The following is a 54,643-nucleotide window of genomic DNA, read 5'->3' as shown; positions in this document are numbered from 1 at the left end:
ATCTCGAGACCAAACAGGAAAAGCTGGGCCATTTGCTTCACATACATCGATAGGGAGTGGAAGAAACATGAGAACATTTGAAGGACATCTGGTAGGTACAGGATTGCGTGTCGGGATTGTCGCAGGACGCTTTAACGAGCTGATCGTCAGCAAGCTGGTCGGCGGTGCGCTGGACGCGCTCAAGCGCCACGGCGTGGAGGAAGACAATATCGACGTGGCGTGGGTGCCCGGTGCCTTTGAAATTCCGCTGATCGCCAAAAAAATGGCGGAATCGGGCCGCTACGACGCTGTGGTGACATTGGGCGCGGTCATTCGCGGGGCAACGCCGCACTTTGATTACGTCTGCAGCGAGACTGCCAAAGGAGTCGCTTCTCTCTCGCTCGCTACCGGCATTCCGGTCATCTTTGGCGTCCTGACGACGGATTCCATCGAGCAAGCCATCGAGCGGGCCGGGACCAAGGCAGGAAACAAAGGCTGGGAGGCGGCGGCTGCCGCGATCGAAATGGCGAACCTCGCCAGACAGTTTGCGTAACGATTCGATAATAGCATGCTATTTTGCAAAAGGGCGCCCGCGGGCGTCCTTTTGCCGTTGACTTCCCGTTTGCGCGTGCCGGGGTCATGGATGATCGAGAGGCTGTGCGTACAGAGGCGACCTGTCAAATAAAAAAAGAAGCGGCACCAATCCGCTTCTTCCAACGTCGCCCGGGGACGGCTGTCTTTCATCGTTTTCTGCTCTGCCGCTCCCACCGTTTCAGGTACGGATACGGGTCGAATGCCCAGTCTGCTCCGCCTGTCTCCCGGTACATCCCGTAGTGCAGGTGGGGAGGGAATTTGCCTGCGGTGCCGGGCTTCCCGTAGCCGGTGCTGCCGACATAGCCAAGCACCTGTCCCGGCTCGACGATGTCGCCTGGCTTCAACCCTTTTTTGAACGAGGAGAGGTGGGCGAAATAATGATACACATTGCCCATGTCGCGCATGCCGATTCGCCAGCCGCCGTAGCGGTTCCAGCCGATTACCTCGATGACGCCGTAAGCGGTGCTGAGCACGGGAGTCCCGTAGGAGGCGAAAATGTCCGTGCCTTCATGGATGCGCCGCCCGCCCCAGCCCCGCGCATCTCCCCACGTGCTGCGATAGCTGTAGGAGTACCGTGAAGGGATGGGGAAATAGCGCTCGTCCAGTTGCAGATGCTGGTATTTGTCGTAGACCTGTGCGAACTGCTTGATCGTTTTGACGGAGCGGTCGCGCTGGTAATATGACCAGAGTGCGATCAGCCAGTCTTCCTGGGAAAAGCCGTACGACGAAAAATAATGCACGACCGCAGTCAGCACATCCATGTCATTGTGGCGATCGGCGATCTGGTCGCCGTCCCCGTCCATCCCCATCCCCTGAAAATAGCTGATCGAGACAGGGTTGGTGTCCTCCGGATCGGGGTTTAACAGACCGCTCCAGCGCTCGGCAGGGATGTCGATCGCGGTCAAACGCGAGGTAGGCTCTTCGTTATTGGCTTGTTTCTTCCGTATCTTCATCGTCCGCTCGTATTGATCCATGGCTGCCAGATAGGTCCAGGGGATGCCGTACAGCGTTTCCATCCGTTGAAACAACTGCAACCGCTCCTGCAAAACGGGATCGCCTTTGGATGGGGCGGCGTCTGCGGCAGGCACCACCGCGATGGCCGCGGCAGCCACGCACAAGCTGATCTGAATGATTAGGCGGAAAACTCGCATTCCGTCTCCCTCCAGCCCGGATAGTCTCCTTTGTAGCTTTTGCCAGGGCGAGAGGTTTATCCGCGATACTTTCTGGAAGATTTGCGGTATGATGCAAGAAAAGGACAGATGGCTGAAACTGGAGGGAAGTTGGACATGAAGCTGGTCATACGAGCGGAAAAGCCCCTGGCCTTGCGGGAGTTGATCGAGCCGCTGCGGCAAGTGGGGATGATGGGCGCAGCGGAGGCAGAGGGTGAAAAATTGGCGTCCCCAACATCTGCAACAAAGGTGCCCAAACAGACAGCGCCCCAAAAACTTACGGCTGGGGCGCAGGCGGCCGAAAAGCTGATCGCGCTGGCACGGCAGTACCGGGAGCGCAGCCCGCAAAGCACGTGGGACGAGCAGGCGTGGGTCGCTGAGGAAGCGGCGCTCGGGAAAATGGCAGAGTACGGCCTGCTTCGGCCGATGGGAGGGCAGTGGCAAGTGCAGCGGCTGCCTGTACCAGCTGGCCTGCCGCTTGCCTGGCTGGAGCTGCTCACAGGCTGGGAGCTGCAGGAGAGCAGCGAGTGGGAGAGCGCGGCGTTTTCTGTGCACGCCATGCTGTGGCTGCGGGAAGTCGGCGCCTCTCCAAACGCCGGGCTGAAAGGGAGGCTGGATCGGCTTGGGACCGGAGAGGGAGTGGCTGTCCTCGTCGTGGAGGAAGACGGACCGCAGCGAGATATTCCGCTAGTGCGGGAACAGCGAAATCACGGGGAGGAACACGTAGACGAAGGCATGCTGATCTTGCAGGCCAACCTCGACGATTGCAGTCCCGAATGGCTCGCGCACGTAATGGAGCAATGCCTGCGGGCAGGCGCCAACGACGTGCACTTCCTCCCGGTGACAATGAAAAAAAGCCGGCCGGGCACGCTGCTGCAGGTCATGTGCTACCAGAGCGCGGCGGAGGCGCTGAAGACCGTGATCTTTACGGAGACGACGACGTTTGGCATCCGCTCCTATCCGGTTGACTGCCACAGGCTGGCGCGGCGTTTTCTCACCGTCGACACCCGCTGGGGAGAGGTCGCAGTCAAGCTCGGCTACCATCGGGGCGTCCGCGTGCAGGTCGCACCGGAGTACGCGGTTTGCGCGCGGCTGGCAGAAGCCGCCAACGTTTCGCTCAAGCAGGTGTACCAGGAGGCGGTCAGCCTCGCTGTCGAGAAAAGTCATGTGAATTTGCCGTGAAGGCAGCAGGAGCCGGGCAGTCTTCTCAAGAATTGGAAAATCAGGGAAATTTCCCGCGAGTCCATTTCTCGAGGAGGCTGTGAGATGAGCAAAAAAGTGTTGATCGTCACCGGAGATGCAGTGGAGGCATTGGAAGTGTTCTATCCGTACTACCGTTGTCTGGAAGAAGGGTATGAGACCGTCATTGCAGCGCCAACCGTCAAGACGCTGCATACCGTTTGCCACGATTTTGAAGCGCACAGCGAAACCTACACCGAGAAACCGGCATACCAGCTTCCTGCTCATGCAGCATTTTCCGAAATCAATCCCGAGGCTTTCGACGCCTTGATCATCCCGGGCGGACGCGCTCCTGAATTCATCAGGCTGAATGAACATCTGAAGCCGATCGTCGCCCATTTCTTTGAAGCAGGCAAACCGGTGGCTGCCATCTGCCACGGGGCGCAGGTGCTGACAGTAGTCCGCGAATACCTCGCAGGCAGGGAACTGACAGCCTACCAGGCGTGCAGGCCGGATGTGGAAGCATGCGGCGCGACCTACCAGGCGGAGACGCTGCACGTGGACGGCAATCTCGTGTCGGCTCACGCGTGGCCGGATTTGCCTGGATTCATGCGCGAATTTCTGAAGCTGCTCCGCTGACGGCGGGCAGGCAGGAGTCTTTTTTCAAACACGCGCACAGGTGCAAGGGGCCCAGCGTGTGTTGATACGAGCCTGGCACGTGTGAACCCCGCTGTCTGGCGCGTTGTGCCGCATGGCCTGTATCGTCGCCAGCCAAACGAAAGCAGACCTCTTCACGGGACATGTCCGTCTGGAGGTCTGCTTCTTTTTGTGCTGCGAGAGCCTGCTTGTCCGCCTGCGATAGACGGCCTTGCCTACAGATGTCCCACCAGCAGGCGCAGAACATTGGGCTGGTCAGGCAGGTCGCGCGTGCCTGCGCCGTAGCCGATTGCCTCTACGGTCATGGACGGCAGCGGGCCGAACTCGTGAACCAGCGCAGCTGCGACTCCTGCGCCTGTCGGGGTCGTCAGCTCCTTTTGAATGTTCGTGCTGCGCAGCGGAATGCCGATGAGAATTTCCATGGTTGCGGGAGCGGGGACGGGATAGAGGCCGTGGTCGCAGCGCACGTAGCCGTTTCCCGTCGGCACGTGGCCCGCATACAGGCGGTCGATGCCCAGCTCCTCCAACCCGAGCGCGATGCCGACGACGTCCACGATGGAGTCGAGCGCGCCGACCTCGTGAAAGTGTACCGTCTCGACGGGAACGCTATGAATTTTCGCTTCTGCTGCCGCGATTTTTTCAAAAACGGCGAGGGCCCGGGCCGTGACGCGGGGAGCCAGTCCAGCGGCTTCGATCATCTCCACGATTTCTTTGTACCCGCGGTGGTGATGGGCGTGATCGCCGATGACTTTCAATGCCTTGAGCGGCTTGGCGGGCTGCGGCGTCTCATCGATGACGTCCAGCTTGAGCGCCCGCACGCCTGTTTTCACGACGTTTTTCCATTCCAGGCGAAATTCTCCGAGCGACAGCTTGCGAAGCTCTGCCTCGATCCGCTCCCGATTCGCTCCGGCGTCGACCAGGGCGGCGAGCAGCATGTCTCCGCTTATCCCCGAAAAACAGTCCAAATAAGCGATGCGCACATCAATCACTCCTTTTCAAGCGCCCTTTTCTTCTTGTATCATAAAGGGAAAGTATGTTCGTCTCTTTCCTTTGGTTTCTGCCTGATTGTACCATTTCGTGTCTGGTTTGTCATGAGAGGAGCTGATGGCTGTTGCTGTCCTTTATCCATACGGCGGATGTGCATCTGGATGCGCCGCTTCATACACTGGCAGAGCTGTACGAGCTTCGCCAGGACGATTTTCGCAAAACGATGCGAGCGATCCGCGACCTCGTCCTGGAGAGGCAGGCGGATTTTTGGCTCATCGCCGGTGATTTGCTGGAATACCACGGCGCCCGCAGAGCGACGGCGCTGTTTTTGCGCGACCTGTTTGCCAGCGTGGCTCCGGTGCCGGTGTGCATCGCTCCCGGCAATCACGATCCATGGCGGGAGGACTCGTTTTACCAGACGCTCGATTGGCCCGGGAATGTCCATTGGTTCACGCCGGAGTGGGGGGCGTACGAATTTCCGGAAAAATCGTGCGTCATCTACGGCTGGGGCTTTCCGCAGCCGCATGTGCACGAGTCTCCGCTGGCGTCGTTCCCGGGAAGGCTGGACGGCTACCGGCATCATCTGATGGTGCTGCACGCAAGCGTACTTGGCAAAGCGGCGCAGGAGCATCATCCGTACGCGCCTGTGACGCTGCAGGAGCTGGCGGACACGGGCATGGATTACGTCGCGCTCGGCCACATCCACAAGCCGGAGCAGTTTCTCCATCCGGTGAAACGGTCTCCCTTTGCAGCCTATCCCGGATCACCGGAAGGGCTAAACGCCAAGGAAGAAGGCGACCGCTGCGTCCTCTTCGGCCAGATCGATCCGACGGGGAGAGTGTCGCTGGAAGCTGTTCCTGTCGGGCAAAGGCGAATCCGCAAGCGCGAAGTCGCCGCAGGCGGTGTGCAGACGATGGAACAGTTGGCAGAGCTGCTGGAGCGAGAGCTGGCAGACGAGCGCTCCGAAGACATGCTCCATCTGACGTTGACAGGGGAGCGGGCTGCCCATTTCGTTCCGTCCCTTCCCGTTTTGCAGCAGCGTCTCTCTCGTTTCTTCCACCTGCAGATCGCGGACCAGACGTGGCCAGACGTCGATGGGGACAAGCTGATGGCGGACGGCGGCATCTGGGGCAAATGGCTCGCGCGGCTGGCACAGCGGGAGCAGCAGGCGGCAGGTGAGGAAGAGCGCGAGATCATCCGGCTGGCGCGAAAGGAAGCGCTGGCGAGGATCGGAGGGAGCGTCCGGTGAGAATAGACGAGCTACAGCTCAAAGGCTTCGGCAAATGGCAGGGCGAGACCTTCCGCTTTGCGCCGGGAATCAACGTGCTTGCCGCCCCGAACGAAGCGGGCAAGTCCACCCTCCTGCAAGGGATATTCGCGGCCTTGTACGGGATGAAGCGGGACTACGTCAAGAGCGCCCGCTACTTGCCGGAATACGAAAAATACCGCCCGTGGCACGCGGCGGAATACGAGACGATCATCACGTACGAGCTGGCAGGCAGGTCGTATCGCCTGCATCGCTTGCTGCAAAAGGAACGGGAGCAGGCGCGCATTTTTCTCGACCCGGACTGGACGGAGCTGACTGACGTTTATCTGGAAGATCGGCGCAGGGAAAGGAATTTTCTGGAAAAACATCTTGGCTTGACGCGCAGCCTTTTTACCGACATTACGTGGATCAGGCGGGAGCCGTTGTCTGCGGCAGAGCATCTTGTGCCATCGCTGGCGAATGCCGCGAAGGAAAACCCCCTCGTCCACGCCATGCTCGCGGAGCTGGATCGCGAGCTGGCGGCGATCGGGAAAAAAGAGCGGGCAGAAAATACGCTGCTGGGCAAGGCAGGGGCGCTGGTGGCTCAAAAAGAAGCAGAGCTTGCGAATGCGAGGGCAGCGTGGGAACTGGTCAGCCAGCTGACCTACCGCATTGCGGGCTGGGAAAGCGAGCGGCAGGGGCTGGAGCAGCAGCTGGCACGCCTGCAGCAGCGCCAGCAGAGGGCCAGCTCCAAAGAAGCGGCATGGCAGGAGCGCTGGCAAAAGAGCCACACCCCTCCGGAAGCGGAAAGAGACTGGCAGTGGTGGGAGGAAAGAGCGCTATCTCCTCAGGAAAGGCAGGTGCACGAGGAGGCGCGCCTCGCACTCGCCCGTTTGCAGGCCGGACAGAAGGCACCGGACAGCGAGCAAAAGCCAAGCGTCGAAGGTGAGAAGCTGCAGGCGGATTTTGCGAGGGGCACCCAGCTGCGTAAGCGTCGGGAAGAGCTCCAGTTGCAGCTGTCAAGACTGGCTGCCTACACTCTGACAACTGATGCCGGTCGGCAAACACGCGGGCAGCGCAAGGCAGGCCAGCCGCGTCGAGCTCTGCGGCTGTGGGGAATCTTTGGGCTGCTCGCCGCTCTGGGATTGGTCGCTGGCATCGCCGATCAGTCCGCGCTGGCTGCGATCCTGTTCGGGCTAGCGGCTGTTATGGCTGGTGCGGCGTGGTGGAAGGGGCGGACAGTGTCTCCGGCAACCGTGCAAACTTCCTCTCCAATGGCAGAGGAGTGGCAGCGCGGACAGCAGGAGCTGGACGATTTGGACGCACAGCTCAAGCAACTGCTGCGGGTGTGGGGAGCGAAGGATTGGGACGAGTTTGCAGCGATACGGGATGAGCTGCTGTCTGAACTGCGCGATCGGGAATCCAACGAGCTGCGTGCACAGCTTGCCCTGCAGGAACAAGAAGCGCTTATTTGCAAGCGCTGGGGCGAGCAGATGCGCGTTTTGCTGGAACGGGAGCGGAAGGAGCTGATCCGGGAGCAGGACGCATGGCAAGCCGAACGGCAGCGCATCGAAGAGAGGCTGGTTTACGTCCGCGAACAGCTGGCGCGGGCAAACGGGGAGCTGGCTGCCCACGAAGGGGTCTCGGTCGCCAAGGCCAAAGGGGAGCACGAAGAAGCAATGGCGAACCTCGCCCAGCTGCAGCGCAGGCGCGAGGCGCTGCAAGTGGCCCGGGACACGCTGCAGGAGGCGCTCGCAGACTGGAACCGCGATATTTCCCCTGAGCTCAATCGCCAGGCATCGCTCGTGTTTGCCGAGATAACGGGGGGAGCTTACCGCGACGTCAGACTGGACCCGCAGGGAGGCTTTGCGATCCGGGTGCTGGAGCCTGCACGGCAGCTGGTGCTGGAGCAGGAGCAGTGCTCCACCGGCACGCAGGATCAGCTCTACCTGGCACAACGGCTGGCTTTGCACGATCACGTCAGCCGGCAGTCGGAGCCGCTGCCGCTCTTTTTCGATGATCATTTCGTTCACTACGACGACGTGCGGCTGCGGCGGACGCTGGACTATTTGGCGAAGCTGTCGCAGACGCATCAACTGTTCCTGTTCACCTGCCAGGAGAGGGAGCTGCAAATGCTGGAGCCGCTGCTGCGTGCTTCCAGCCGCCATTTGGTACATAGTCTCGGATGACGCTCTTCGCATGGGAAAGAGGTTGCCCCTCCCAATCCCAACCTCTATAATGGAGAATGACCAAGTCACATGAGGAGTGAGCCCTATGACGACGCAACGAAAACCGGAGTGGCTCAAGATCAACCTTGTTTCAGGCCCTGAACTTGCCAGCTTCAAGGAACTGAAGCAGACGATGCGCAGCAAGACGTTGCACACGGTATGTGAAGAAGCGAAATGTCCCAATATTCATGAGTGCTGGGCCAGCGGGACAGCTACCTTCATGATTTTGGGTGATATTTGTACGCGCGCCTGTCGTTTTTGCGCAGTGAAGACAGGTTTGCCGACGGAACTGGATCTGGCCGAGCCGGAGCGAGTAGCGGAAGCGGCGGAGCAGATGCGGCTTCGGCATGTCGTCGTGACCTCTGTAGCCCGCGACGATCTGGCGGATGGCGGTGCGCAAATCTTCGCCGACACGATCAAGGCGATTCGCCGACGCTTGCCTTTCGCGTCGGTAGAAGTCCTGATTCCCGACTTCATGGGCAACTGGGATGCGCTGAAAGTCGTCATGGATGCACGCCCGGACGTATTGAACCACAACATCGAGTCCGTGCGGCGGCTGTCTGACCGCGTTCGCGCCCGGGCCAAATACGACCGGACGCTGGCCTTGCTGCAAAAAGCGAAGGAATTCCAGCCGACGATCCCCACGAAGTCCAGCCTGATGATCGGGGTAGGCGAGACGATGGAGGAAATCATCGAGACGATGGATGATCTGCGCTCCGTCGACGTTAACATCATGACCATCGGACAGTACTTGCAGCCGACGAAAAAGCATCTGAAGGTGGAGAAGTATTATCACCCGGATGAATTCGCCCGGCTGAAGGAAGAAGGCATGGCTCGCGGCTTCAGCCACGTGGAGGCAGGACCTTTGGTTCGCAGCTCCTACCATGCCCACGAGCAGGCAAACGCGGCCAAAGAGACGATTGGCCAGGCACAGTAACGGGCAAGAATGAAAAAGCAAAGCACCCTCCCGTGCATTTTGGCCGGGAGGGTGCTGCTGTACAGGGGGCCGCTGCTACTCGCATCGTTTGCATGACGAAACCTGGCGCAGCAAAATCAGCTGAAGCCAGTCCGTCAGTTAGCGGCTGGTCGTCCCCATTTTGCCATGGCCTGCATGTTTGGCTCGTACTTGTTCGCCGTCTGTCGTTCCGCCCATGCGCTTGATGAGGGTGTCAATGCTCGCAGTATCATCCGTACGGGCATTGTGGAGATTGCTGGAGCGCGACGCCACGCGGGCGATTTCCTGAATGTCGTTCGGGTTGTCGGTGACGTATACCTTGTAGTAACGAGGCGATACCGACATGGCATTCATGCGTGCCTGATTTTTCGCTGTGCGGGCGTCAGCTCCTGCGGTGTGCAGCCCGACGAAGATTTCCTCGTCTGTGACGAGAACGGTCGAGCGCTGGACGCCAGGGCAGCTGGAGGTCACGTTGCCCACCGCTTGCGCGAGCGCGTCACGGTCGACGTAGACATTGTTTACTCCTGCGGTGCGCACATGATGACGGTCAGTCTGCACATAGCCGAAGCGCGGCATGCCCGTCTGCATCACACCTGCTCCGGAGCGATTCCATGCCCGTTTTTGGTAAATGGAATGGTTCATGCCCGTGTAGACAGGCCCGACACCGCGAACGCCTGCCGTACCAGTCGCCGGATTCAGGCCGACATTGCCGTCAGGAAAGGCGGCGTAAGGGCGGACTGAATCCGGGTAGGCAGTGCCGGGAGCGGCGCCATTGTAGCTGCGGGTATGCAGTCCGTCCAAGTCGCGCATATGCATGCCATCGTAGTTGCGGACATGGATTCCGTCAAAGTTGGTGGTGCGCACGCCGTCATAGGTGCGGGTGTGCAAGCCGTCAAAATTGGTCACATGAGGAGCAGCCTGGTTCGTCGTCGTGCGATTGGGCGTCGTGTAGTTCGGTGCAGCGTTGTTTGAACATGCGGAAGCCAACAATGCGATACCTGCGATAGCTGGATACAACCATGTCTTTTTCAATGGAAACACCCCCTACACGATAGAATGTCCAGGGGGCAACTGCTGTTTTCGTGGGAATATTATCTCTTGCTGCAAGAAATATGGTAAGATGGATGTATGTTATGTGTGTAAGGAGGAAGCGGACTTGATTCGCACGCAAGCCGGTACTTATGAAGTCATGGAAGAAAATCGCGATGGCTGGAACCCGGAAGCCTTCAAAGAGCGCTACAGCGATATCCTGGACAAATACGACTACATCGTAGGGGACTGGGGCTATGGGCAGCTGCGTCTCAGAGGATTTTATACAGACCACAACCGTAAAGTGCCGTTCGAGCAGCGAATCGCCGCTTTAGATGAGTATCTGCATGAGTTCTGCAACTTCGGATGCCCGTATTTTGTTTTGCGCAAAGTGAAGTCGTTCCAGGGTCCCGATGACAGCCAAAAAGGCCAGGATGAAACGAATTACGATCTGGTGATTGATGTACGGCAGGAACCCGGCCGCGACGAGAACAGCCAGTTTTACGGGGAGCGCAAGGAGCGGCGGCGCTACAACTCTCGTCCGAACAACAAGGAGCGCAGCAACGGTTCTTCTCCGGAGCGCTCGGGCGGAGGGCGCAACGAGCGGTCTGACAAGCCCCGCTTTTCCAAGGAGAAAGCCGACAAAAACGGCAGAGAGCGGGAGCACAACAAGGACCGCCGCCCCAACCGCCAAAACCGCGAACGGGATAAGGTGCCGACAGGGCCGAACACGCCGAAGCGCGACTCCTGATGCCCCTAATATGAAAAAACAAGGCTGCGCCGAAACGCCTCCGCAGCCTTGCTTGCAAGAAAAAACGAGTCCTGGTCGAGAGGACTCGTTTTTTCTTGGCGCGGATGCAGCTGGCATTACCAGCCGCCCCAGCCTCCACCGCCCCATTGGTTCCAGGGATTCCACGGATTCCAGGGATTCCACTGATTCCACGGATTACATCCCCAGTTTGGCGTGAAGGGTTGAAGCGGGATGACAATGGGAAAATATACTTCGGGGCCGCGTCTGCCGCGGAAAAAGACCGGATTGGCTTGATCTTCCGGGATGGTGCGATATTCCTGTTCGGTTGGGTAATTTTGGTAATGCTGATCGTACGGATAAGGTTGCATCGTGCGATTTGCACTCCTCTCGTTGTCTGTTTTGTGCAGTAGCAGTATACGAGACATTCGCCTGCATGGAGCATTGTCCGGCAAGAAATGGGCAAACGTCCAAGAGGAGGCAAAACAAAAAAGGAAGGGCCTTGCAAGACCCTTCCTGATGATTGGTGCAGATGATGGGAGTTTCTCCCTTCCTCCCTATGTGTGCCGCTTTGTCAAATCACGGTTTCTAAAAAGCCTTTCAACTCCTCGGCTTCCTGCTCGTTCAGGTTAAACGCATATTCCAGATAGCCTTCTTCCTCCAGGTCATCGTGGCCGATGATGGCGGAGCGGCCGTTTTGCACATTGATGACCAGCTTCTTGCCGTAGAAACGGTTGGTGGTCGTGATGGCGAGATCGAAGCGGGTGGATTCCGCCATAAAGCTGACGAAACGGGTCGAGGTTTCCTCGGTATCGTCGTACAGGTAGAACAAATCAGCCATACATTTCCCTCTACTTCCATGAAAGATTAGGTTTGTGCTCGACATTGTGCAGGGCGCGAACGAAGCGGATCGTCCTGGTCTGGGCACGCATGACGATCGAATGGGTCTCGACCATGTCGTCTCCCAGGTAGCGGACGCCTTGCAGCAGCTCGCCGTCCGACACGCCGGTTGCGGCGAAGATCGCGTCCTCGCCTTTGACCATGTCATCGAGCGTCAGCAGTTGCTCCGGATTGGCGAGACCCATCCGGATGCAGCGTTCCCGTTCGGCATCGTTTTGCGGCTTGAGCTGGGCCTGCATGTCGCCGCCGAGACATTTGATGGCGGCAGCGCTGATGACGCCCTCGGGTGCGCCGCCGATGCCAAGGAACAGGTCGATGCCGGTGTGCGGCAAACAGGCTGCGATCGCCGCGCCTACATCGCCGTCGCCAAAGAGCTTGACGCGTGCGCCCTTTTCGCGGACGGCATCGATGATGGCCTGGTGGCGCTCCCGTTCCTGGACGATGACCGTCACGTCCGAAATGCGTTTGTTGTTTGCCTCTGCTACCACTTCTATCATTTTATCCACGGGATCGTATAAGTTGATTTTCCCCGCCGCGCGTTTGCCGACAGCCATTTTCATCATGTACATGTCGGGCGCGTGCAGCAGCGTTCCACGGTCTCCGATGGCGATGACGGACATGGCATTGTTGTGTCCTTTCGCTACGATCGTGGTTCCTTCCAAGGGATCGACAGCGACGTCGACTTCTGGCCCGTCTGCGTCCGGATGGCCCAGTTTTTCCCCGATGTAGAGCATGGGTGCCTCGTCCAGCTCCCCTTCGCCGATGACGACGGTTCCCCGCATGTTGATCGTGTCAAACATGGCGCGCATGGCGCTCGTCGCTGCTCCATCTGCCTCGTTCTTTTTGCCTCGTCCCATCCAGTGAGAAGAGGCGAGGGCAGCCATCTCCGTTACACGCACGATTTCCAGTGCCAGTTCGCGTTCCATTGCTTCTTTCGTTCCTCCCTTTTATGCCGGTAAAAATACACCCAACCATTGTATCATATGTGACAAGCAGATTCGCCCTCGCCCGTACAAATTTGGTATACTTGTTGGAGGAAAAGAGGTGAAACCCGTGGACAATTCCTATTTGCAGGAAGGGGAATTGGTGCTTCTCGTCCTGGTGCTGACTTTTGTGTTTACGGCCTTTTACGCAAAACGAAAAGCAAAAAAGCGAAAGTAAGGAGAATTTTTCATGTACGATGTGAATACGAAACGAATTGACCAAGTGCTGGCATATATGTCGTCGATGCTGGACTTGCTGGACAAGCTAAAGGAACGGGGAGCGGAAGCGGTGTTGGCAGACCAGGTGGCTGCGGCAGCGATGGAAAGGGCCCTGCACTTGTCCATTGAAGGGATCGTCGACGTAGGCAACGCGCTGATCGACGGCTTCATCATGCGCGATCCGGGCAGTTACAGTGACATCATCGAAATTTTGCGCGATGAACAGGTCGTAACGGAGGATCAGGCGAGAGTCCTGACACGGGTTGTCGAATTTCGCAAGCATCTGGTGATCGAATACACGAACGTTCCGGCGGGCGAGATGTTCGCGCTGGCTGCAGAGGCGACGCCGGTTATGCGCCAGTTTGAGCCGGCCGTGCGGGCGTTTCTGGACAAGGAACTGTTCTAGGAGAAATGGTTGCAGCGGATTTTTTATACAAAACACTTTCATTAGTTTACTAAAGTGGCCGAATCCGCTACAATAGGGAGAAAGGGCGGTGATACGTATGACAAACGAAGGAACGTCCACCCGCGACCAGATTCTCCACATGCTCAAGGTGAAAGGCTCGCTTTCGGTAAGCGATATGGCAGTTGAGCTGGGCATTACGGAAATGGCGGTACGACGCCATCTGAATACCCTCGAGAGGGACAACTTGATCAAGTCGACGCTTGTCAGACAAGCGATGGGACGTCCAACCAATGTATATTCCTTGTCGCAGGAGGCAGACGAGCTGTTTCCGCGCAATTATTCTCATTTGACATTAGATTTCTTGCAAGACATCAAAGACATGGACGGCATCGGAAAGGTAGAAATGCTCTTTCGCCGCCGGGAAAATCGTCTGGAGGAAAGCTACCGCGCACATATGCAGGGAGGCCTGGAGGAGCGGGTCGCCAAGCTGGCGGAGCTGCAAAACGACAAAGGCTACATGGTGGAATGGGAAAAAGTCCCGGACGGAAAAGGCTACCGCATTCAGGAATTCAACTGTCCGATCTCGCAGGTCGCCCGCGAATTCAATCAGGCATGCAATTGCGAGCTGTCCTTGTTCCGCCGCGTGCTGAATGCCGATGTGGAGCAGACTTCCTGTATGGCCAAGGGCGGCGACAAATGCGTCTTTGAAATCAGGGAAGGACGCTGAATGTCTGGACATAGGAAGAGGTTGTCCCAAAAGTCACAGATGGAGGGATAGCCTCTTTTTTTTTATTTTCAGGTCGAAATAGCCGCACCCGAAAACGGTGTGCATCCACCCTTGTTCTATAGCAATACTTTTTAACTCGACCGCAGGCAAAGGAGAAGGAAACGACATGACTTCATACAAAGGCTATTTGCTGGATCTGGACGGAACGATCTTTCGGGGAGGCGAAGCCATTCCGGGAGCGGCCGCATGGATTTCCTATCTGAAGGAACAGGGGATTCCGTACCTGTATTTGACCAACAACTCTTCCGCTTCGCCCGAGCATGTGGCTGCGCGGCTGTGCGGCATGGGAATCGAGGCCGAGCCGCGTGAGGTGTACACCTCTGCCATGGCGACGGCGGCCTATTTGCGGGAGCGGGCAGCTGCCGGCACCAAGGTGTACATGATCGGGGAGGACGGACTCTACCAGGAGCTTTTGGCCAGCGGGTTTGTCCTCACCGCTGAGGACCCTGACTTTGTCGTAGTGGGGATCGATCGCAGCTTTACGTACGAAAAGCTGGCGGCAGCGGCGCGCGCCGTGCGGGGAGGTGCTGTTTTCGTGGCGACCAATGCGGACGCGGCCCTGCCGACGGAGAGGGGCCTGTATCCGGGAAGCGGCTCTCTGGTAGCAGCCGTATCCCTGGCAGCGGCGGCACAGCCGGTCGTGATCGGCAAGCCGCAGCCGATCATCGTCCGCTACGCGCTGGAGCGGCTCGGCACGAGGGAGGACGAGACGCTGATCGTAGGCGACAACCTGCACACCGACATCGAAGCGGGCGCGAACGCCGGTCTGGACAGCCTGCTCGTCCTCACTGGCTATTCGACCCGTGCGGAGGCAGCCATACATCCAGTGCGCCCTACGCATATTGCCGAAGATTTGGCAGATTGGCAAAAGCGCGTGTCTGACTAGCCCCCCCGGCACTCCTCCTGCTGCTTTTGGCGGTGGGCGATCCGGCTGGAAGCAGCAGCAGCGATCGCCCCGACCAAATCGTCGAGGAAGGTATGCACGCCGTTTTTCGGGTCGTTCAGTTCGGCCAGCTTGCCGTGCTTGAGCTTATCTACATACCCGAAGTTGGTAAAGCCGATGCTTCCGTACAAATTGACGATGGCCAAGGCAAGCACTTCATCCACCCCGTACAGCGGCTCGTCCGACTCGACAATCGACTGGAGCGGGGGCAGCAGCTTTTTTTCTTCTGCCAGCATGTCCAGCTGGATGCCGGTCAAAAGGGCGTTTTGCACCTCGCGTTTTTTCAGGACGGCCAGTACGCTCTCCCGGCACATGTCCAAAGTCAGGTCAGGGACGTACTTGGTCTGCAGGAACCAGACGATCTCGGCGATGTCATCCAGCGAGACGCCGCGCTGCCCGAGCAGCTGAATGACGGCGTCCAGGCACGTATGACTGTTTAGCGGATGCTCGTTCATAGTGATCTTCCTCCTTGCGCGATGAAACCATGCCGCTAGTATCTGCAGGGAATTAGGCACCTATCCCGATACCGTCACATACTATGCGCCATGAGAAGGTCTGCAAGGAGGGTGGAATGGATGGAGGAGAAAGCGCTGCTGGAGGAGGAATACGGTTTCTCGCTGCAGGAGGCGGACGCCAAAGGCGCGAGCACGGTACTGAAAACCGATCAAGGACTGTTTTACCTGTTTACGGCCCCGGCAGGGTACAAATACAAGAGCAAGTTTATCGAAAAGGTCCGCAAGCATCTTGGCGGCCAGCAGGACCTTAGCATGCTGAAGCTGGTCAAAACGCGAGGCGGGCAAGGCCATCTCGTCTACGATGACCAGATGTACTACCTGTATCGGGGAGTGCGGGAAAAGCAGCTGGATGACCCGTTTATGACGTGCGGCCAGACGTTGGCGCAGTTTCATTTGGCGACGAGCACGTTCAAAGGCGACAAACTGTTCCTGCCCTACAGCTCGTTGGGCAACTGGCCGAGCATGTGGAGGCGCAAGCTGCGGCATTACACGGAATGCCGGGATGAACTGGTGGAGCTGGAGGGCGAGCTGACCTCCATGGACGAATATTTGCTGACCAGTTTTACGTATGTGCACCAGCTGGGTGAAATTGCGGTTCACTACTTGCTTGCATCCGGCTACGACAAGGTCGTCAAGGAAACGGCGGCATACGGCAAAGTCGCCTACCAAAATTTCGATCAAGGGTTTATGCTATGGAATGAGAAGGGCGCACGCCTGGTGGCGGGAGAGTGGAACTGGGTGCTCGACATGCGGGCACGCGACATCGGCCAATGGCTGAAGGCCGAGGTCAAACGCGATGGCTGGCAGGATGAGAAGGCAGCCAGCTTCCTCGACGGCTACAACCGGGTATCTCCGCTGCTGCCGGAAGAATACGCCGTCATCTACGGGCTCATGCTCTACCCGGGAAGATTTTTGAGACTCGTGGAGTCCTATCAGGAGCTTCCTCTGGAAGAAAAAGAGCAGGTCGACGGCAGGCTGTGGCGGATTCAGCTGGATCAGGAGCTGGCGCGCATGGAAGAAGCGCTCCGTCGGTATCCCCGGCTGGTTGCAGAAAGGTACGGCGTGTCCATTCCACCTATAGATTGGTTGTGGAGGCCGGAAGATGAAGAAGCCAAACGTGTTAGTGACGAGGCAAGTAGCGAGTGAAGCGATCGCCTTGCTGCAGGAAGTGGCGGAAGTAGATGTCTGGACGCAGGATGAGCCGATCCCGCGCCAGCGATTGTTGGAAAAGGCGGAAAATGCCGACGGGATTCTCGCGATGCTGACGGAGCGGATCGACGAGGAACTGCTGGCGAGGGCAAAGCGGCTGCAGATCGTGGCGAATATGGCCGTGGGCTATGACAACATCGATCTGCCTGCTTGCAAAGCCCGCGGCATTCATGTGACGAATACGCCGGATGTGCTGACAGAAGCGACAGCCGATCTGGCCTTTGCCTTGCTGATGGCGACGGGACGCCGGCTCATCGAGGCGAATCGCTTTTTGATGAACGGGGAATGGACGGCGTGGAGCCCGTCGCTGATGGCCGGGAAAAACGTGTACGGAGCGACGCTGGGCATCATCGGAATGGGGAGGATCGGAGAGGCGGTCGCACGGCGGGCGAAAGGCTTCGGGATGAAGATTTTGTACCATAACCGCAGCCAAAAGCCGCAGGCCGAAGCGGAAACGGGGGCTGTGCGCGTCAGTCTGGAGGCGTTGCTGCGCGAATCGGACTTCGTGGTCCTGCTCACTCCGCTGACGGAGGAGACGCGGCTGTTGATGGGCGATCAGCAATTTTCCTGGATGAAGCCCACCTCGGTCTTTATCAACGTGTCGCGGGGCGGCACCGTCGACGAGGCGGCGCTGCATTGGGCGCTTTCGAGCGGAAAGATCTGGGCGGCCGGGCTGGATGTGTTCCAGCAGGAGCCTGTCCCGGTTGACCATCCGCTGCTCGCGTTGCCGAATGTGGTTGCGCTGCCTCACATTGGGAGCGCCACCGAGCAGACCCGGGCGGAGATGGCGAAGCTGGCCGCAGCCAACATCGCAGCGGTGCTGGCAGGCAAGGGGCCGCTGACCGCGCTATGAGCACCATCCTGTACACGCTCGCGGGACTGCTGTTGCTCGGTTTGCTCGCCGCATCCGCCATTGCCTTTCACGTCGCGTGGAAGCTGACCCATCCAGTGCGCAAGCCTGTCGACATGACGCCGGCCGACTTTGGCATCAAGGAGACGGAGACAGTCCGCTTCCCAAGCAGGGAGCCGGGCATCGAGCTGGCCGGCTGGTATTTTTCGGCGGCGCAGAACGGCTGCGACACCAGAAGGCGCACGTTGATTTTCGCCCACGGATACAGCCAAAACCGGCAGGAGCCGCATCTGCCTGCCCTGTCGCTGGCTGCCCGGCTGATTGCCGACGGCTACGACGTGCTCATGTTCGACTTCCGCAATGCGGGAGAGTCCAGTCCGTCCCTTACGACGATCGGGCTACGGGAGCAGCATGATCTGCTCGGGGCGATCGATTACGCCGCAGGCAAACGGCCGGATCATGCGCTCGGGCTGGTCGGCTTTTCCATGGGAGCGGCGACGTCACTCATGGCAGGGTGCATGGACGAGCGGATCGCGGCGATTGTCGCAGACTCCCCGTTTTACTCGCTCGGGGAATATTTGCAAGAAAGTTTGCCGCAATGGACGGGCCTGCCCCGCTTTCCGTTCAATTGGCTGATCTTGACGCTTTGCCCGCTTCTGCTGGGAGCCGATCCGCGCCGGGTAAAGCCGTTTCAGGCGGTGCAAGAGGCCAGGAAGCCGATTTTTTTCATTCACGGGACGCAAGATGCGACCGTTCCGGCAAAGAACAGCGAAAGATTGCGGGCGTTGGCGGCCGACGAGCGGACAGAGATATGGCTGGTGGCGGAAGCGGGACATGTCCGCAGCTACGCCCTGTGTCCGGACGAATACACAGCGCGCATCAGCTGCTTTCTGGAGAAGGCGATGGGGGAGGGGCAATGAAAAAAGCAGCTACGCGTCCATTCTCCGTAGCTGCTTTCATGTCAGTACCCTGAATCAGAATACTTGTTGAACTTCCTTGATCCCGGGGATTTCTTCCAACAGGGCGCGCTCGATCCCTGCTTTCAGGGTGATGGTGGAGGATGGGCAGCTGCCGCATGCTCCCATCAGGCGCAGTTTCACGACGCCTTCTTCTACATCGACGAGTTGTACGTCGCCACCGTCACGTTGCAGGTACGGACGCAGTTTATCGAGAACTTCTTGTACTTGATCGAACATATCCATCGTGCATTCACTCCTTTCCAACCTCACTATATTATAAACGTTGCCTGATGAGAAATCCATGGCTTACATGCCCTGTCGACACTTTCCGAAAGGTGCATCCGCCCTGGATGGACTATTTGCATGACCTGCATGTTATAATGAAACGGCAAGTACTTCAACATAAGGAGTAAGATACTACGTGAATGTATTTGGCAGTGTAAAAGAGTTGATCGGGAATACGCCAATCGTCGAAATCACACAGTTTGAGCTTCCCGAGGGAGTCAGATTGTTTGCCAAGCTGGAATACTTCAATCCGGGAGGCAGTGTCAAGGACAGGCTTGGCATGGAACTGATCCGCGCCGCAGAGGAAAGCGGACAGCTGAAGCCCGGCGGTACGATCATCGAGCCCACGGCGGGGAATACCGGGATCGGAGTTGCCTTGGCTGCTGTAGGAACCGGGTATAAAGTCATTTTTTGCGTACCTGCCAAGTTTTCCGAGGAAAAGCAGGAGCTCATGCGCGCACTCGGTGCGGAAGTGGTAAATACGCCGACCGAGCAAGGCATCAAGGGAGCAATCGCCAAAGCGCAGGAACTGGCGGCATCCATCCCGGGCTCTTTTGTACCGCAGCAATTTGCCAATCCGGCCAACCCGGATGCGCACTACAAAACGACAGGACCGGAAATCTGGCGGCAGATGGACAGAAAAGTAAACGTTTTCGTGGCCGGCGCGGGCTCGGGCGGCACGTTTATGGGCGTCGCGCGCTATCTGAAGGAACAGAATCCTTCCGTGAAAACAGTGATCGTCGAGCCGGAGGGGTCCATCTTAAACGGCGGCAAGCCAGGACCGCACAAAACCGAGGGCATCGGCATGGAGTTCCTGCCGCCGTTTATGGACACCAGCTATTTTGACGCCATCCACACGATCATGGACGTCGAGGCGTTCGAGCTGGTGAAGCAGCTGGCGGCCAAGGAAGGGATGCTGGTGGGCAGCTCGGCAGGAGCCGCAATGGCAGCCGCACTGCGCGAAGCCAAGGAAGCCGCGCCGGGCACAAACATCGTCGTTCTGTTTGCTGACAGCAGCGAACGCTATCTCAGCAAACAAATTTACAAAGGGGGAATCTAGGATGCGTATCAAAACGCGTTTGATCCATGGCGGAATTGAAGGAGATCCACATACAGGAGCCGTTTCCGTTCCGATTTATCAAGTGAGCACCTACAAACAGGAAGCGATCGGCAAACACAAAGGCTACGAGTATTCCCGCACAGGCAACCCGACTCGTCACGCGCTGGAGACGTACATTGCCGAGCTGGAGGGGGGCGCTCGCGGCTTCGCGTTCGGCTCCGGGATGGCTGCCCTCTCTACCGTCCTCTCGCTGTTCAACAAAGGGGATCACCTGGTCGTGGGTGATGACGTCTACGGCGGTACATACCGCGTGATTACCCGCGTCTTTTCCCGCCTCGGCCTGGAAGCGACGTACGTCGATACCAACGATTTGCAGGCAGTCGAGGCTGCCGTGCGGCCTGAGACGAAAGCAATCATTATGGAAACTCCGACTAATCCGCTGTTAAAAGTAAATGATATTGGGGCATTGTCTGCTATCGCCAAAGCGAAAGGCTTGCTTTTGATCGTCGACAATACGTTCATGACGCCGTACTGGCAAAATCCGCTCGATCTGGGCGCAGACATCGTCTTCCACAGCGCGACCAAATACCTTGGCGGACACAGCGACGTCGTTGCTGGCCTGGTAGTAGCCAAAGACGCGCAGCTGGGTGAAGACCTGCATTTCGTGCAAAACGCCATCGGCGGCGTACTCGGCCCGCAAGATTCGTGGCTCTTGCTGCGCGGGATGAAAACGTTGGGCGTGCGTATGGAAGAGCATGAGCAAAACGCCCGTACGCTGGCAAAATGGCTCTCGGAGCGCAGCGACATCGAGCGTGTCATCTACCCGGGACTGTCCAGCCATCCGGGCCATGAGCTGATCCAGAAGCAGGCACGCGGCTTCGGCGGTATGATTTCCTTTGACGTGGGAAGTGCAGAGCGCGCCGACCAGGTTTTGTCCAAAGTGAAGCTGTACACGCTGGCAGAATCGCTGGGGGCGGTCGAGAGCCTGATCAGTGTCCCTGCACGGATGACCCATGCGTCGATCCCGGCAGAGCGCCGTGCCGAGCTGGGCATTACCGATGGCCTCATCCGCATTTCCGTCGGGATTGAGGATGTCGAAGATTTGATCGAAGACCTGGAGCAAGCACTCTCCTAACCGCGAGAGATGCATTTGGCAGGGGAGGCATTGACCATGAGTGTAGAAATCAAGGTGTATGGAACCGAGCAGTTGTGCGCAAGCTGCGTCAATCTGCCGTCTGCCAAAGAAACCGCCGACTGGCTGCAGGCTGCGCTCTCCCGCAAGTACGGAAGCGATAACATCCGCGTCACGTACAGCGACTTTCAACAGCCCCAGACAGACGATGACAAAAACTGGGCGAAGCGGATTGTCGAGGAAGATTTGTGGTATCCGCTTGTCGTAATTTCCGGGGAAATTGTCGGGGAAGGCAATCCGAAGCTGAAAGACATTCACGGAAAGCTGGAAAGCATGGGGCTTGTGCCGCTGGCCAATTCTGTGGAAAGTGAATAGAAGGAAAAATATAGGAACGAAAACCCTCGCTCGCCAGGAATGGAAGCGGGGGTTTTCCCGTTTTGCCAGTTCCGCCTGCGTTCTACCGCATTTTTCCTGCTCATATATTGAAGGGATGTGAGCAGCCCAAAGGAGGGTGAGCGGATGGAGGAGCAACTGGCCCGTTATTACGAGCTGAAGGAGATGCAAAAAAAGGTGGAGGGTGAGCTGGGCGAGCTGCGCAGCAAGCTGCTGGAGAGCTGTCAGGATGCCGACGGCTTCGAGGCAGGGGCATACAAGATGACGGTTACGTACCAGGAGCGCCGCGAATACAACGATGACCGGCTGTACAACGCGCTGCCGGACCCGTCGCTCTGGCGGCTGATGTCAAAGGCGGATACCGGGAAGATCAACAGCTTGCTGAAGCTAAGCATCATCCAGGAAAAGTGGCTGGCGGGCACCTACGAGACGAAACAGATTCCCGTGCTGCGGGTGCAAAAGCGGTAGAGCCTGCCGTATTCAAACAGAGAAGGAGTGGGGCTGTCTCAAAAGTCATTTTCTGATTTTTGCAGCCCCATTTTTTTGTCAAAATAACGTCAAAAACGATCATCCCGCCCCACTTTTGTTAGTGAAACGGGATGTTTTTCGGTTTGTTTTTGGGCTTAAGTCGCTTGGAGTTAACCTTTTGGGACAGCCCTCTTTTTTATGCTGTCAAGCGTGTACAGGATGCTTGATCCGTACGAGTGCAGCACAGTGAGGGGTGAAGCAGCTGCCAGGTTCCCGGTCAAAAAGAAAAACCTGTTGAAGGATGCTCAACAGGTCCCGGAGACTTAGCCCATATGCTTTTTGTACATCCACAGCTGGCCGCTCTTGATGACGCGAGCCATTTGCCCCACGAGCGAAACTTTTCCCATGCTGGCAAATCCTTCCTTTTTCCCAAGGGAGCCAAGGAAGCCTTTGTGCTTGAGCGGAGGCAGGGAAGCCGGATACTCTTCGCCTTTGATGTCTTTTTTCAGCATCATGGCAATTTGTTCGCCCTGCAGTTCAGCCGTCTGAGCGCTCGGTGCGATGATGGTGCTCGCACAGTCGCCTACGACGTATACGTTCGGATGGGATGGAATTTGATGGTATTGGTTCAATTTGGCGCGGCCAATGTTGTCTGTCTCGATCGGCAATGCGCGCACGATCCGGTTCGCCTGAATACCGGCGGTCCATACGATGACATCGCTCTCGACAGGCTGGTTGTGATTGTACACGACGCCTGGTTCGACGCCCGTCACGTTGGCCATGGAGATGAGCTGGACGTCATGCTCGATAAACCATTGCGAGGCATACTCCTGCAGCTTTTTCGGGAACGGACTTAAAATGCTCTGTCCGCGGTCCACGATCCGTACATTCAGGTCTGGACGGCTCTCGCGAAGCTCTGCCGCCATTTCGACACCGCTCAGTCCGCCGCCTACAACCGTTACGGTTCCATACGGATTGACATTGTTAATGGCCGAATAAGTGCTACGGGTAGCTCCCATGGATTGGATGGAGCAGGTATACTTGTCCGCGCCAGGGATATCGTGGTATCGATCCTCACAGCCCAAGCCAATGACGAGCCAGTCGTAGGAAATGGTGTCCCCGTTGGAAAAATTCACTATCTGCTCGTCCATATCCAAACCGGTAACATCCCCGTATTTGATCGTCAGGCGGGGATCACTGGGAAAATTGACGCGCAAGTGAGACTCCGGTGTTGTCCCTGCGGCCAGAGCGTAGTACTCTGTTTTCAAGCCGTGAAAAGGCATCCGGTCCACGAGGGTAATAAACACGTCATCTGGTAAATCAGGGGACAGGACTCGCTCAATAATACGAAGACCCCCGTATCCTCCACCAAGGATCACAAGTCGTTTCATAGAAGGTCTAGTCCTTTCTTCTGTCCGTTTTATACAGCACCCATTCTATTTTTAGTCTCTTTCGCCAAAAATGCAAGCAGAATCTTTTCCCGTTTTCCCCGTGGATTTTTGCAGAAGACGCGGTACAATTAAGAGCGTGACGAAGTCGAAGTATCGGTAGGTGAAGGAAATGAAGCCATTGATAGAATTTTGCGCGAGCAACGTTTCTTCCTATTCTCAAAAGGTCGTCGATGCACTGGAAAACGATCCTGACCTGGACGTGGACGTGCTGGAATACGGTTGTCTGGGCTATTGCGGCGAGTGTTACATGAAGCCGTTTGCGCTGGTCAACGGAAAGCTGGTGCAGGCCGAGACGGCGGATGAGCTGCTGGCCATGATCAAAAGCAAAATTCGCGAGGAAGAGGACGACCTGCCAGAGCTGGACTTCCCGCTGTAGGAGCTTCCTTCTCTTACTATGTACTATGTTCAACTCGTCTCGGCGAAACACATGGGGGCTGTTTCACATACAACTGCCAATTTCGTCTCGGGCTTTCATCAAAATAAAACAACCTTGGCTCGGTGAAATACCTGCCAAGGTTGTTTATGCTTCAGACTGCCTGTGAGTTTGAATGTTGTCTGCCTGACGAGGGCAAGAACGTCTTGCGAGCGTCAGCTTCTGTATTTTTGCGCGAGGCAAAAATCAGTGTTCTTTCAGGACGTTGTAGAACGTGTCGCGTTCCAGGGCGCGTTTGCCGGCGCCTTTGATCAGCCAGACCAGCTCGTCGACGGTCAGGGCTTGCTGCGTCAGGGCGCCGGCGGAGTGGCTGATGCGTTCCTCGATGAGGGTACCGTGGACGTCGGACATTCCCATGGTCAGGGAAATTTGCGTCAGCTGGGTACCGATGTTGATGAAGTACGCTTTGATGTGCGGGAAATTGTCCAGCATCAGACGGCTGATCGCCATCGTCTTCAGGTCGTCGATCGCCGAGTTGCGGCGTTTGATGCCGGCTGTTGCTTTGATCGGCTGTACAGCGAGCGGGATGAAGACCAGGAAGCCGCTTGTTTCATCCTGCAGCTCGCGCAGGCGGAGCATATGGATGACGCGCTCTTCCAAGGTCTCGATCGATCCGTACAGCATGGTGGAGTGCGTTTTCAGTCCGAGCTGGTGAGCGGTGCGGTGTACTTGCAGGTACATGTCCGTGCTCGCCTTTTCCGGGCTCATTTTCATGCGGTAGCGCTCGGTCAAAATCTCTGCGCCGCCGCCCGTCAGGCTCTCCAGACCGGCTTTCATCAATTCTTTCAACACGTCTTCGATCGACAGACCGGAGATGCGGGAGAAGAACTCGATTTCTGCGCCCGTATACGATTTGATGGTCACGTCCGGATACGCTTTTTTGAGCGTGCGAATCGTATCGACGTAGTATTCAAACGGCATGTGCTGGTTGTGCCCGCCGACGACGTGGAACTCGCGGATGCCGGGATGGTAGCGCGTTTCCACGTAGTGCAGCAGCTCTTCGGTGTTCATCGTGTATGCGCCGTCTTCGTCCTTGTCGCGCCTAAAGCCGCAGAATCGGCAGTGCGCCTCACAGACGTTGGTCGGGTTGATGTACATGTTTTGAATAAAATAAACATTGTCGCCGTTTTTTCGCTGGTTGACGATATTGGCGAGCTGACCGATTGTCAACAAATCGTGGGAATTGAACAGGGTGACACCGTCTTCCAGGGTGAGGCGTTCGCCGTGCTCGACTTTTTCGGCGATGCGGGCGAGCGATTTGTCTTGGATGGCAAGCGTTTCAAGCGCCATACCAAACACTTCCTTTCTGAAGTCATATCATTGAGATGGTTCGTGAGGTTCGTCCAATTTGGCCAGAGCGAGTACGTTCTTGGGTTGGAGTAAGCTCTGAAACAGGAAGATGGCCCCTTGGATCGGCGGCGCATCGGTGCCTGTTTGACCGCACGAAACCTTTGCGGAGGATTCGACGGCAACAGGCACATATCGGGCAACAAGGCACCTATATTATAAACCTCTTGAAGGGTGGGAACAATAACATAAGTTCGCCAACTCTTGGCTGTAAAAATATAGCAATTGCCGACGAAAAACTGCGTGCAAACAGGAGAAAGTGGAATTTTTGTTTGCTAAATCAACGGTAATCTTGTAAAATATAGGCATATTTTCCTGATCTACTATTGGGAGGAGCTTCAAATGCGGGACGTTTTGCTCGAAAAAATCGAACTCCTTCGACAGCGTATGGTAAATACGGGGACACAGTTTGGGTTGGATCATCCAGAAGTCCTGGAATACAGTATCCAGATTGATCAACTGCACAACGAACTGAACCAAATCGATCATAGTCTGTCTAAGGCTGGTTCCAGCAAGAATCCGTATCGTTTCTATCTTCTTGAAAACAAGGCATTTTTTGCATAGGGAGGGGGGACCCTTCTTTTTTTGTGTAGTTGACTGCATCCAGCCGGGCAGCGCACGGAAGTCGCTGCCAAGGGCTTTGCCCGACGCGGCATCCGGGCAGAACGGGAGCGGAAAGTGCACGGGAACCTTGTAGGCGATGATGAAGGTTATGTATACTAAGAGTTACGAAGGATGCAAGGTATAGCCTGTAAAGGAGGAACGAAGCATGATTACATTGACAGAGCGTGCCGGCTTGAAGGTAAAAGAAATGCTGGCGGCTGAAAATAAACCGAACCTGTTCCTGCGTGTCGGGGTCAGACCGGGCGGTTGCAGCGGCTTCACCTACGGCATGGGCTGGGACGAGGAAATGAAGGAAGGCGACGAGACCTTTGAACAGCACGGCGTAAAGATCGTTGTCGACAAAGACAGCTATCCATATATCAAAGGAACCGAGATTGACTACAAGGAATCCATGATGGGCGGAGGTTTCTCCATCGAAAACCCGAATGCGATTGCTTCCTGTGGCTGCGGCTCGTCATTCAGGACGGCTCTGGCCGAGGGCAAAGCGGAGAAATGCGACGACTAAACGGCAATTGGAGTGAAACGGCAGTTGAGAAAGGCAACCTCTGTGGCTAGCGCGTCGAGCCATGGAGGTTTTTTGTTTGCAGCTTTTTCCTGTTCTTTGTATCGTTTTCTTGTCTTTCCACGTATTTACATTCAGCTGGCTGATCGCTGCACGCGAAGGGCCTGTTTTTTTGAATACACAGCAAGGAGTGGACCGGAATGGAATCGGGGGCAAAGAGAGCGGCAAACGGCCAGGGCTGGCTGTTGATCGGCTCGTTGGGAACGGGCATCATAGGGGATTACCTGTTTTACGGCAAGGCTTTCGGCATCTCCTACCCGTTGTTTGTAGGAGCGCTGTACGCCTTGTTTTTCTGGCAGGCCAGGCGGCAGCTCGGTCTGTCCTTTGCGCGGGAGCAGGCGTTTGCGTGGCTGTTGACGCTGCCAGTGTCTTTGCTCGCATTGACCTTTTTTCTGTACGACAATTCGTTCTTTCATTTGCTGAATTTCGCGATCGTCCCGTTTCTGCTGGTCGCGCAGACGATGCTGCTGACGGGCAGGCATAAATGGAAGGGACTGATCTGGGACATGGCGGAGGTGCTGTTGCTCCATACGGTTAAACATACGCGCATCCCGTTTGTCCTCTTGCGCGAAAAAATAAAAAGCCGGGTCGACCGGGCGAAATACGGCGTAGCCGTCAAGGTGTTGACAGGGATCGGCATTTCCCTGCCGATCCTCCTCGTGGTGCTGACGCTGCTGTCGCAGGCAGACGGGGTGTTTGGGCACTTTCTCGCCGAGATTCCGCGCATGCTGTTCGACTGGGACACGGCGGAGCTGCTCTTTCGCCTGCTTTTGATCGGGCTGCTGGCGCTCGTGACCTTTGGCTATCTGTACACGCTGCTGTCCCCGCGAGAGCAAGCGGCAGTGCCGCCTGTCCAGGATCAGCCGCAAGAGAAGAAGATCGCGTGGGACGGCGTGATTCTCGTCACCATCCTGACGATCATCAACATCGTGTATGCCGCCTTTACCGTGATTCAGATCTCGTATCTGTTCGGCGGAGCGCAGACGGTGCTGCCGGACGGCATGACGTATGCGGAATACGCGAAAAAAGGGTTTGGCGAGCTGGTCATGGTGACGATTATCAACTTTATTTTGCTGGTCAGCTTTATGTACCTCGCCTCGCGAGCGCAGCGGCTGGTCTACCGGATCGTCCAGGGGATGCTAAGCCTTTTGACCGTCTGCACGGGCTTCATGCTGGTCTCCGCCTACTTCCGTCTCTCGCTGTACGAGGAAGCGTACGGCTACACGCATACGCGGCTGCTGGCGCACGCCTTCATGATCTTTTTGTTCGTGCTGTTCGTGATTGCCTTCCTGAAAATTTGGCGCAGCGGCTTTTCGCTGGGGAAGGCTTGCGGCGTGGCGGGAATCGTCGCCTATGTCGTGCTGAACTACGCCAATATGGATGCCATGATCGCGGAGAACAACATTCAGCGCTATCACGAAAAAGGACAACTCGACCTCGCCTACTTGGCCGAGCTGTCCAGCGATGCAGTACCGGCCATCATGACGCTGCAGGCGGACCCGGCCGTCGGAAAGAGACTGGTGTACCTGCTGCAGGAAAAACGGGAAGCCTTGCAGCGAGAGGAGAGCTGGCAGTCCTTTAACGTAGCGAGATACGTGGCGAAAACCTATTTGCAGTGAGCAGAGGCGGGCAGCAAGCATAGGGGAAATTGGCAAGGGGGAGGGACGATGGGCAGGGGGGCTGCGGTAAAGCGGCCACCGATCAGGCTTTTCCGAACGATGCAGAAAAAGGGTGAGAAATTCGGACATGAGTAGTGCGTCTCTCTTTATTCTCATAAGTCTCATTAGTGTCGCTGCCGGTGTGTATCTGGCTTTTCACACGCTGTACGCAAAGACCACTACGGTACATTTGACCGTGCCCCGGATGCCGACATTGACCTTGATCCACCTGTCCGATCTGCATGGGCGCACGAAGTTTCTCAACGGCAGGCTGCATCGGCTCGTCAACCGCTGGAAGCCGGATGTCATCTGCGTGACTGGCGACCTGGCGCAAAACAGGGGACAACTGGCCTCTGTCATGGCTGAAATGGCGAAGCTAGAGTCGCGGCAAGGGGTATACTTTGTCCCCGGCAATTACGAACGGGAGGAAGTGAGCGGAGGACGGAAGCGCAGGTATACTGCGGAGGAGTACGCCGCCTGCAAAAAGCAGTGGCAAGCGCAGATGCAGGTCCTCGAAAACGAGGCGTGCTTCGTGCAAGTCGGGGAGGCGCGGCTTTGCCTGTATGGCTTCGACAACTCCACGTACGGCAATGAGCGATTCGATGCCTGCTCGCAGCATAAGCCCGCAGACTGCACGGTTCTGCTCGCCCATTCCCCCAAGATTATTTCACTCATCCGGGAAAAAGACATTCATGCCGATCTGCTGCTCACCGGCCATACGCATGGCGGTCAGATCAGGCTGTTCGGAAAGACGCTCGGTGCGTACAAGCATTTTCATATCGGCCAGCGGACAGACGAACGAGTCGGGCTGTTTGCCATCAGCAGGGGGCTTGGGACGTCGCGGCTGCCGCTGCGCCTGAACTGCTTTCCGGAGATCACCGTCTACCTGCTCAATCATCCATAGCCAAACGCCCTACCGGACAGCAGCTTCGAGGGCGTTCTTTCTATAATAAACAGGGATTCGTTTAGGCGGACGGCTTGATCTCGGCCGGAATCGGGCAGACGTACGATCGTCCAGCCAGACGTTCTTGCAGTTCGGCGTTAGCCAATTCGTCACCATTCAGTCACGATTCAGTCACAGATTCCCAGATTCTGGACTGCAAACTTTCAGTAAAATGAAAGTGTAGATAACAGAAGAAAGAAGGGGTCTTGATGACGAAAAAGTGGGGATTGCTAGTTTCTGCGGTTGCCGTATCCGCGATGCTCATGACTGCATGCGGCGGCGAAAGCAAGGATCAGGCAGCAAGCGGTTCCAGCACTGCCTCGGCTCCGGCTGCAACAACGGGTACAGCGATCAATATTGAGGCGAGCAACTGGAAATTTAACCAGGATACATTTGAAGTGAAGGCGGGCGAAGAGTTCACCGTCAACTTCAAATCGGCAGAGGGCTTCCACGGCATCGCTATTGAAGGAACGGATTTGGAGATTCAGAAAGAAGGAAGCAAAACGTTGAAAATCGACAAGCCAGGCGAGTATAAAATCTACTGCAACGTGATCTGCGGTCCCGATCACGGCAACATGGTCGCCAAGCTCGTCGTAAAATAAACCGGTTCACACCGAATTTGCAAGATCACGAAGACACTTTGGCCTGCAGCGCGGGTCAAGGTGTTTTTCATTTTTCCGCGGGACATACTACGACAGTATGATCATACGATCAGGAGGAATGAAGAACAATGGCCAAGCACAACAACAAGGACAAACGACCGACAGAGGCATCGGCAGGCTCGCGCAGCACGCCGCCCAACACGGGGGAAAATACGGGGCATAACTTGCGGAAAGAAAACAAGTAAGGAAGCAATACAAAAAGCGCGGCGGCGAGAACATGCGAAAAAAGGTTCTTGCCAGCCACGCTTTCTATATATGATGAGGAACTTTTCCGAATGTATCCTCGATCTCTCATGCAGATTCCCGGCTTTCTTCCTGCCCGGCCAGCTCTTTTGCAGATGCCTTGCCGTTCAAGTAGTCGATGTAGGGCTGGTGATAGCGCTCTTCAGCCGCGTTTTGGCTTGCGGAGCTTTTTTTGTATTCCTCGACAGAGAGCAGAGGAGAGAAGGAATAGCTGTCGGATACGAACTTCCATTCCTTGTCGCTCTTTTCGCTCATCAGTTGATTCAGCTTCGCCAGTGCTTCGCGATACTTCGCTTCGAGCTCATGCAGGGTCTCTTTCGCGTCTTCGCTGGAGCTGCGAGCCCACTCTCGCACCTTGACGTACTTGTTCTGCACGTCCAGCTTCTCTTTGGATGCAACAACGGCGAAGTACGCTTTGCAGACATCGAGTCGAACGGCGTTTTCTTGTATTTTCCAGGTTGCTTCCGCGACTTTATAGTCTCTGATGGCATCAGCGGCCGTCTCGTATTTCGCTTTGGCACTGTCCAGGGATGTGATGGAATCGATCTTGATGGCATTCGTGTCGTTCAGGGTCAGGCGGGTCGTGTAATAGGCGGATTCAGAATCGAGCCGAAGCAGTCTTATGTCGATGTTGTTGTCAATCGCCTTTTGAACAGCATGTTTCAGCGTCAATTCAGAAATGGCCTGCGGGGTGACCGCGACGATCACGCAAAAATTTTTCGGATCACGAAATACATATTTTCCCTTTGGAGGGAGCAACATAAAAGGGGATGCTTGCGCAAAACCTTCAAAGGCTCCGCTCAAGGCAGGGCAAGTTCACAAGTTAGGAGAGGGTGGCCCTGGATAAAAAACGCTATTACATCACGCTGCAGAGCGGGACGACCGTCGCGGAAATCCGCGATGAAAAAGGCTCGTCCACCTACGATTTTGAAATTGAGGCAACCGATGTGGAAGTCGGTATGCTGCGTGACCTGATGAACAACTGCGTGCACGGAGATTTCATGATGTGGATGCACGGACATACTCTCTGGTCGGACATGCCGGACAGGGACAACGACGAATACGACGACAATTTGCGCGCGATCTACCAGATCATTTACCGGCACGGCACCCCCAAGACGAAGCAGGATCTCGAACAGATGGGGCTGGTCAAGCTGCTTGGGCTGGATCGGGAGGAGCTGCGCCCTTTTTAGGCAGCGATCCAGATAAGTGAAGTGAATTACACATTTTTCCACATTTCTTCAACAACCGTGCCACAATCCGTGGACACACTTTCGGAGGAAAGCGGCGCAGCAGGCTGGCCGTTTTCCTCTCACGCACATCGGAAAAGGAGTGAACAGCATGAAGCATTGGAAAAAAGGAATGGTGGCGACGGCTCTGGTCGTCGGATTGGCGGTGCCGGCCAGCGTTCAGGCAGCGGGAAGCCCGATCGTTTTGGAGAACAGCACCGCTCACGCCCACCCGGATCACGGGCAATGGCACGAAAAGATGCGGTACGGCATGCACATGGACGCCCACCAGCGGATGTACATGACGCTGCTTGCGGAAAAGTACACGCCAGGCAGCGTAGGGGAGTGGCAGGCCGTGTTCAAGGAGCGGGAAAAACTGCTGGAGCAGCTGCGGGCCGCGCGTGAGGCAGCGAGCGAAGAAAAAATGCAGATGAGATCCAGGCTAAGAGAGCAGGTCAAAAATGGAGAAATCACCAGCGAGCAGATGGAGCAGAAATACAAGGAGTGGAAGGAAAAAAATCGCGGGAGCCAGGATCAGGCAGGAGAAAAGGAAAACAGGCAGGCCTTGAGGGAAAAGTTCAGGCAGGTGCACGAGGAATTCGACGCCGCGATTGCCTCCGGGGATGCCGCCAGGATCAGTGGGGTGCTGCCCAAGCTGCTGGAACAGATGAAGGCCAAAAACGAATGGCTGGCGAAAAAGCTGGCGGAGAAGAAAAAATAAGCAACGACAAAAGGACGTGTCATTCGTACGCGTCCTTTTGTGCGTCGACCATCTGCAAAGTCCATTCTTTGACTGCCACTGCCTGCATTGTGCGGCATTGCGAACACCAGCCTGCGTGCATGCACTGATGCTGCTGGCGATCAGGATAGCCGTTGTCCAGCTTGGCGTCGTCAATCTCCCGGTACGGACTGTAGTCCCCGTACAAGTCGTACAACCTCCCCCCGTCATCCAGCCGCTTGCCGCAGCGCGAGCAATGCTGGACAAAGGCCGCCAGCCCGTTGCAGACCGGGCAAAGGTGATCCATGACATCCCCTCCCCAGGCAAACTGCATGTCCTTTCTACTGTGTGCAACGAGCAGGGCGAGTATGCAGGGGGGCCGGGGCAGGAAAAGATTGCTCGGGAAGACGGCCAAAAATCGCCGCTTTTTCGCCCCAACCTCAGGAGCCGGCCTGATGCCAACAAAAAAAGCACGGGAAATCTCCCGTGCTTTCGCCTGAATGGTCAAACTTTATGCTTTGAAATTGTCCATACTAGAAGAGTGCCCAGGCTGCAGTTTCGCATCCGGATTGAAGTAGCTCACTGCATTGTTCACGGCAGTCGGCGCCTCGCCAAAGCCCACCGCGATCAGCTTCACCTTGCCGGGATAGGTCGCGATGTCCCCGGCCGCGAAAATGCCCGGGATGTTCGTTTCCATCCGGCTGTCGACCACGATTGCCCCTTTTTCCAGCTCCAGTCCCCAGTTTTTGATCGGACCGAGAGAGGAGATGAAGCCAAAGTTCACGATGACCGCATCGACCTCCAGTTCCCGCTCTTCTTTGGTCGTGCAGTTGGAGAGCGTGATGCGCTCGATTTTGTCATCGCCGTGCAGCGCCGCGACTTCATAGGGGGTTATGACGTTGACTTTCGATTGCATCAGCATGTCGACGCTGTGCTCATGGGCGCGGAATTTGTCTCTGCGGTGGATGAGGTGGACTTCTTTTGCGATTGGTTCGAGCATCAGCGACCAGTCCAGGGCAGAATCGCCTCCGCCGAAGACGGCGACGCGCTGGCCCTTGAAGGAATTCAGGTCGGTAACAAAGTAGTGCAAGTTGGATTTTTCGTACTTGACGGCATCTGGATGTTCGAGTTTGCGCGGTTCAAAAGCGCCTACGCCGGCTGTCACAATCACAGCCTTGGAGTAGTGGATGCCTTTGTCTGTCGTAATCTCAAAGACCTCGTCCGCTTTTTTGACGACGTTCTCTACCTTTTCTTCGAGGCAGATGGTTTGCTGAAAGCGAGAAATCTGATCTTTCAGATTATTGATCAGATCTTGAGCCAAAATCTTCGGGAATCCGGCTACATCGTATATGTATTTCTCCGGATAAAGAGCAGACAACTGCCCGCCGAGCTGGGGCATGCTCTCGATAATTTTTACGCTCGCCTGACGCATTCCGCCGTAGAACGCGGTGAACAAGCCGGCTGGTCCGCCTCCAATGATTGTGATGTCGTAGATTTGCTCATCCTTTTGCAGAAAATTCAATCCAAAGCACCTCCTAAAATAGTCTGAACCAACACATCCCTCATTATACAGATACTCTCTTTTGAAAAAAAGCGGAGAAAATTCGGTCAATGGGTAAAAAAACCTTGCAAATCGGGGCAGCACTGGATAAGATGATGGTAACTGTTAAGAAATCGACACATTTCCCTGACCTTTGTGCATTTTTTCACAGGTTCAGCATCGCTCGTAACTCCTGACAGGGCATACTTTCCGAAACGAAACGCATCCGGGTTTGGGGTATCTTATCTAGTATAAGTGCAACCAAAACTTCGTCAATGGCTGGCGAAGCCGATTTTCCCATATCAGACCACGTGAAATTTCGCACAAACCTCCTGCATGTTCAATTACCATTACCATGACGAATGGAAGGGATACCATGAGCACACCCAAAATCCTCATCCTTGGCGCCGGATACGGAGGCCTGCTCACCACGTTGCAACTGCAAAAAAAGCTGAATTACAACGAAGCGGAAGTAACCTTGGTCAACAAGCACAACTACCATTACATTACGACCTGGCTGCATGAGCCTGCGGCGGGGACGGCTTCGGCTGACCACGCCCGCGTAGACCTGGACAGGATCATTGACGAGGATAAAGTGAATTTCATCAAAGGAACGGTACAGTCCATCCAGCCCGAGGAGCAGACGGTGACGCTTGCGAGCGGCGAAATCCTCTCCTACGATTACCTCGTGATCGGCCTTGGCAGCGAGCCGGAGACGTTCGGCATCGAAGGGCTGAAGGAGCATGCGTTCAGCATCCGCAGCATCAACGCGGTGCGCAACATCCGCGAGCACATCTCGTACATGTTCTCCAAATTCAAAAACGAGCCGCATCGCACGGATTACGTCACCTTCGTAGTCGGCGGGGCCGGCTTTACCGGCATCGAGTTCTGCGGCGAACTGGGCGATCGTCTGCCGGAACTGTGCGCAGAGTTTGACGTCGACCCGAGCGTCGTGAAAGTGTATTGCATCGAAGCCGCTCCTACGGCATTGCCTGGCTTTGATCCGGAGCTGGTCAGCTATGCGATGGACGTCCTCGGCAAAAAGGGAATCGAGTTCAAGATCGGAACCCCGATCAAGCAGTGCACGCCGGATGGTGTCCTGCTCGCGACCGGAGAAGAAATCAAGACCAAGACGGTGATCTGGGCGGCAGGCGTGCGCGGCAACAGCATCGTGGAAAACGCCGGCTTTGAAGTCATGCGCGGCCGCGTCAAAGTAGATGAATATTTGCGCGCGCCCGGTTACGAAAATGTTTTCGTCGTCGGCGACTGCGCCCTGATCTTCAACGAAGAAGGACGCCCGTATCCCCCGACGGCGCAAATCGCGGTGCAGGAAGGCGAGGCACTCGGTGAAAACCTTGTCGCCCTGATTCGTCAAGAGCCGGTCCAAAAGTTTACGCCGCATCTTCAGGGCACGCTCGCTTCTCTCGGAAAAGGTGAGGGCATCGGTCAGGTCGGCGGGAAGAAAGTCTTTGGCAGCACGGCAGCCATGCTGAAAAAGGCAAGCGACCTGCGGTATCTGTACAAAATCGGCGGCATCGGGCTCGCCTTGAAGAAAGTGAAGCTGTAGCCATGAGACATGCGAGTGTTCAAGTCAGAGGGCTGCTGACCCGAGAAGAGATGGAGCGCTACAACGCCTTGATGGAAGTGGGCGGCTACCTGGAGGAGCAGGGCCGCCACGACCTCGCCTGGCATGTGCAGCGCGAAATAGACATCCTGATTCTCCCTGCCATCGAGCGGCTCAAGGAAAAAGGGCGGGAGCGGGATCGGGAAAATCTCCGCTACATGATCGACAACGGACTTTTGGACGACGACGACGAGTAAATCGTTTTGACCCCTTGGTGACACGCCGGGGGTCATTCATTTTTCAGCTTCGGATCAGCCAGGATGCTCGTCTGCGGACCAAACGTATGACATCGATTCGGTCTTTCCGTACACCTCCTGCAAGATTTGTAAGGAATTGTGCGAAAAATGCAGATAAACCGCGATGTTTCCGCTTACATAACGGTTTTTTCTGCTTTTTCAATCGGAAATTAAATTGTGCAACAGGTGGTTTTTTTGATAAAGTTAGACACATCAAAATAATCAGAAAATAAATTCAATTATTTCCAGCGCAAGCAAGATCGGAGGGGGAGATCACCATGAGAAAAAAGCAAGAGCAATGCCCGTACTGTAATGGCCAAGGATATTTTCAACTGATCCTGGGAGGAACGGAAAATTGCCCGAACTGCGAAGGGGCCGGGACTCATCATCAGGAGAAGCCCGCCAATGCAGGCAACCAATAAATCAACAAATACGACGTACAGAAGCCGGATGCGACAGCGCACCGGCTTTTTGCTGTGAGCAGCGTCCCGACGCTTTTCGCCAATCCGCCAGACCGGCATGGCCGTATTGACCTGTCCGGCCGCTTTCGGCTACACTGAAGTTTGATAATAGCCATCTTTTTCATCGTGTATGGGCTGATGAGCGAGACAGGCAGGAGGGCGTAAGATCGATGAGCTTGCTTCAGTTTGTAGTTTCCATTGTGCTTTTTACCGTGCTCGGTTTTGGCATCGGCTTTATTTTAAACATGATCTTGAAGACGACGTGGTTTCCGGTCGTGATCGCTTTTGGTGTAGTGGTAGGGGCGCTGGTCTATCAAAAAGTGGTTCCGGGCATCTGGGACGCGGTCATTCTCGGCTGCGGGATGGCAGGAACGGTAGGTTCCGGCTGGACTATCCAGACGCTGCGCAAAAAAGGCTATCGCATGTTTTAAGACAGTAGGGAGAGTGCTTCGGATGCAGGCGACTGCGGAGGGAGCGCTCTTTTTTTATTCTGAATGGAAAAGATTCTTGTCCATTGCAACGGCAGATGGGGTTTCGCCAAAAGACTTGGTGCAGCCAGGTTTTCTGGTGCTGGTCAGCAGCGGTTGATTGCGCCGGCAGGCCAGCCGAAATATACTTGCCGGGTTCTCTGTAATGTGATATCAAAAAAGTAGAATTTATTTGAAAAGGATGATAACTTAAAAAATAGCGGGTGTACATCCCGCTGGATTGCCACTATTGGAGAAGATGGCAAGTGGAACAGCACGTGGTTGAAGAGAAAGGGAGGACTATCCGATGGACTATCGTTTCGCCGATCGAGTCAAGCAATTCAAGACTTCCGCTATTTCCGAGACAACCGAAATCATTCGCCGCGGGAAAAACGTCATTTCCTTTGCGGGCGGCTTTCCGAATAACCAATACTTTCCTGATGAAGCATTGCAGCGGGCTTTCGAGCAAGTATTTGCCTCCGGAAGCGGCGCCCTGCAGTACGGGATGATCCAGGGATACTTGCCATTGCGGGAGGCAATCGGCGTTAAGATGAGCAAAAATGAAATCGCTTCCAAACCGGAGGACATTCTGGTCACGACCGGTTCGCAGCAAGCGATCGACCTGGTGAGTCGCATTATGCTCTCGGCTGGCGATGTCGTCCTGACGGAGAACCCTACGTTTTTGGCGGCGCTGCAGGCGTTTTCCTCCTACGAGGCGAAGGTCGTGCCGGTAGAAGGGGATCAGGACGGCATGTTCCCCGAAGACCTGGAAGAAAAATTGCAAAGATACAAACCAAAGTTCATATACGTCGTGCCGACATTTTCCAATCCGGACGGAAAAGTGTGGAGCGAAGCGAGGCGGCAGGCGTTGCTCGAACTTGCTTATCGATACGATACGCTCATTTTGGAGGACGATCCGTACGGGGACATCCAGTTTCGACCCGAGGAGCGCTACACGCCGCTGATCGCCCTCGATCGGCAGCGGACACATGTGCTGTATACGAGCACCTTTTCCAAATCGGTCGTGCCTGCGATCCGTACGGGGTGGATTACCGGACCTGGGCAGATCATCCGGCTGCTGACGCAGATCAAGGAAGCTGCCGATCTGATGTCCAGCTCTATCGACCAGCAGGCGCTGTATTACTTGCTGCGGGACTTTGATCTGGACGCACATGTCCGGATGCTTGGCACGCGCTATCGGGAGCATATGCAGACGATGCAGAGCTACCTGAAGCAGCTGGACCCAGCCACTGTATCGTGGATAGAGCCAAAGGGCGGGATGTTCCTGTGGGTCAAGCTGGGCGAGCAGGTCGATGCGACGGCCCTGCTGGCAAAAGCGGTAGAGCAGGGCGTAGCGTTCATACCGGGTGCGCCCTTCTACGTGGAAAATCCGCAGCGGAACACCATTCGCATGAACTTCACGCAAATGTCTCCGCAAGAGATCGCCACCGGGATGGAGCGGCTGGTCAAGGTGCTCGGGCAGGAGCAGCGGGAATAAAGGCACGGGAGGGAATCGCGCATGGAAGCATTCGGCTTGCACCAGGTATCGTTGCCGCTGTCCTTTTGGAACGATCGGGTATACGCCTATATGGGGCAGACAGACGGGAAATGGACGCTCGTGGATACGGGCATTTACGGCAGCGACACGCGCAAGGCGTGGGAGGCTGCCTTCGCCCGGCACGGCATCGCTCCGGAGACGGACATCGAGCGCATTTTGCTGACCCATCATCACGCAGATCATTTCGGCTTTGCCGGAGAAATGCAGCAGTGGACAGGAGCGCAGGTGCTGCTGCCGACCGTGGAGCAAGAGCTGGCGGCGCACGCCTGGACCCCGGAAGGCTTTCGCGCGTTTTACCGCGCACAGGGGCTGCCGGAGGAGATCATCAGCGAGCTTGCGGACAATGCTACGGCGATGAACCGGCAGATTCCTCCGGTTCCGCAGGATGTGGCAGACTTGCCGGAAAACACAACGTATCGCATCGGGGAGCTTATGTTTGAAGCCCTGAAAATGCCCGGACATACGAGCGGTCATATATGCTTCTACAATCGGGACGAGCAAATCCTGATTTCCGGCGATCACTTCACGCGCGAGGTAATTCCGTACATCTCTTACCACGGCTACGGGGACGAAAATCCGCTGGCGACGTACCTTGATACGCTTCGCCGGATGAGGAGCCTCCCGATCTCCCTCGTCCTCCCGGGGCACGGTCCGGCGTTCACGGATGCACAGGAGAGGCTGGAGGAGCTGCTGGCACATTTTATGGCCAGGCTGGAGCGGGTGCGTGAAATCGTGGGTGCAGACATGACTGCCTACGAGGTGTCCCAGGCATTGGCGGCAAAGGAGCTGCCTCATTTTCAGCAGTGGATTCTGCTCGGGGAGACGAACGCCTATTTGCGTTATCTCGCCGAGCAGGGAGAGCTTGCCGTGGACACGGAAGCGAGCGTTGTACGATACAGTCAGAAATGAGAGAGGGGAGCTTCGGACATGGCGCCGCAATCACACGATCATCAAAAGCCAGGACAGACGTCTTTGGACAAGGAGATTCATACCGATTTTGCCAAGGAAATGACTTACGGAGACTATCTGCAGCTCGACAAGATCTTGTCGAGTCAAGTGATGCAGTCCACGCAGCACGATGAAATGCTGTTCATCATCATCCATCAGGTGAGCGAGCTGTGGATGAAGCAAATCCTGCACGAGCTGGCTGCCGCGATGGACTGCATACGCAAAAACGATCTGGAACCGGCCTTCAAGATGTTCGCCCGCGTCTCGCGCATCCAGCAGCAGCTGATCAAGTCGTGGGATGTGCTCTCGACGCTCACGCCTGCGGACTACCTGCAGTTCAGGGACAAACTGGGGCACTCGTCCGGCTTCCAGTCCTACCAGAACCGCTTGATCGAATTTACGCTCGGTTACAAAAACGCCCACGTCCTCGCCGTCTATCAGCACCAGCCGGAGCTGTACGGCCAGCTGCAGCAAGTGCTCGGATCACCCAGCATTTACGATGCGGCGATCATGGCGATGGCGGAGCGCGGCCTGCCGATCGCTCCGGAATGTCTGGACCGGGACTGGTCACAGCCGTACCAGCCCCATGCCAGCGTGGAGCAAGCATGGCTTGCGGTCTACCGCAATGTGAATCAGTATTGGGACCTGTACGAGCTGGCGGAAAAGCTGGTCGACATCGCGAGCCAGCAGCAGCAGTGGCGTTTTAACCACATGACGACCGTGGAGCGGATCATCGGCCAAAAGCCAGGGACAGGCGGCTCTGCCGGCGTGGCGTATTTGCGACGGGCGCTGGACCACCGTTTTTTCCCTGAATTGTGGAGTATGAGGACTTTGCTGTAACCTTTTTGCAAAGCCTAACTTACTGAATTTTTCCGAAACAGACCAAAATTTGTGTATAGTTTCCTCCTCTTCGGGACATGACTAGAACCGAGAGGAGGTTTACCAAGAAATGAATGGAAAGCTGTCAGTAAGTCTCATCGCCCTGCTGATTGTGGTTCTGACAGGCTTTGCGAGCGATGGATACGGCTATAATGCAGTAGGAGACCGCAGTATCCAGACTGCATTCGGAATCAGGGAAACAAAAGACGGGCAGCGGGTCGTCAAAAAACGGACCGTCTCTGCCAGTTCCTTCACTCAAGTCATCGATAAAAACGACCTGTTGCTGGATCAGTATCCAAAGGTACGTGTCATAGCGACGGGCTATTACGCCGGATACGAATCGACGGGAAAAAATCCGTCTCATCCGTCTTACGGGATTACATATTCAGGCGTCAAAGTGCGAAGAGACGATTATTCGACCATTGCTGCCGACCTGAGCATTTTTCCCATCGGAACGGTGCTGTACATCCCCGGATACGGGTACGGGGTCGTGGCAGACAAAGGCGGTGCCATTCGCGGACATAAGATTGACCTGTACTTTGAAACCAAGCAGGACGTGTTCAAGCAATGGGGGAAAAAAGCAGTGGATGTCTATGTCGTAAAACGCGGAGACGGCAAGCTGACGGAAGCCTATTTGAACAGCCTGAATCAGAACGGCATCGAGGCGATGGCAGAAGTCACGAATTGATGCACAAAAGTAAACCGCATAAGCAAGCTGGCAAAGATGCTGCAAGGCAGCAGGAAAGCAAAACAAAAACGTTCAGGCACAATCAGGCTCTGAACGTTTTTTGTTGCGGGTGGATGAGGGAGGCGAGCTGCTCCAGTCCGTCGAGAATGCGGGGAGAAGGGCGGCAGTACAGACCTTCCTCGAGCAGATGGACGCGTCCTTGGCGAATGGCGTCCATCTCCTGCCATTCCGGCCGTTCCGTAATCATGGCAGGCTTGATTCGTTTCAGTTCAATGCCGCACCAGACGACGCAGATGTGATCCGGATCGCGCTCCCGGACCATCTCGCGTGTCGCCTTTACATTGGCTTCAGGATAGTCGCTGAACACATTGACGGCGCCGACGATCTCGCTCACGTCCGTCAGCCAGTTTCCCCGCCCGGGGGTGTAGATCGGGTTGGGCCACCATTCCCAGTACAGCCTGGTCTTCGCGGGAAACTGCGCGGCCGTTTGTCGGATGGTTTCTACTCTTTCGGCAAAACGGGACGCGAGCTGTTCTGCCTGCGTGCGCGTATCCGTCGCTTCACCGACCAGGCGAATATCGGCGGCAATATCGGCAATGCGGGACGGATTTAAGACGATGTGCGGGATTCCCCGCGCCTGGAGAGCCTCCACGTTTGCTTCCATGCCGGGGACGCTGAGGGAAGCGACGACCAGATCGGGCGCGAGAGCCGCGACGCGATCCATGTCAATGGAAAGATCCGGCCCTACTCTGGGCAAGTGCTGCCACTCGGGCGGCCAGTCGGAATGATCGTCCAACCCGACGACTTGCTCGCCGAGACCAAGGGCGTAGAGGATTTCCGTATTGCTCGGACAGATGGAAACGATGCGCATGCGAGATCCCCCCTTTGGATATGCCTTAAAAGAACGGGTGTACGAGGAGCGCGATCATGACCCCCAGCCAGCCGCCGATCAGCACCTCGATCGGTTGATGGCCGAGCAGCTCCTTCAGTTTTTTGGCCTTTTCCTGGTTCGGACGCACCTTCAGCGATTTCATCCCTTCCAGCAGATGGTTGAACTCATCCACCAGCTTGTTCAGGACGACTGCCTGCATCCCGGCATGGCGGCGAACGCCTGCCGCGTCGAACATCACGATCACGCCGAGAATGGCGGAGACGGCGAACATATTGCTGCCAAAGCCTTCCCGCAGGCCGACCGCCGTGGAGAGAGCGGTTACAGCCGAAGAGTGCGAACTGGGCATGCCGCCGGTACTGAGCATCAGCGACCATTGCCATGTTTTGGTAGCGAAATAATTGAGGGGAATTTTGATAAATTGGGCGATTCCTATGGCAAGCAGCGCAGCCCATAAGGGGAAGTTTTCTAAAAGATCCGCCACGGAAAATCCATTCCTTTCTACTGTACGCTTCTTTCGTTTATTGTAACAGAAGGGCGAGGTCTCCATCCGTGAAGTTTTCGTTTGGATGTTACGGGCCGCCAATCTGTGATACCATAAGGAAGACGGTTGCCAAAGGAAACATCCGGAAGCGGACGTTTGCTCGCAGCAGCGCTCCTTATCAGCTTCATGGAGCGTTTCACGCGCTTTTTTGGTTGCTGCGGTGAAACGAAGGGGTGAGCATCCATGCAGTATCCGGTTCAGTACCTGCAGTTCATTGAGAAATTCAATGAAGGCGAATACTACGAATGCCATGATCTGCTGGAGGAAATCTGGATGGAAGACAAATCCGACAAGTTTTTGCAAGGGCTCTTGCAGTTGGCCGTCGGACTTTATCATCGGGAATGCGGCAATATCAAAGGAGCCCGCTGGATGTTGGGCAATGCGAAAAAATATTTGGGCCGTTACGGTCCTGCCCGCTGGGGTCTGGACCTGGTGGAAATCCTGCGTTACATAGAGATTTGCGAGAGCGCTCTACCTGATGTTGACGCCATTCCATATGAAAAAGCCAAATCCATGGCGTTTCCGTCCTTGCGGTTGCGAATGGACACATCCTAAAACCACAAATGTGCACATAATTGTATCCTATCACAGAGAAAGAGGGAAGAGTATATGGAAGTGAGCGTGGAAAAACGGACACAGCTCGTGACGGCAAAATGTGATGAACTGATCGTCCCGCTGTGGAAGGGTGAAGAGCTGGCCGTGGTGTATCCCGAGCTTGAGGCTGCCTTTGACGGGAGCCTGAGCGTTTTGCAGAAAGAGAAAGAAATCAGCGGCGATGCGAAAGCGGTAGCCGTCATCCACGGCATGGGCAAGATCGCGGCGAAAAAGCTGCTCGTCGTGGGCATGGGAGCACCGGAGTCGTTTGATTTCGTGGCGGCGCGGGGAGCGTGGGGACGCGCTGCCAAGACTGTCGTGTCGAAAGGCAAAGGCAAAACCGTGATGATCGATCTGCCGACGACCGACAAGCTTTCGGCTGAACGTTTGGCGCAGGCAGTGACGGAAGCGTTCGGACTGGCAGAATACCATTATGAAGGCTATCGGCAAAAGCCGAAGCGCGAAGCAGATCCCGTCGCGGCTGTCCGGATATTGGCGGCTGACGATGCGGCAGAGCTGGTGAATGCAGGCGTGCAGCTCGGCCGGGCGCTCGTATCCGGTACCAATCTGGCGCGCACGCTGGTCAATGAGCCAGCCAATTATTTGACGCCGCGAGCGTTGAAAGACGCGATGGTGGACGTCGCCACCCGGCACGGCATGAGCGTGGAAGTGCTGGATCAGGCCAAGCTGGAGGAGATGGGCATGGGCGGCGTGCTGTCGGTAGCCAAAGGAAGCGTGCTTGAGCCGTACGTCATTGTCGTCAAATACCAGGGCAGAGAGGTCTGGGATGACGTGATCGGCCTCGTCGGCAAAGGGGTAACGTTTGACACGGGCGGTATCTCCATCAAGCCGGTAGCGGGCATGGAGGATATGAAGTCGGACATGGGCGGTGCTGCCGCGGTCATCGGCGCCCTGGAGGCATTGGGCCAGATCAAGCCGAAAGTAAACGTGCTGGCTGTCGTCGGTACGGTCGAAAACATGCCGTCGGGTACGGCTTACCGCCCGGGCGATGTCATCACGACGATGAGCGGCAAGACGGTGGAGATTATCACGACGGATGCGGAAGGCCGACTCGTGCTGGCGGACTGCATCACGTACGCGAAGCAGCAGGGCGTCTCGTGCCTGATCGACGCCGCTACGTTGACGGGAGGCATCGTGGTCGCGCTGGGGCACTACTGCTCCGGAGCCATGACGAACAACAAGGAGCTTGTGGCCGAGCTGCTGCACGCGGCCGAGGTCGCGGGCGAGCGTCTGTGGCAGCTGCCGACCTTTGAGGAGTACCGCGAGCTGAACAAGAGCCGTTTTGCCGATTTGAAAAACTCCGGCGGACGCTACGGCCACGGCATCATCGGCGGGGTGTTTTTGCAGGAGTTCGTAGGCGATACGCCGTGGGTGCACCTCGACATCGCGGGCACGGCGTACAATGCGAATACCGGCGACATGCAGCCATCCGGCGGTACCGGCGTCATGACCCGGACGATTGCCCAATTTGTCGCGAGCCGCAGCCAGTCCTGACACAAGGAGCCAATCTCATTTTGCAAGCCAATTCCATTTCCCAAAGGAGTGTTGATAGATGGTACAAAATCCGAGCAACGAAGCACGCCGCGAACTGCTGGAATCGTCCAAAACGATTGCCGTAGTAGGTCTGTCCAACAAGCCGGATCGCACGAGCTACATGGTCGCAGCCGCGATGCAAAACGCGGGCTATCGCATCATCCCGGTCAATCCCGTGATCGCGGGCGAGACGGTCCTGGGTGAAAAAGCCGTCGCCAGCCTGACGGAAATCGACGAGCCGGTAGACATCGTCAACATCTTCCGCAAGAGCGAAGACGTCTTGCCGGTGGCAGAAGAGACGAAGAAAATGAAGCACAAGCCAAAAGCATTCTGGATGCAGCAAGGAATCACCAATGACGAAGCGGCCGCGCTGATGAGCGCAGAAGGCATCGCGGTCATCAACGACCTTTGCATCAAGGTCGATCACGCGCTGCTGCGCGTCGGGAAGTAAGGAGTGGACACCATGTCTTTCAATCAGGCAACAAATGCACAGCGCGACCGCATCCCGCCCAACCAGAAGCAGACGACAGGCTTTCCGGTGCTCCATTACGGAGAGGTTCCGCAGTATACGGATCTGGCCACCGAGTGGAGCTTCCGCATCTTCGGGCTGGTCGAGGAAGAAGTTACGCTGACCTACGAACAAATGATGGCGCTGCCCAAAGGGACCGCGACCAACGACATCCACTGCGTGACGGGATGGAGCAAGCTGGACAACGAGTGGGAAGGCATCCCGGTAGAGGAAGTGGTCAAGCTTGTCAAGGTGAAGCCGGAAGCCAAGTACGTCATGCTGCACGCCGAGCACGGCTGGACCGCCAACGTGCCGCTGAAAGACTTCCTCGCGCCGGGAAACCTGTTCGCCACCAAGCACAACGGAGCGGACCTGACGCCTGACCACGGCTGGCCGCTGCGCTTCGTCATTCCCCACCTGTACTTCTGGAAGAGCGCCAAATGGGTGCGCGGCATCGAGTTCATGGAGAAAGACAGGCAAGGCTTCTGGGAGAAGAACGGGTATAATATGTATGGCGATCCCTGGAAAGAGCAGCGTTTTGCCTGGGATTAAATGATCTTTCCTTCAATAAATATTTTTCATGGAGGAAGCAGCAGGTTAACTGATTCAACACCGCTTTACTTATTCAACAACAGTTTGCATTTTCTTCCTGCGAGAGTATAATGCAAGTTAGAGATAATCGCTACTGTTCTATATATGGAAGATAGGACAAAAGTGAACGGGGCTGTCTCAAATGTCAATGTTTTGACTTGGAGACGCCCCTTTTGTCGTTTTTTCGCAATTTTGCCCTTTTGGGACAGCCCTGTTTTGATGGGGTAATGATCACTTGGTTTTACAATATTTCGTGGACCTGCAAGAGACCCGACGACCAGGACTGCCTGCTTTCTCTCCATAAGTGCCCACAACGATTTCTGAGAGCAGGATTTGCACGACCAGTTTTTGAGCTCTCGTTCAGGTCAGCATGAGCAGCACGATCAGCGCTGACCAGCCTATAGGAAACACCACGCAGAATACATAATCGATCTTGTGGAAGGAGTCAATGTTTATGTCTGTTTCTGTTTCAGATGAGCAATTGAATTTTTTAAGGAAAGCAGACTGGCTGTTTGGGGGAGTAGGGGAGCCGAAATGGCGCCAAATTGATTTGGACAATAATGTTTTTGTAGAGAGCCCTTCCAGTGTCCACCTTCCTGATGGGATAAGAAATATAATTGTAGGCAGAAATACATATGCCCTGGGGGGTGGAATGATTACCGGAAACACATATATTGGACGCTACTGCTCGATTAGTCTCAACGTTAACCTGGGTTCTTCCAATCATAACATTCAGGCGCTGGGTACAGGTATTCTCACGCATGATATGTGGCATGGAGAACAGGAGGATTTGGGAGAGCCGACGTATGTCGGGTGTGATGTTTGGATCGGTTTGAATGCTACTGTTCTTGGCGGTGTAAAAGTAGGTCATGGTGCGGTAATCGGGGCGGGAGCTGTTGTTACAAAAGACGTTCCACCTTATGCAGTAGTTGGTGGAGTACCTGCGCGAATCATAAAATATCGTTTTGACGAGGGAACGATATCAAAATTGCTGACTTTAGAATGGTGGAAACTTGATCCAATGACAATTGAAAGGCTGCCGAAAAACGATATTCAACGATCCATCAAACTTTTGGAAATCGAGCGTAGCCTAATGAAGTGAAGCGGATTTAGTCGTGATATGACGATCTGTAGTAGAGCCAGGGGGTACTTTCCTGGTTTCAGACTGTCGACAAAGTCAATTGTCGGCAGTTTTTATTTTGTCTTATATATTTATTCACCGCGTTAATATGTTATAAGGCATGAGAAGTGCCATCAGGAGGAGGTGAAGGTCAGTACGACTGATCCTGAGGCGGATGAGAGTGGTTTTTTCGCGTTGCGAGAAAAAAAGAAAATGATTTACAATAAATAGCAATCATTTATAACCCTATACAAACCGAAGCGGGAGGCGGCAGTCATGGCAATCCGTAGCATAAAACTAAAGCTAAAAACCCGAACAGGCCCGGAAGCGCGAAACCTCCGAAAGGGAATATGGCGGACGCATCGGTTATTAAATGAAGGCGTCGCCTATTACATGAAAATGCTTTTGCTCTTTCGTCAGGAAAGCACTGGTGAACAATCAAAAGAAGAAATAAAGGAAGAACTGATTCGCCATATACGCGAACAGCAACAGCGAAATCAGGCAGATACAAATACGCAAGCGCTTCCACTGGATAAGGCACTCCAAGCATTGCGCCAACTATATGAACTGCTTGTTCCATCCTCAGTCGGACAAAGTGGCGATGCCCAAATCATCAGCCGAAAGTTTCTCAGCCCGCTCGTCGATCCGAAAAGTGAAGGTGGAAAAGGAACTTCAAAGGCAGGTGCAAAGCCCGCTTGGCAGAAGAAAAAGGAAGCAAACGACCCGACTTGGGAACAAGATTACGAAAAATGGAAAAAAAGACGCGAAGAAGACCCGACGGCTACTGTGATTGCTACTTTGGAGGAATACGGCATTAAGCCGCTCTTTTCCCTGTACACGAACACCGTATCAAAGACAACGGATGTCATTAATGACATGTATGCAGACAGGAGAGATATCGAGTGGTTGCCGTTGCAGTCCAATCAGTATGTCCGAACTTGGGACAGAGACATGTTGCAACAGGCGATTGAAAGACTGCTTAGCTGGGAGAGCTGGAACAAACGAGTCCAGGAAGAGTATGCCAAGCTGGAAGAAAAAATGGCCCAACTGAACAAGCAGCTCGAAGGCGGTCAGGAATGGATCAGCTTGCTCGAACAGTACGAAGAAAAACGAGAACAAGAGCTAATCGACAATGGTACCGCCACCAATGACAAGTATCGGATTACCAAGCGGCAAATGAAAGGCTGGAACGAATTGTACGAGATATGGTCGACTTTTCCACCCAATGCCAGCCACGAGCAATACAAAGAGGCGCTCAAACGAGTGCAGCAGCGATTGAGAGGCCGGTTTGGGGATGCACATTTCTTCCAGTATCTGATGAAAGAGGAGAAACGCCTGATCTGGAAAGGGAATCCTCAGCGCATCCATTATTTCGTCGCACGCAACGAGCTGACAAAGCGGCTAAAGGAGGCCAAGCAAGGTGCTGCGCTGACGTTGCCCCATACCCGAAGGCATCCGTTGTGGGTGCGCTTCGATGCACGGGGAGGAAACCTGCAAGACTACTATTTGACGGTTGATTCGGACAAACCGAGAAGCAAATATTTTGTGACGTTTAGTAATTTGATTTGGCCAAGCGAAACGGGATGGATGGAAAAGAAAGACGTCGAGGTCGAGCTTGCTTTATCGAAGCAGTTTTACCAGCAGGTGACATTGCGGAAAAATGACAAAGGAAAGCAAGAAATCGAGTTCAAAGACAAAGGTTCGGGCTCGACGTTTAGCGGCCACTTGGGGGGAGCAAAGCTACAACTGGAACGGGGCGATTTGGAGAAGGAAGAAAAAAACTTCGAGGACGGGGAGATCGGCAGCGTTTACCTTAACGTTGTCATAGACTTCGATCCTTTGCATCAGGTGAAAAATGGCCGCTTGCAAGCGCCGTATGGACAAGTGTTGAAACTCGTTCGTCGCCCCAATGAGTTTCCAAAGGTTGTTACCTATAAGTCAGAGGAACTTGTTGAATGGATGAAGGCTTCGCCGCAGCATTCGCTCGGGGTGGACTCGCTGGCATCCGGTTTTCGCGTAATGAGTATAGACCTTGGGCTACGAACGGCTGCGGCGACTTCCGTTTTTGCCGTAGAAGAGAGCAGTGACGAGAATGCGGCTGATTTTTCCTATGGGCTGGAAGGAACGCCGCTGGTCGCTGTTCATCAGCGGAGTTATATGCTAAGACTGCCTGGTGAACAGATAGAAAAACAGGTGAGGGAAAGACGGGACGGGCGTTTCCAGCAACACCAACGCGTGAAGTTTCAGATCAGACTGCTTACTCAAATGATGCGACTGGCAAATAAGCAGCGTGGAGACCGCTGGGACGAACTCGACATCTTGAAACAAGCAGTTGAGCAGAAAAAGTCACCGCTCGATCAAACAGATCGGAGATTTTGGGAGAGGATTGTCCGTGATTTGACAAATGCTTCGCCTCGAAACGAAGCGGAATGGGAACAAGCAGTGGTGCAAATGCACCGAACAGCAGAGGAATACGTCGGAAAAGTCGTTCAGGCATGGCGCAAGCGCTTTGCTGCTGACGAGCGTAAAGGCATCGCTGGACTAAGCATGTGGAACATAGAGGAATTAGAAGGTTTGCGCAAGCTGTTGATTTCCTGGAATCGCCGGACGAGAAAACCGCAGGAAGTTAACCGCTTTGAACGGGGGCATACCAGTCATAAGCGTCTGCTGAACCATATCCAAAACGTCAAGGAGGATCGCCTGAAGCAGTTAAGTCACGCCATTGTCATGACTGCCTTGGGGTACGTGTACGACGATCAGAAACAAGAGTGGTACGCCAAATACCCGGCTTGCCAAATCATTCTGTTTGAGAATCTGAGTCAGTACCGTTCCAATCTGGATCGTTCGACGAAAGAAAACTCCACCTTGATGAAATGGGCGCACCGCAGCATTCCGAAATACGTTCACATGCAGGCAGAGCCATACGGGATTCAGATTGGCGATGTCCGGGCGGAATATTCCTCTCGTTTCCATGCCAAGACGGGCACGCCAGGCATTCGCTGTAAAAGGTTGAGCGGCCAGGATCTGCAAGGCAGTCGGTTTGAGAACTTGCAGAAGCGATTGGTCAACGAACAATTTTTGACGGAAGAGCAAGTGAGAAAGCTAAAGCCCGGCGACATTGTCCCGGATGACAGCGGGGAGTTGTTCATGACCTTGACAGATGGGCGCGGTGGCAAAGAGGTCGTGTTTCTCCAGGCCGACATCAACGCGGCGCAAAATCTGCAAAAACGTTTTTGGCAGCGGTACAATGAACTGTTCAAGGTTAGCTGCCGCGTCATTGTCCGAGACGAGAAAGAGTATCTCGTTCCCAAGACAAAGTCGGTGCAGGCGAAGCTGGGCAAAGGGCTTTTTGTGAAAAAATCGGATACAGCTCTGGGGGATGTATATGTATGGGACAGCCAGGCCAAGCTGAAAGATAAAACAACCTTTATTGAAGAGTCTGAGTCGCCCGAACAACTGGAAGATTTTCAGGAAATCATCGAGGAAGCGGAAGAGGCAAAAGGAACGTACCGTACACTGTTCCGCGACCCGAGCGGAGTCTTTTTCCCCGAATTTGTATGGCATACCCAAAAAGAGTTTTGGGGCGGGGTGAAAAGAAAACTGTACGCAAAGTTGCGGGAGAGGCTTTTGGCGAAGGTTCGGTAAGGGTGTGCAAGGAGAGTGAGTGGCTTGTCCTGGATACCTGTTCGCATGCTCAATGAAATTCAGTATTGTGAACGACTGTACCATATCATGCATGTGCAAGGACTGTTCGAGGAGAGCGCAGACACCGTCGAAGGAGCAGCACAACACAGGCGTGCAGAGACTCATTTGCGCAAAAGTAAGGCGGCTCCGGAAGAGATGTGGGAGGAGGCTCCGCTTAGCTTGCAGCTTGGCGATCCTGTGCTTGGCATTACGGGAAAACTGGATGCTGTCTGCCTGGAAGAAAGCAACCAATGGGTTCCGGTCGAAGGAAAGCATTCGGCGTCGCCAGAAGGCGGGAAGAAGTTTACGGTAGGCGAGTATTCGCTTGACGGCTCTGCCTGGCCCAACGACCAGATTCAGTTGTGTGCGCAAGGCTTGCTGCTTCGCGCGAATGGATATGCATCCGATTACGGCTACTTATACTATCGCGGCAATAAAAAGAAGGTTCGCATTCTCTTTACGCAGGAACTCATAGCGGCTACCCACGACTGCATTCAGAAAGCGCATCAGCTTCGCGAAGCCGAGACCCCTCCTCCGTTGCAGGACTCGAATAAATGCTTTCGCTGCTCGTTAAATTACGTCTGCCTGCCTGACGAGACGAATTATATGCTGGGCTTGAGCGCAAACATCCGAAAAATTGTGCCAAGCCGTCCAGATGGCGGGGTGCTGTATGTCACGGAGCAAGGGGCGAAGCTGGGCAGAAGCGGAGACAGCTTGACGATCACTTGCCGGGGCGAAAAGATAGACGAAATCCCGATCAAAGACTTGATTCATGTGAGCTTGATGGGCAATGTGCAATGCTCTACGCAGCTTTTGCACGCCTTGATGAACTGTGGCGTTCACGTCAGCTACTTGACGACACACGGTACATTGACGGGGATAACGACTCCCCCTTTATCGAAAAATATTCGGACGAGAGCCAGGCAGTTTATCAAATTCCAGCATGAAAAGATCGCCCTTGGCATCGCCAGCAGAGTCGTGTATGCGAAAATTTCCAACCAGCGCACGATGCTGCGCCGCAATGGCGCACCAGACAAAGCGGTTTTAAAAGAGTTAAAGGAGCTTCGCGATCGCGCGCTGGAGGCGCCATCATTGGAAATCGTGAGAGGCATCGAGGGGCGTGCAGCACAGTTGTACATGCAGTTTTTCCCTACCATGTTAAAGAAACCGATTGTAGACGGTTCCGCGATCATGAACGGTCGAAACCGTCGCCCGCCCAAGGACCCGGTCAATGCGCTGCTATCCCTGGGCTATACGCTTCTTTCGCGGGATGTTTACTCCGCTTGTGCCAATGTCGGACTCGATCCGCTGTATGGCTTTTTTCATACAGTGGAGCCGGGCAGACCAGCTTTGGCCCTAGATCTGATGGAGCCGTTTCGCGCCTTGATTGCCGATAGCGTGGCGATTCGCACCCTGAATACAGAGGAACTCACTCTCGAGGACTTTTATTGGGGAAAAGACAGCTGCTATTTGAAAAAGGCGGGAAGGCAAACGTATTTCGCCGCCTATGAAAGACGGATGAATGAGACCCTGATGCATCCGCAATTTGGGTACAAGCTCAGCTATCGCCGTATGCTGGAGATGGAAGCAAGGTTTTTGGCCCGGTATCTGGACGGAGAGCTGGCGGAATATATGCCGCTCATGACAAGGTAGGAAATGCCCATGCGACAATTTGTTCTGGTAAGCTACGATATTGCCGATCAAAAGCGCTGGAGAAAAGTATTCAAACTGATGAAAGGGCAAGGCGAGCATGTCCAGTATTCGGTGTTTCTGTGCCAACTCACCGAGATTCAACAAGCCAAGCTAAAGGTAAGCCTGTCTGAACTGGTTCATCATGGAGAAGACCAGGTCATGTTTGTAAGAATTGGTCCCGTGACGAAAGATCAATTGAGCAAACGGATTTCAACAGTCGGCAGGGAGTTTCTGCCTCGCGATCTGACCAAGTTTATCTATTGATTAGGCAGAATGCTGGTTGTAACTAAGGTGGAAAAAGAGTAAAATAAAGGTGTGAATCGCATGCTATAGGCTATAAGTCGATTCACATATCCGTGCGTGTGCATTATAGGCTCGTCCACAGGTCTATTCCCACGGATAATCACGACTTTCCACTAAGCTTTCGAATTGTATGATGCGAGCATCCTCTCAGGCCAAAAAAGTCGGAGGATGCTCGCACTCTTTGCGGGAGTAGGCTTCTCGGAGCTTTGTCAGGGGAAAAATCCTCGATGGAAAAGAGAAATGAAGCATGAGATTTGACTTGCTCGAAAAACGGCTCTTTAGGGCTTGCGGTTGCAGGGATTGAAGAGCAAGGAGTTCGAAAGCTTAGTGGAAAGCTTCGTGGTTAGCACGTACCGATGCTTAATCCGACTGCGAGACCACCGAGGCCCATCGTTCGAAAGCTTAGTGGAAAGCTTCGTGGTTAGCACTGTGCAGCAGCAGCTCTTCTGTCCTGGAGTGGTTCGGGTTCGAAAGCTTAGTGGAAAGCTTCGTGGTTAGCACTGACTGGTATCTCTACAACGACGCGCGCATTGTGAGTTCGAAAGCTTAGTGGAAAGCTTCGTGGTTAGCACAAGACAGCAGAAAGATCATAGAGAAGCCAAATATGAACAGTTCGAAAGCTTAGTGGAAAGCTTCGTGGTTAGCACTTGGCGCGGCCAAACGATCTGTGGGCGGTGATGTATGATGTTCGAAAGCTTAGTGGAAAGCTTCGTGGTTAGCACAAATGGACATGACACAAGTAAAGCTCTCTTGGCAAGATGTTCGAAAGCTTAGTGGAAAGCTTCGTGGTTAGCACCTGGTTGCGACGTACATCTTCGTCAAACATGTTTGGTTCGAAAGCTTAGTGGAAAGCTTCGTGGTTAGCACGAAAGTGCGCTAGAAGATGCTAACTACCACAGTATCGTTCGAAAGCTTAGTGGAAAGCTTCGTGGTTAGCACGTCCTGTAAGATGTCCCAGCCTAGACCGGATGTCTAGGTTCGAAAGCTTAGTGGAAAGCTTCGTGGTTAGCACTGCCCGTAGACACGGTTTTGACGGTTTTGGGGCTGTGTTCGAAAGCTTAGTGGAAAGCTTCGTGGTTAGCACCTTATTACTAGTCAGAGATCCGGCGGTTAAAGAAAGGTTCGAAAGCTTAGTGGAAAGCTTCGTGGTTAGCACTTTGGATCACGACGAATCCAAAGAGGCAAGATTATCTGGTTCGAAAGCTTAGTGGAAAGCTTCGTGGTTAGCACTTTAGTCAGTTGATGAAAAACTATGATCGTAATAAAACGTTCGAAAGCTTAGTGGAAAGCTTCGTGGTTAGCACTATGTATTTTTTCTCAAGTGCTGATCTTAAATTAACGTTCGAAAGCTTAGTGGAAAGCTTCGTGGTTAGCACAATCGTGGTGGACCAAAGGCTCGACTTCTATGCCAAGTTCGAAAGCTTAGTGGAAAGCTTCGTGGTTAGCACTGTAAAAAAGCTGCCGGTTAGAAATTGACCATTGGTTGTTCGAAAGCTTAGTGGAAAGCTTCGTGGTTAGCACACCGAGGGTGACGATAGAGCGGAAGCGACTGGCTCCCTGTTCGAAAGCTTAGTGGAAAGCTTCGTGGTTAGCACCCCAAATTAAAAGGGACAGGGCGTCGTCAGCAGCCGAAGTTCGAAAGCTTAGTGGAAAGCTTCGTGGTTAGCACTAATGTAAGCATGCTTTATATCTCCTTTGTTTTAAAAGTTCGAAAGCTTAGTGGAAAGCTTCGTGGTTAGCACACAAAAACCACGTTGCTAATCCCGGAAGTCTTGAAGTTCGAAAGCTTAGTGGAAAGCTTCGTGGTTAGCACTCTAAGATTGGCGCGGTTGCGACGAAAGTTTCAGAGTTCGAAAGCTTAGTGGAAAGCTTCGTGGTTAGCACGCTTCCCCAGCTGCAGCTGCAATTTCATCTGCTGAGTTCGAAAGCTTAGTGGAAAGCTTCGTGGTTAGCACCATGGATGCAGCGCGAATGAGCATAAACGCACCAGCGTTCGAAAGCTTAGTGGAAAGCTTCGTGGTTAGCACCGCAAAAATCTTCTTGCAGAGATTGTAGCTGTTCGAGTGTTCGAAAGCTTAGTGGTTAGCACGGGTACCACTTTTACCAGCGGACGCGTGACATTGCGTCCGAATGCTCAGTGCAAAGCTTCGTGATTAGCACGATCACTGCCAAAACTCAACCGCCGTTCTTGGTTACTGAGCCCATAAAACTTCACAAAAATTTGATAAATAAAAGCAAGCGATTAGAAATATTTTCAATTTAATACTTGAAAATTCGCCCCCTATCAACCGCAGTATTACAGATAGGGGGTCGATTATTAGCACATATTTTGGAGGGGTGGCTGTGTACTATGTATATGTGTTTACTTTGGTAATTACCGTGATACTAGGTATGGGTCTTTATCCAGTTTCAAAGAAATACAATAAACATAAGATCATATTAATACACTTGATTGCTGTAATCATTTTTACTCTGTTTAGCTTAGTGATGGCGATAAAGGTGAAAATGTAAATTATTACCTCAAAAGAGAACGGCGGGATAGTATATCAATATCTGATATACGAAAGTGCTTTTCATGGAGGTAGGTGAGGCAATTCGTTGTACAGGACGAATCGTTAAAGTATTTACCGAGACTGGCGATAAAGACATGGACTGGTTTTATGATCAAATCATGCGTGACAAGCATAACAATCCGATGTCCGGCTTAAAATTGGGAAACCAAATATCGTTTCATGATGCCCAATCAGCTCGAAAGATGCTTCGATTGCATGGTGCCTGGATAATGAACGAGGAAGAGGAGAACCAACTCGCTTCTAGGGCGAAAAATCAATAACGGCCGGGGAAATGTCCCTGGCTTATTTATTTTTGAGGTCTGTTAGTGGCGCCTACCATTACTGTGTTTTGCAAGTAGAAAATGCTCAGTTTTGCAGCCAAAATTGCCTAAGCACTTGCCAGCCGTTTGTAACTACAGAGGAATTCTATCCATTGCCTGCTTGAAACGGAAGCTTTCGCC

60 protein-coding genes and 1 CRISPR repeat array (1 of these 61 cut by a window edge) are annotated in these 54,643 nt (G+C 54.7%); of the genes, 45 read left to right on the top strand and 15 right to left on the bottom strand.

Annotated features, from left to right (window positions below):
- A protein-coding gene (locus ACFSO0_RS10640) for a bifunctional 3,4-dihydroxy-2-butanone-4-phosphate synthase/GTP cyclohydrolase II (RefSeq protein WP_376879819.1) crosses the window boundary here: on the top strand, positions 1–53 show its end. Its footprint begins 1,147 nt before the window's first position; only the last 53 of its 1,200 coding nucleotides appear in the window; its start codon lies off the left edge, out of view; it ends in the stop codon at positions 51–53.
- 14 nt (positions 54–67) lie between these two features.
- Positions 68–532: a 6,7-dimethyl-8-ribityllumazine synthase gene (gene ribH, locus ACFSO0_RS10635; RefSeq protein WP_376879816.1), complete on the top strand. Its 465-nt coding sequence runs from the start codon at positions 68–70 to the stop codon at positions 530–532.
- Positions 533–719: 187 nt separating this feature from the next.
- On the opposite strand, the gene ACFSO0_RS10630 is transcribed toward ribH, so the two are convergent.
- On the bottom strand, positions 720–1,724 hold the full coding sequence (locus ACFSO0_RS10630) for a M23 family metallopeptidase (RefSeq protein WP_376879814.1): 1,005 nt from the start codon (positions 1,722–1,724) through the stop codon (positions 720–722).
- A 135-nt stretch (positions 1,725–1,859) separates the two neighbouring features.
- On the opposite strand from ACFSO0_RS10630, the gene larC2 reads away from it, so the two are divergent.
- Positions 1,860–2,924, top strand: coding sequence for a nickel pincer cofactor biosynthesis protein LarC2 (gene larC2, locus ACFSO0_RS10625; RefSeq protein WP_376879811.1), 1,065 nt, complete (start codon positions 1,860–1,862; stop codon positions 2,922–2,924).
- A gap of 84 nt (positions 2,925–3,008) precedes the next feature.
- A complete protein-coding gene (locus ACFSO0_RS10620) occupies positions 3,009–3,560 on the top strand; it encodes a DJ-1/PfpI family protein (RefSeq protein ID WP_376879809.1) in 552 nt (183 codons plus the stop codon).
- A gap of 233 nt (positions 3,561–3,793) precedes the next feature.
- On the opposite strand, the gene larC is transcribed toward ACFSO0_RS10620, so the two are convergent.
- Positions 3,794–4,558, bottom strand: a complete 765-nt coding sequence (gene larC / locus ACFSO0_RS10615) for a nickel pincer cofactor biosynthesis protein LarC (protein ID WP_376879806.1) — start codon at positions 4,556–4,558, stop codon at positions 3,794–3,796.
- 131 nt (positions 4,559–4,689) lie between these two features.
- On the opposite strand from larC, the gene ACFSO0_RS10610 reads away from it, so the two are divergent.
- The 3 genes from ACFSO0_RS10610 to lipA all read left to right on the top strand — a co-directional run bounded on the left by ACFSO0_RS10610 (position 4,690) and on the right by lipA (position 8,976).
- Positions 4,690–5,814, top strand: a complete 1,125-nt coding sequence (locus tag ACFSO0_RS10610; RefSeq protein ID WP_376879803.1) for a metallophosphoesterase family protein — start codon at positions 4,690–4,692, stop codon at positions 5,812–5,814.
- Positions 5,811–8,000: an ATP-binding protein gene (locus tag ACFSO0_RS10605; RefSeq protein ID WP_376879800.1), complete on the top strand. Its 2,190-nt coding sequence runs from the start codon at positions 5,811–5,813 to the stop codon at positions 7,998–8,000. Before ACFSO0_RS10610 ends, ACFSO0_RS10605 begins: the two co-directional genes overlap by 4 nt.
- Positions 8,001–8,085: 85 nt before the next feature.
- Positions 8,086–8,976 (top strand): lipoyl synthase, encoded by an 891-nt coding sequence (gene lipA / locus ACFSO0_RS10600; RefSeq protein WP_376879797.1) that lies wholly within the window; start codon positions 8,086–8,088, stop codon positions 8,974–8,976.
- Between the two features lie 138 nt (positions 8,977–9,114).
- On the opposite strand, the gene ACFSO0_RS10595 is transcribed toward lipA, so the two are convergent.
- Positions 9,115–10,035 carry a YhcN/YlaJ family sporulation lipoprotein gene (locus ACFSO0_RS10595; protein ID WP_376879794.1) on the bottom strand — a complete coding sequence of 307 codons (921 nt, stop codon included), beginning with the start codon at positions 10,033–10,035 and terminating at the stop codon, positions 9,115–9,117.
- 115 nt (positions 10,036–10,150) lie between these two features.
- Between ACFSO0_RS10595 and ACFSO0_RS10590 the strand changes: the two genes are divergently transcribed.
- Complete coding sequence (locus ACFSO0_RS10590; RefSeq protein WP_376879792.1) at positions 10,151–10,774, top strand: YutD family protein; 624 nt, start codon at positions 10,151–10,153, stop codon at positions 10,772–10,774.
- Between the two features lie 116 nt (positions 10,775–10,890).
- Here the strand turns inward: ACFSO0_RS10590 and ACFSO0_RS10585 are convergent, their stop codons facing one another.
- The 3 genes from ACFSO0_RS10585 to glpX form a co-directional block, all read right to left on the bottom strand.
- Positions 10,891–11,142, bottom strand: a complete 252-nt coding sequence (locus tag ACFSO0_RS10585; RefSeq protein WP_376879789.1) for a hypothetical protein — start codon at positions 11,140–11,142, stop codon at positions 10,891–10,893.
- 203 nt (positions 11,143–11,345) lie between these two features.
- Entirely contained in the window at positions 11,346–11,612 is a 267-nt protein-coding gene (locus ACFSO0_RS10580; RefSeq protein ID WP_376879787.1) for a DUF3055 domain-containing protein, read from the bottom strand.
- Between the two features lie 10 nt (positions 11,613–11,622).
- Entirely contained in the window at positions 11,623–12,597 is a 975-nt protein-coding gene (glpX, locus tag ACFSO0_RS10575; RefSeq protein WP_376879785.1) for a class II fructose-bisphosphatase, read from the bottom strand.
- A 118-nt stretch (positions 12,598–12,715) separates the two neighbouring features.
- Between glpX and ACFSO0_RS10570 the strand changes: the two genes are divergently transcribed.
- The 4 genes from ACFSO0_RS10570 to ACFSO0_RS10555 all read left to right on the top strand — a co-directional run bounded on the left by ACFSO0_RS10570 (position 12,716) and on the right by ACFSO0_RS10555 (position 14,952).
- Complete coding sequence (locus tag ACFSO0_RS10570; RefSeq protein ID WP_376879783.1) at positions 12,716–12,832, top strand: amino acid ABC transporter permease; 117 nt, start codon at positions 12,716–12,718, stop codon at positions 12,830–12,832.
- A gap of 12 nt (positions 12,833–12,844) precedes the next feature.
- The gene (locus ACFSO0_RS10565) at positions 12,845–13,279 is read left to right on the top strand and encodes a DUF86 domain-containing protein (RefSeq protein WP_376879780.1); all 435 of its coding nucleotides are present in this window, start codon (positions 12,845–12,847) and stop codon (positions 13,277–13,279) included.
- A gap of 97 nt (positions 13,280–13,376) precedes the next feature.
- Positions 13,377–14,006, top strand: a complete 630-nt coding sequence (locus ACFSO0_RS10560) for a helix-turn-helix transcriptional regulator (RefSeq protein WP_376880225.1) — start codon at positions 13,377–13,379, stop codon at positions 14,004–14,006.
- A gap of 166 nt (positions 14,007–14,172) precedes the next feature.
- A complete protein-coding gene (locus ACFSO0_RS10555; protein WP_376879778.1) occupies positions 14,173–14,952 on the top strand; it encodes a TIGR01457 family HAD-type hydrolase in 780 nt (259 codons plus the stop codon).
- On the opposite strand, the gene ACFSO0_RS10550 is transcribed toward ACFSO0_RS10555, so the two are convergent.
- Positions 14,949–15,464: a phosphatidylglycerophosphatase A family protein gene (locus ACFSO0_RS10550; protein ID WP_376879775.1), complete on the bottom strand. Its 516-nt coding sequence runs from the start codon at positions 15,462–15,464 to the stop codon at positions 14,949–14,951. The two genes, ACFSO0_RS10555 and ACFSO0_RS10550, sit on opposite strands and share 4 nt — an antisense overlap.
- A gap of 120 nt (positions 15,465–15,584) precedes the next feature.
- On the opposite strand from ACFSO0_RS10550, the gene ACFSO0_RS10545 reads away from it, so the two are divergent.
- The 3 genes from ACFSO0_RS10545 to ACFSO0_RS10535 are packed head-to-tail and all read left to right on the top strand — an operon-like array spanning position 15,585 to position 18,503.
- Entirely contained in the window at positions 15,585–16,670 is a 1,086-nt protein-coding gene (locus ACFSO0_RS10545) for a hypothetical protein (RefSeq protein WP_376879772.1), read from the top strand.
- Positions 16,627–17,586, top strand: a complete 960-nt coding sequence (locus ACFSO0_RS10540; protein WP_376879770.1) for a 2-hydroxyacid dehydrogenase — start codon at positions 16,627–16,629, stop codon at positions 17,584–17,586. Before ACFSO0_RS10545 ends, ACFSO0_RS10540 begins: the two co-directional genes overlap by 44 nt.
- Positions 17,583–18,503: an alpha/beta hydrolase gene (locus ACFSO0_RS10535; protein WP_376879768.1), complete on the top strand. Its 921-nt coding sequence runs from the start codon at positions 17,583–17,585 to the stop codon at positions 18,501–18,503. The genes ACFSO0_RS10540 and ACFSO0_RS10535 overlap by 4 nt, the downstream gene beginning before the upstream one ends.
- Before the next feature lie 54 nt (positions 18,504–18,557).
- On the opposite strand, the gene ACFSO0_RS10530 is transcribed toward ACFSO0_RS10535, so the two are convergent.
- Positions 18,558–18,785: a NifU family protein gene (locus tag ACFSO0_RS10530; RefSeq protein WP_376879765.1), complete on the bottom strand. Its 228-nt coding sequence runs from the start codon at positions 18,783–18,785 to the stop codon at positions 18,558–18,560.
- A gap of 178 nt (positions 18,786–18,963) precedes the next feature.
- Between ACFSO0_RS10530 and cysK the strand changes: the two genes are divergently transcribed.
- The 4 genes from cysK to ACFSO0_RS10510 all read left to right on the top strand — a co-directional run bounded on the left by cysK (position 18,964) and on the right by ACFSO0_RS10510 (position 21,880).
- The gene (gene cysK, locus ACFSO0_RS10525; protein WP_376879762.1) at positions 18,964–19,887 is read left to right on the top strand and encodes a cysteine synthase A; all 924 of its coding nucleotides are present in this window, start codon (positions 18,964–18,966) and stop codon (positions 19,885–19,887) included.
- A 1-nt stretch (position 19,888) separates the two neighbouring features.
- The gene (locus tag ACFSO0_RS10520; RefSeq protein WP_376879760.1) at positions 19,889–21,022 is read left to right on the top strand and encodes a bifunctional cystathionine gamma-lyase/homocysteine desulfhydrase; all 1,134 of its coding nucleotides are present in this window, start codon (positions 19,889–19,891) and stop codon (positions 21,020–21,022) included.
- A 36-nt stretch (positions 21,023–21,058) separates the two neighbouring features.
- A complete protein-coding gene (locus tag ACFSO0_RS10515) occupies positions 21,059–21,394 on the top strand; it encodes a YuzD family protein (RefSeq protein ID WP_376879758.1) in 336 nt (111 codons plus the stop codon).
- Between the two features lie 144 nt (positions 21,395–21,538).
- A complete protein-coding gene (locus tag ACFSO0_RS10510; RefSeq protein WP_376879755.1) occupies positions 21,539–21,880 on the top strand; it encodes a hypothetical protein in 342 nt (113 codons plus the stop codon).
- A 323-nt stretch (positions 21,881–22,203) separates the two neighbouring features.
- On the opposite strand, the gene ACFSO0_RS10505 is transcribed toward ACFSO0_RS10510, so the two are convergent.
- Positions 22,204–23,271: an NAD(P)/FAD-dependent oxidoreductase gene (locus ACFSO0_RS10505; protein WP_376879752.1), complete on the bottom strand. Its 1,068-nt coding sequence runs from the start codon at positions 23,269–23,271 to the stop codon at positions 22,204–22,206.
- A 169-nt stretch (positions 23,272–23,440) separates the two neighbouring features.
- Here ACFSO0_RS10505 and ACFSO0_RS10500 point away from each other — a divergent pair, with 169 nt between their 5' ends.
- A complete protein-coding gene (locus ACFSO0_RS10500; protein ID WP_376879750.1) occupies positions 23,441–23,707 on the top strand; it encodes a DUF1450 domain-containing protein in 267 nt (88 codons plus the stop codon).
- Between the two features lie 243 nt (positions 23,708–23,950).
- On the opposite strand, the gene mqnE is transcribed toward ACFSO0_RS10500, so the two are convergent.
- Positions 23,951–25,054: an aminofutalosine synthase MqnE gene (gene mqnE, locus ACFSO0_RS10495; RefSeq protein WP_376879747.1), complete on the bottom strand. Its 1,104-nt coding sequence runs from the start codon at positions 25,052–25,054 to the stop codon at positions 23,951–23,953.
- Between the two features lie 399 nt (positions 25,055–25,453).
- Between mqnE and ACFSO0_RS10490 the strand changes: the two genes are divergently transcribed.
- The 5 genes from ACFSO0_RS10490 to ACFSO0_RS10470 all read left to right on the top strand — a co-directional run bounded on the left by ACFSO0_RS10490 (position 25,454) and on the right by ACFSO0_RS10470 (position 29,500).
- Positions 25,454–25,675, top strand: a complete 222-nt coding sequence (locus ACFSO0_RS10490; RefSeq protein ID WP_376879745.1) for a Spo0E family sporulation regulatory protein-aspartic acid phosphatase — start codon at positions 25,454–25,456, stop codon at positions 25,673–25,675.
- A gap of 205 nt (positions 25,676–25,880) precedes the next feature.
- Positions 25,881–26,240 carry an iron-sulfur cluster insertion protein ErpA gene (erpA, locus tag ACFSO0_RS10485; RefSeq protein ID WP_376879742.1) on the top strand — a complete coding sequence of 120 codons (360 nt, stop codon included), beginning with the start codon at positions 25,881–25,883 and terminating at the stop codon, positions 26,238–26,240.
- Between the two features lie 197 nt (positions 26,241–26,437).
- Positions 26,438–27,916, top strand: a complete 1,479-nt coding sequence (locus tag ACFSO0_RS10480) for a DUF4153 domain-containing protein (protein ID WP_376879740.1) — start codon at positions 26,438–26,440, stop codon at positions 27,914–27,916.
- A gap of 127 nt (positions 27,917–28,043) precedes the next feature.
- Positions 28,044–28,859, top strand: a complete 816-nt coding sequence (locus tag ACFSO0_RS10475) for a metallophosphoesterase (protein ID WP_376879738.1) — start codon at positions 28,044–28,046, stop codon at positions 28,857–28,859.
- Positions 28,860–29,107: 248 nt separating this feature from the next.
- The gene (locus tag ACFSO0_RS10470; protein ID WP_376879736.1) at positions 29,108–29,500 is read left to right on the top strand and encodes a cupredoxin domain-containing protein; all 393 of its coding nucleotides are present in this window, start codon (positions 29,108–29,110) and stop codon (positions 29,498–29,500) included.
- A gap of 351 nt (positions 29,501–29,851) precedes the next feature.
- On the opposite strand, the gene ACFSO0_RS10465 is transcribed toward ACFSO0_RS10470, so the two are convergent.
- A complete protein-coding gene (locus tag ACFSO0_RS10465; protein ID WP_376879733.1) occupies positions 29,852–30,511 on the bottom strand; it encodes a TolC family protein in 660 nt (219 codons plus the stop codon).
- Positions 30,512–30,636: 125 nt separating this feature from the next.
- On the opposite strand from ACFSO0_RS10465, the gene ACFSO0_RS10460 reads away from it, so the two are divergent.
- Positions 30,637–30,996 carry a hypothetical protein gene (locus ACFSO0_RS10460; RefSeq protein ID WP_376879731.1) on the top strand — a complete coding sequence of 120 codons (360 nt, stop codon included), beginning with the start codon at positions 30,637–30,639 and terminating at the stop codon, positions 30,994–30,996.
- 148 nt (positions 30,997–31,144) lie between these two features.
- Positions 31,145–31,753 carry a hypothetical protein gene (locus ACFSO0_RS10455; protein ID WP_376879729.1) on the top strand — a complete coding sequence of 203 codons (609 nt, stop codon included), beginning with the start codon at positions 31,145–31,147 and terminating at the stop codon, positions 31,751–31,753.
- A 19-nt stretch (positions 31,754–31,772) separates the two neighbouring features.
- Here the strand turns inward: ACFSO0_RS10455 and ACFSO0_RS10450 are convergent, their stop codons facing one another.
- Together ACFSO0_RS10450 and ACFSO0_RS10445 are read right to left on the bottom strand one after the other, a co-directional pair.
- Positions 31,773–32,057, bottom strand: a complete 285-nt coding sequence (locus tag ACFSO0_RS10450; protein ID WP_376879727.1) for a hypothetical protein — start codon at positions 32,055–32,057, stop codon at positions 31,773–31,775.
- 204 nt (positions 32,058–32,261) lie between these two features.
- Positions 32,262–33,272, bottom strand: a complete 1,011-nt coding sequence (locus ACFSO0_RS10445; RefSeq protein ID WP_376879725.1) for an NAD(P)/FAD-dependent oxidoreductase — start codon at positions 33,270–33,272, stop codon at positions 32,262–32,264.
- A gap of 394 nt (positions 33,273–33,666) precedes the next feature.
- On the opposite strand from ACFSO0_RS10445, the gene ACFSO0_RS10440 reads away from it, so the two are divergent.
- The 9 genes from ACFSO0_RS10440 to ACFSO0_RS10400 all read left to right on the top strand — a co-directional run bounded on the left by ACFSO0_RS10440 (position 33,667) and on the right by ACFSO0_RS10400 (position 40,151).
- Entirely contained in the window at positions 33,667–34,857 is a 1,191-nt protein-coding gene (locus ACFSO0_RS10440) for an NAD(P)/FAD-dependent oxidoreductase (RefSeq protein ID WP_376879722.1), read from the top strand.
- A gap of 2 nt (positions 34,858–34,859) precedes the next feature.
- Positions 34,860–35,111 carry a hypothetical protein gene (locus tag ACFSO0_RS10435; RefSeq protein ID WP_376879719.1) on the top strand — a complete coding sequence of 84 codons (252 nt, stop codon included), beginning with the start codon at positions 34,860–34,862 and terminating at the stop codon, positions 35,109–35,111.
- Between the two features lie 317 nt (positions 35,112–35,428).
- On the top strand, positions 35,429–35,572 hold the full coding sequence (locus tag ACFSO0_RS10430) for a YuiA family protein (RefSeq protein ID WP_376879717.1): 144 nt from the start codon (positions 35,429–35,431) through the stop codon (positions 35,570–35,572).
- A 209-nt stretch (positions 35,573–35,781) separates the two neighbouring features.
- A complete protein-coding gene (locus ACFSO0_RS10425) occupies positions 35,782–36,042 on the top strand; it encodes a YuiB family protein (protein WP_376879714.1) in 261 nt (86 codons plus the stop codon).
- Positions 36,043–36,064: 22 nt separating this feature from the next.
- Positions 36,065–36,199, top strand: a complete 135-nt coding sequence (locus ACFSO0_RS10420; RefSeq protein WP_376879712.1) for a hypothetical protein — start codon at positions 36,065–36,067, stop codon at positions 36,197–36,199.
- A gap of 186 nt (positions 36,200–36,385) precedes the next feature.
- A complete protein-coding gene (locus ACFSO0_RS10415) occupies positions 36,386–37,576 on the top strand; it encodes an aminotransferase-like domain-containing protein (RefSeq protein ID WP_376879710.1) in 1,191 nt (396 codons plus the stop codon).
- Positions 37,577–37,597: 21 nt separating this feature from the next.
- A complete protein-coding gene (locus ACFSO0_RS10410) occupies positions 37,598–38,545 on the top strand; it encodes an MBL fold metallo-hydrolase (protein ID WP_376879707.1) in 948 nt (315 codons plus the stop codon).
- 18 nt (positions 38,546–38,563) lie between these two features.
- On the top strand, positions 38,564–39,424 hold the full coding sequence (gene kynA, locus ACFSO0_RS10405; protein WP_376879705.1) for a tryptophan 2,3-dioxygenase: 861 nt from the start codon (positions 38,564–38,566) through the stop codon (positions 39,422–39,424).
- A 109-nt stretch (positions 39,425–39,533) separates the two neighbouring features.
- Positions 39,534–40,151: a 3D domain-containing protein gene (locus tag ACFSO0_RS10400; RefSeq protein WP_376879702.1), complete on the top strand. Its 618-nt coding sequence runs from the start codon at positions 39,534–39,536 to the stop codon at positions 40,149–40,151.
- 82 nt (positions 40,152–40,233) lie between these two features.
- Here ACFSO0_RS10400 and ACFSO0_RS10395 read toward each other — a convergent pair whose 3' ends face one another.
- Together ACFSO0_RS10395 and ACFSO0_RS10390 are read right to left on the bottom strand one after the other, a co-directional pair.
- Positions 40,234–41,022, bottom strand: coding sequence for a cobalamin-binding protein (locus tag ACFSO0_RS10395; RefSeq protein WP_376879699.1), 789 nt, complete (start codon positions 41,020–41,022; stop codon positions 40,234–40,236).
- 25 nt (positions 41,023–41,047) lie between these two features.
- Entirely contained in the window at positions 41,048–41,524 is a 477-nt protein-coding gene (locus ACFSO0_RS10390; protein WP_376879697.1) for a divergent PAP2 family protein, read from the bottom strand.
- 243 nt (positions 41,525–41,767) lie between these two features.
- Between ACFSO0_RS10390 and ACFSO0_RS10385 the strand changes: the two genes are divergently transcribed.
- The 9 genes from ACFSO0_RS10385 (at position 41,768) to ACFSO0_RS10345 (ending at position 54,463) form a co-directional block, all read left to right on the top strand.
- Complete coding sequence (locus ACFSO0_RS10385; RefSeq protein WP_376879694.1) at positions 41,768–42,139, top strand: DUF309 domain-containing protein; 372 nt, start codon at positions 41,768–41,770, stop codon at positions 42,137–42,139.
- Positions 42,140–42,193: 54 nt separating this feature from the next.
- Positions 42,194–43,693 carry a leucyl aminopeptidase gene (locus tag ACFSO0_RS10380; RefSeq protein ID WP_376879691.1) on the top strand — a complete coding sequence of 500 codons (1,500 nt, stop codon included), beginning with the start codon at positions 42,194–42,196 and terminating at the stop codon, positions 43,691–43,693.
- Positions 43,694–43,751: 58 nt separating this feature from the next.
- Complete coding sequence (locus ACFSO0_RS10375) at positions 43,752–44,183, top strand: CoA-binding protein (RefSeq protein ID WP_376879689.1); 432 nt, start codon at positions 43,752–43,754, stop codon at positions 44,181–44,183.
- Positions 44,184–44,195: 12 nt separating this feature from the next.
- Positions 44,196–44,792: a sulfite oxidase-like oxidoreductase gene (locus ACFSO0_RS10370; RefSeq protein ID WP_376879686.1), complete on the top strand. Its 597-nt coding sequence runs from the start codon at positions 44,196–44,198 to the stop codon at positions 44,790–44,792.
- 493 nt (positions 44,793–45,285) lie between these two features.
- A complete protein-coding gene (locus ACFSO0_RS10365; protein WP_376879684.1) occupies positions 45,286–45,933 on the top strand; it encodes a CatB-related O-acetyltransferase in 648 nt (215 codons plus the stop codon).
- 411 nt (positions 45,934–46,344) lie between these two features.
- Positions 46,345–49,596, top strand: coding sequence for a type V CRISPR-associated protein Cas12b (gene cas12b / locus ACFSO0_RS10360; RefSeq protein WP_376879682.1), 3,252 nt, complete (start codon positions 46,345–46,347; stop codon positions 49,594–49,596).
- Between the two features lie 24 nt (positions 49,597–49,620).
- Entirely contained in the window at positions 49,621–51,288 is a 1,668-nt protein-coding gene (gene cas4g/cas1g, locus ACFSO0_RS10355) for a CRISPR-associated endonuclease Cas4g/Cas1g (RefSeq protein WP_376879679.1), read from the top strand.
- 9 nt (positions 51,289–51,297) lie between these two features.
- A complete protein-coding gene (gene cas2, locus ACFSO0_RS10350; RefSeq protein WP_376879677.1) occupies positions 51,298–51,591 on the top strand; it encodes a CRISPR-associated endonuclease Cas2 in 294 nt (97 codons plus the stop codon).
- Positions 51,592–51,944: 353 nt separating this feature from the next.
- Positions 51,945–53,657: direct repeats of the CRISPR family, unit length 36 nt; unit sequence GTTCGAAAGCTTAGTGGAAAGCTTCGTGGTTAGCAC.
- A gap of 548 nt (positions 53,658–54,205) precedes the next feature.
- On the top strand, positions 54,206–54,463 hold the full coding sequence (locus tag ACFSO0_RS10345) for a hypothetical protein (protein WP_376879674.1): 258 nt from the start codon (positions 54,206–54,208) through the stop codon (positions 54,461–54,463).
- Positions 54,464–54,643: the final 180 nt, after the last annotated feature.

The organism is Brevibacillus sp. GCM10020057, from assembly GCF_042683565.1.
Classification (GTDB): Bacteria; Bacillota; Bacilli; order Brevibacillales; family Brevibacillaceae; genus Brevibacillus.
This window is presented reverse-complemented; position numbering and strand designations above follow the sequence as displayed.

What these genes read in the sequence shown, in the direction of transcription:
- ACFSO0_RS10535 (WP_376879768.1), top strand. Translation starts at nt 17,583, where the DNA reads ATGAGCACCATCCTGTACACGCTCGCGGGACTGCTGTTGCTCGGTTTG.
- ACFSO0_RS10435 (WP_376879719.1), top strand. Translation starts at nt 34,860, where the DNA reads ATGAGACATGCGAGTGTTCAAGTCAGAGGGCTGCTGACCCGAGAAGAG.
- ACFSO0_RS10580 (WP_376879787.1), bottom strand. Translation starts at nt 11,612, where the DNA reads ATGGCTGATTTGTTCTACCTGTACGACGATACCGAGGAAACCTCGACC.
- ACFSO0_RS10560 (WP_376880225.1), top strand. Translation starts at nt 13,377, where the DNA reads ATGACAAACGAAGGAACGTCCACCCGCGACCAGATTCTCCACATGCTC.
- ACFSO0_RS10430 (WP_376879717.1), top strand. Translation starts at nt 35,429, where the DNA reads ATGAGAAAAAAGCAAGAGCAATGCCCGTACTGTAATGGCCAAGGATAT.
- ACFSO0_RS10380 (WP_376879691.1), top strand. Translation starts at nt 42,194, where the DNA reads ATGGAAGTGAGCGTGGAAAAACGGACACAGCTCGTGACGGCAAAATGT.
- lipA (WP_376879797.1), top strand. Translation starts at nt 8,086, where the DNA reads ATGACGACGCAACGAAAACCGGAGTGGCTCAAGATCAACCTTGTTTCA.
- ACFSO0_RS10425 (WP_376879714.1), top strand. Translation starts at nt 35,782, where the DNA reads ATGAGCTTGCTTCAGTTTGTAGTTTCCATTGTGCTTTTTACCGTGCTC.
- ACFSO0_RS10420 (WP_376879712.1), top strand. Translation starts at nt 36,065, where the DNA reads ATGCAGGCGACTGCGGAGGGAGCGCTCTTTTTTTATTCTGAATGGAAA.
- ACFSO0_RS10450 (WP_376879727.1), bottom strand. Translation starts at nt 32,057, where the DNA reads ATGGATCACCTTTGCCCGGTCTGCAACGGGCTGGCGGCCTTTGTCCAG.
- ACFSO0_RS10555 (WP_376879778.1), top strand. Translation starts at nt 14,173, where the DNA reads ATGACTTCATACAAAGGCTATTTGCTGGATCTGGACGGAACGATCTTT.
- ACFSO0_RS10550 (WP_376879775.1), bottom strand. Translation starts at nt 15,464, where the DNA reads ATGAACGAGCATCCGCTAAACAGTCATACGTGCCTGGACGCCGTCATT.
- ACFSO0_RS10530 (WP_376879765.1), bottom strand. Translation starts at nt 18,785, where the DNA reads ATGGATATGTTCGATCAAGTACAAGAAGTTCTCGATAAACTGCGTCCG.
- kynA (WP_376879705.1), top strand. Translation starts at nt 38,564, where the DNA reads ATGGCGCCGCAATCACACGATCATCAAAAGCCAGGACAGACGTCTTTG.
- ACFSO0_RS10475 (WP_376879738.1), top strand. Translation starts at nt 28,044, where the DNA reads ATGAGTAGTGCGTCTCTCTTTATTCTCATAAGTCTCATTAGTGTCGCT.
- ACFSO0_RS10540 (WP_376879770.1), top strand. Translation starts at nt 16,627, where the DNA reads ATGAAGAAGCCAAACGTGTTAGTGACGAGGCAAGTAGCGAGTGAAGCG.
- ribH (WP_376879816.1), top strand. Translation starts at nt 68, where the DNA reads ATGAGAACATTTGAAGGACATCTGGTAGGTACAGGATTGCGTGTCGGG.
- ACFSO0_RS10505 (WP_376879752.1), bottom strand. Translation starts at nt 23,271, where the DNA reads ATGAAACGACTTGTGATCCTTGGTGGAGGATACGGGGGTCTTCGTATT.
- ACFSO0_RS10440 (WP_376879722.1), top strand. Translation starts at nt 33,667, where the DNA reads ATGAGCACACCCAAAATCCTCATCCTTGGCGCCGGATACGGAGGCCTG.
- ACFSO0_RS10545 (WP_376879772.1), top strand. Translation starts at nt 15,585, where the DNA reads ATGGAGGAGAAAGCGCTGCTGGAGGAGGAATACGGTTTCTCGCTGCAG.
- ACFSO0_RS10480 (WP_376879740.1), top strand. Translation starts at nt 26,438, where the DNA reads ATGGAATCGGGGGCAAAGAGAGCGGCAAACGGCCAGGGCTGGCTGTTG.
- ACFSO0_RS10585 (WP_376879789.1), bottom strand. Translation starts at nt 11,142, where the DNA reads ATGCAACCTTATCCGTACGATCAGCATTACCAAAATTACCCAACCGAA.
- ACFSO0_RS10565 (WP_376879780.1), top strand. Translation starts at nt 12,845, where the DNA reads ATGTACGATGTGAATACGAAACGAATTGACCAAGTGCTGGCATATATG.
- ACFSO0_RS10455 (WP_376879729.1), top strand. Translation starts at nt 31,145, where the DNA reads ATGAAGCATTGGAAAAAAGGAATGGTGGCGACGGCTCTGGTCGTCGGA.
- cas12b (WP_376879682.1), top strand. Translation starts at nt 46,345, where the DNA reads ATGAAAATGCTTTTGCTCTTTCGTCAGGAAAGCACTGGTGAACAATCA.
- erpA (WP_376879742.1), top strand. Translation starts at nt 25,881, where the DNA reads ATGATTACATTGACAGAGCGTGCCGGCTTGAAGGTAAAAGAAATGCTG.
- mqnE (WP_376879747.1), bottom strand. Translation starts at nt 25,054, where the DNA reads ATGGCGCTTGAAACGCTTGCCATCCAAGACAAATCGCTCGCCCGCATC.
- ACFSO0_RS10490 (WP_376879745.1), top strand. Translation starts at nt 25,454, where the DNA reads ATGCGGGACGTTTTGCTCGAAAAAATCGAACTCCTTCGACAGCGTATG.
- ACFSO0_RS10500 (WP_376879750.1), top strand. Translation starts at nt 23,441, where the DNA reads ATGAAGCCATTGATAGAATTTTGCGCGAGCAACGTTTCTTCCTATTCT.
- ACFSO0_RS10370 (WP_376879686.1), top strand. Translation starts at nt 44,196, where the DNA reads ATGTCTTTCAATCAGGCAACAAATGCACAGCGCGACCGCATCCCGCCC.
- ACFSO0_RS10510 (WP_376879755.1), top strand. Translation starts at nt 21,539, where the DNA reads ATGGAGGAGCAACTGGCCCGTTATTACGAGCTGAAGGAGATGCAAAAA.
- ACFSO0_RS10470 (WP_376879736.1), top strand. Translation starts at nt 29,108, where the DNA reads ATGACGAAAAAGTGGGGATTGCTAGTTTCTGCGGTTGCCGTATCCGCG.
- ACFSO0_RS10395 (WP_376879699.1), bottom strand. Translation starts at nt 41,022, where the DNA reads ATGCGCATCGTTTCCATCTGTCCGAGCAATACGGAAATCCTCTACGCC.
- ACFSO0_RS10520 (WP_376879760.1), top strand. Translation starts at nt 19,889, where the DNA reads ATGCGTATCAAAACGCGTTTGATCCATGGCGGAATTGAAGGAGATCCA.
- ACFSO0_RS10630 (WP_376879814.1), bottom strand. Translation starts at nt 1,724, where the DNA reads ATGCGAGTTTTCCGCCTAATCATTCAGATCAGCTTGTGCGTGGCTGCC.
- ACFSO0_RS10620 (WP_376879809.1), top strand. Translation starts at nt 3,009, where the DNA reads ATGAGCAAAAAAGTGTTGATCGTCACCGGAGATGCAGTGGAGGCATTG.
- ACFSO0_RS10410 (WP_376879707.1), top strand. Translation starts at nt 37,598, where the DNA reads ATGGAAGCATTCGGCTTGCACCAGGTATCGTTGCCGCTGTCCTTTTGG.
- larC2 (WP_376879811.1), top strand. Translation starts at nt 1,860, where the DNA reads ATGAAGCTGGTCATACGAGCGGAAAAGCCCCTGGCCTTGCGGGAGTTG.
- ACFSO0_RS10365 (WP_376879684.1), top strand. Translation starts at nt 45,286, where the DNA reads ATGTCTGTTTCTGTTTCAGATGAGCAATTGAATTTTTTAAGGAAAGCA.
- ACFSO0_RS10415 (WP_376879710.1), top strand. Translation starts at nt 36,386, where the DNA reads ATGGACTATCGTTTCGCCGATCGAGTCAAGCAATTCAAGACTTCCGCT.
- ACFSO0_RS10515 (WP_376879758.1), top strand. Translation starts at nt 21,059, where the DNA reads ATGAGTGTAGAAATCAAGGTGTATGGAACCGAGCAGTTGTGCGCAAGC.
- glpX (WP_376879785.1), bottom strand. Translation starts at nt 12,597, where the DNA reads ATGGAACGCGAACTGGCACTGGAAATCGTGCGTGTAACGGAGATGGCT.
- ACFSO0_RS10375 (WP_376879689.1), top strand. Translation starts at nt 43,752, where the DNA reads ATGGTACAAAATCCGAGCAACGAAGCACGCCGCGAACTGCTGGAATCG.
- ACFSO0_RS10345 (WP_376879674.1), top strand. Translation starts at nt 54,206, where the DNA reads ATGGAGGTAGGTGAGGCAATTCGTTGTACAGGACGAATCGTTAAAGTA.
- cas2 (WP_376879677.1), top strand. Translation starts at nt 51,298, where the DNA reads ATGCGACAATTTGTTCTGGTAAGCTACGATATTGCCGATCAAAAGCGC.
- ACFSO0_RS10385 (WP_376879694.1), top strand. Translation starts at nt 41,768, where the DNA reads ATGCAGTATCCGGTTCAGTACCTGCAGTTCATTGAGAAATTCAATGAA.
- ACFSO0_RS10400 (WP_376879702.1), top strand. Translation starts at nt 39,534, where the DNA reads ATGAATGGAAAGCTGTCAGTAAGTCTCATCGCCCTGCTGATTGTGGTT.